This window comes from Flavobacterium quisquiliarum (assembly GCF_019308285.1).
Lineage (GTDB): Bacteria > Bacteroidota > Bacteroidia > Flavobacteriales > Flavobacteriaceae > Flavobacterium > Flavobacterium quisquiliarum.
On sequence record NZ_WWEM01000034.1, the window covers coordinates 1 to 47,065 of the forward strand.

The 47,065-nt window shown below is 33.7% G+C and carries 44 protein-coding genes; 26 read left to right on the forward strand and 18 right to left on the reverse strand.

Annotated features, from left to right (window positions below; genetic code table 11):
• Window positions 1–104: 104 nt before the first annotated feature.
• From GSY47_RS17120 to GSY47_RS17145, 6 genes are all read right to left on the reverse strand, one after another.
• The gene (locus tag GSY47_RS17120) at window positions 105–1,433 is read right to left on the reverse strand and encodes a type VI secretion system Vgr family protein (RefSeq protein WP_219071491.1); all 1,329 of its coding nucleotides are present in this window, start codon (window positions 1,431–1,433) and stop codon (window positions 105–107) included.
• A 205-nt stretch (window positions 1,434–1,638) separates the two neighbouring features.
• On the reverse strand, window positions 1,639–3,090 hold the full coding sequence (locus tag GSY47_RS17125; protein WP_179002669.1) for a TolC family protein: 1,452 nt from the start codon (window positions 3,088–3,090) through the stop codon (window positions 1,639–1,641).
• On the reverse strand, window positions 3,083–6,250 hold the full coding sequence (locus GSY47_RS17130) for an efflux RND transporter permease subunit (RefSeq protein ID WP_179002668.1): 3,168 nt from the start codon (window positions 6,248–6,250) through the stop codon (window positions 3,083–3,085). Before GSY47_RS17130 ends, GSY47_RS17125 begins: the two co-directional genes overlap by 8 nt.
• A 93-nt stretch (window positions 6,251–6,343) precedes the next feature.
• A complete protein-coding gene (locus GSY47_RS17135) occupies window positions 6,344–7,426 on the reverse strand; it encodes an efflux RND transporter periplasmic adaptor subunit (protein WP_179002667.1) in 1,083 nt (360 codons plus the stop codon).
• A gap of 180 nt (window positions 7,427–7,606) precedes the next feature.
• Complete coding sequence (locus GSY47_RS17140; RefSeq protein ID WP_179002666.1) at window positions 7,607–7,990, reverse strand: hypothetical protein; 384 nt, start codon at window positions 7,988–7,990, stop codon at window positions 7,607–7,609.
• 155 nt (window positions 7,991–8,145) lie between these two features.
• Window positions 8,146–8,550: a GNAT family N-acetyltransferase gene (locus tag GSY47_RS17145; RefSeq protein WP_179002665.1), complete on the reverse strand. Its 405-nt coding sequence runs from the start codon at window positions 8,548–8,550 to the stop codon at window positions 8,146–8,148.
• Between the two features lie 165 nt (window positions 8,551–8,715).
• Between GSY47_RS17145 and GSY47_RS17150 the strand changes: the two genes are divergently transcribed.
• A complete protein-coding gene (locus GSY47_RS17150; RefSeq protein ID WP_179002664.1) occupies window positions 8,716–9,279 on the forward strand; it encodes an outer membrane beta-barrel protein in 564 nt (187 codons plus the stop codon).
• Between the two features lie 47 nt (window positions 9,280–9,326).
• On the opposite strand, the gene GSY47_RS17155 is transcribed toward GSY47_RS17150, so the two are convergent.
• From GSY47_RS17155 to GSY47_RS17175, 5 genes are all read right to left on the reverse strand, one after another.
• A complete protein-coding gene (locus tag GSY47_RS17155) occupies window positions 9,327–9,941 on the reverse strand; it encodes a tetratricopeptide repeat protein (protein ID WP_179002663.1) in 615 nt (204 codons plus the stop codon).
• 159 nt (window positions 9,942–10,100) lie between these two features.
• Complete coding sequence (locus GSY47_RS17160) at window positions 10,101–10,484, reverse strand: ACT domain-containing protein (RefSeq protein ID WP_179002662.1); 384 nt, start codon at window positions 10,482–10,484, stop codon at window positions 10,101–10,103.
• 5 nt (window positions 10,485–10,489) lie between these two features.
• The gene (locus tag GSY47_RS17165; RefSeq protein WP_179002661.1) at window positions 10,490–12,367 is read right to left on the reverse strand and encodes a M1 family metallopeptidase; all 1,878 of its coding nucleotides are present in this window, start codon (window positions 12,365–12,367) and stop codon (window positions 10,490–10,492) included.
• A 242-nt stretch (window positions 12,368–12,609) separates the two neighbouring features.
• Entirely contained in the window at window positions 12,610–14,190 is a 1,581-nt protein-coding gene (locus GSY47_RS17170; RefSeq protein WP_179002660.1) for an NADP-dependent glyceraldehyde-3-phosphate dehydrogenase, read from the reverse strand.
• 73 nt (window positions 14,191–14,263) lie between these two features.
• Window positions 14,264–14,575, reverse strand: coding sequence for a rhodanese-like domain-containing protein (locus GSY47_RS17175; protein ID WP_091491996.1), 312 nt, complete (start codon window positions 14,573–14,575; stop codon window positions 14,264–14,266).
• A 409-nt stretch (window positions 14,576–14,984) separates the two neighbouring features.
• On the opposite strand from GSY47_RS17175, the gene GSY47_RS17180 reads away from it, so the two are divergent.
• Window positions 14,985–15,611 carry a Crp/Fnr family transcriptional regulator gene (locus tag GSY47_RS17180; protein WP_091491998.1) on the forward strand — a complete coding sequence of 209 codons (627 nt, stop codon included), beginning with the start codon at window positions 14,985–14,987 and terminating at the stop codon, window positions 15,609–15,611.
• A 214-nt stretch (window positions 15,612–15,825) separates the two neighbouring features.
• Window positions 15,826–16,611 (forward strand): sulfite exporter TauE/SafE family protein, encoded by a 786-nt coding sequence (locus tag GSY47_RS17185; RefSeq protein ID WP_179002659.1) that lies wholly within the window; start codon window positions 15,826–15,828, stop codon window positions 16,609–16,611.
• 230 nt (window positions 16,612–16,841) lie between these two features.
• Here the strand turns inward: GSY47_RS17185 and GSY47_RS17190 are convergent, their stop codons facing one another.
• The 6 genes from GSY47_RS17190 to GSY47_RS17215 all read right to left on the reverse strand — a co-directional run bounded on the left by GSY47_RS17190 (window position 16,842) and on the right by GSY47_RS17215 (window position 22,215).
• Window positions 16,842–17,297, reverse strand: a complete 456-nt coding sequence (locus tag GSY47_RS17190) for a GNAT family N-acetyltransferase (RefSeq protein WP_179002658.1) — start codon at window positions 17,295–17,297, stop codon at window positions 16,842–16,844.
• 94 nt (window positions 17,298–17,391) lie between these two features.
• Window positions 17,392–17,784 (reverse strand): helix-turn-helix transcriptional regulator, encoded by a 393-nt coding sequence (locus GSY47_RS17195; RefSeq protein WP_179002657.1) that lies wholly within the window; start codon window positions 17,782–17,784, stop codon window positions 17,392–17,394.
• A gap of 231 nt (window positions 17,785–18,015) precedes the next feature.
• On the reverse strand, window positions 18,016–18,420 hold the full coding sequence (locus GSY47_RS17200; RefSeq protein ID WP_179002656.1) for a hypothetical protein: 405 nt from the start codon (window positions 18,418–18,420) through the stop codon (window positions 18,016–18,018).
• A 513-nt stretch (window positions 18,421–18,933) separates the two neighbouring features.
• Window positions 18,934–20,010: a cytochrome d ubiquinol oxidase subunit II gene (cydB, locus tag GSY47_RS17205; RefSeq protein ID WP_179002655.1), complete on the reverse strand. Its 1,077-nt coding sequence runs from the start codon at window positions 20,008–20,010 to the stop codon at window positions 18,934–18,936.
• Window positions 20,011–20,012: 2 nt separating this feature from the next.
• A complete protein-coding gene (locus tag GSY47_RS17210) occupies window positions 20,013–21,359 on the reverse strand; it encodes a cytochrome ubiquinol oxidase subunit I (protein WP_179002654.1) in 1,347 nt (448 codons plus the stop codon).
• Between the two features lie 265 nt (window positions 21,360–21,624).
• Window positions 21,625–22,215 carry an HD domain-containing protein gene (locus GSY47_RS17215; RefSeq protein ID WP_179002653.1) on the reverse strand — a complete coding sequence of 197 codons (591 nt, stop codon included), beginning with the start codon at window positions 22,213–22,215 and terminating at the stop codon, window positions 21,625–21,627.
• A gap of 212 nt (window positions 22,216–22,427) precedes the next feature.
• On the opposite strand from GSY47_RS17215, the gene GSY47_RS17220 reads away from it, so the two are divergent.
• The 23 genes from GSY47_RS17220 (at window position 22,428) to GSY47_RS17330 (ending at window position 45,685) form a co-directional block, all read left to right on the forward strand.
• Window positions 22,428–23,846 (forward strand): MBL fold metallo-hydrolase, encoded by a 1,419-nt coding sequence (locus GSY47_RS17220; protein WP_179002652.1) that lies wholly within the window; start codon window positions 22,428–22,430, stop codon window positions 23,844–23,846.
• A gap of 137 nt (window positions 23,847–23,983) precedes the next feature.
• Window positions 23,984–24,553, forward strand: a complete 570-nt coding sequence (locus GSY47_RS17225) for a YeeE/YedE family protein (RefSeq protein WP_179002651.1) — start codon at window positions 23,984–23,986, stop codon at window positions 24,551–24,553.
• 10 nt (window positions 24,554–24,563) lie between these two features.
• Window positions 24,564–25,040, forward strand: coding sequence for a DUF6691 family protein (locus tag GSY47_RS17230; RefSeq protein WP_179002650.1), 477 nt, complete (start codon window positions 24,564–24,566; stop codon window positions 25,038–25,040).
• 263 nt (window positions 25,041–25,303) lie between these two features.
• Window positions 25,304–26,911, forward strand: a complete 1,608-nt coding sequence (locus tag GSY47_RS17235) for a glycerol-3-phosphate dehydrogenase/oxidase (RefSeq protein WP_179002649.1) — start codon at window positions 25,304–25,306, stop codon at window positions 26,909–26,911.
• Between the two features lie 301 nt (window positions 26,912–27,212).
• Window positions 27,213–27,671: a MarR family winged helix-turn-helix transcriptional regulator gene (locus tag GSY47_RS17240; RefSeq protein WP_179002648.1), complete on the forward strand. Its 459-nt coding sequence runs from the start codon at window positions 27,213–27,215 to the stop codon at window positions 27,669–27,671.
• 10 nt (window positions 27,672–27,681) lie between these two features.
• Complete coding sequence (locus tag GSY47_RS17245; RefSeq protein ID WP_179002647.1) at window positions 27,682–28,314, forward strand: NAD(P)H-dependent oxidoreductase; 633 nt, start codon at window positions 27,682–27,684, stop codon at window positions 28,312–28,314.
• Between the two features lie 38 nt (window positions 28,315–28,352).
• On the forward strand, window positions 28,353–28,919 hold the full coding sequence (locus GSY47_RS17250) for a YceI family protein (RefSeq protein WP_179002646.1): 567 nt from the start codon (window positions 28,353–28,355) through the stop codon (window positions 28,917–28,919).
• Window positions 28,920–29,135: 216 nt separating this feature from the next.
• The gene (locus GSY47_RS17255; protein WP_179002645.1) at window positions 29,136–30,416 is read left to right on the forward strand and encodes a hypothetical protein; all 1,281 of its coding nucleotides are present in this window, start codon (window positions 29,136–29,138) and stop codon (window positions 30,414–30,416) included.
• 299 nt (window positions 30,417–30,715) lie between these two features.
• Entirely contained in the window at window positions 30,716–32,116 is a 1,401-nt protein-coding gene (locus GSY47_RS17260; RefSeq protein WP_179002644.1) for an anthranilate synthase component I family protein, read from the forward strand.
• Between the two features lie 68 nt (window positions 32,117–32,184).
• Window positions 32,185–32,625: a hypothetical protein gene (locus GSY47_RS17265; protein WP_179002643.1), complete on the forward strand. Its 441-nt coding sequence runs from the start codon at window positions 32,185–32,187 to the stop codon at window positions 32,623–32,625.
• An 81-nt stretch (window positions 32,626–32,706) separates the two neighbouring features.
• On the forward strand, window positions 32,707–33,273 hold the full coding sequence (locus GSY47_RS17270; RefSeq protein ID WP_179002642.1) for an anthranilate synthase component II: 567 nt from the start codon (window positions 32,707–32,709) through the stop codon (window positions 33,271–33,273).
• A 100-nt stretch (window positions 33,274–33,373) separates the two neighbouring features.
• A complete protein-coding gene (gene trpD, locus GSY47_RS17275) occupies window positions 33,374–34,366 on the forward strand; it encodes an anthranilate phosphoribosyltransferase (RefSeq protein ID WP_179002641.1) in 993 nt (330 codons plus the stop codon).
• Window positions 34,367–34,439: 73 nt separating this feature from the next.
• Window positions 34,440–35,225 carry an indole-3-glycerol phosphate synthase TrpC gene (gene trpC / locus GSY47_RS17280; RefSeq protein WP_179002640.1) on the forward strand — a complete coding sequence of 262 codons (786 nt, stop codon included), beginning with the start codon at window positions 34,440–34,442 and terminating at the stop codon, window positions 35,223–35,225.
• Between the two features lie 142 nt (window positions 35,226–35,367).
• Entirely contained in the window at window positions 35,368–36,000 is a 633-nt protein-coding gene (locus tag GSY47_RS17285) for a phosphoribosylanthranilate isomerase (protein ID WP_179002639.1), read from the forward strand.
• 11 nt (window positions 36,001–36,011) lie between these two features.
• Entirely contained in the window at window positions 36,012–37,193 is a 1,182-nt protein-coding gene (gene trpB, locus GSY47_RS17290) for a tryptophan synthase subunit beta (RefSeq protein ID WP_179002638.1), read from the forward strand.
• A 70-nt stretch (window positions 37,194–37,263) separates the two neighbouring features.
• Window positions 37,264–37,584 (forward strand): gamma-glutamylcyclotransferase family protein, encoded by a 321-nt coding sequence (locus tag GSY47_RS17295; RefSeq protein WP_109194532.1) that lies wholly within the window; start codon window positions 37,264–37,266, stop codon window positions 37,582–37,584.
• Between the two features lie 6 nt (window positions 37,585–37,590).
• Window positions 37,591–38,328: a carbon-nitrogen hydrolase family protein gene (locus GSY47_RS17300; protein ID WP_179002637.1), complete on the forward strand. Its 738-nt coding sequence runs from the start codon at window positions 37,591–37,593 to the stop codon at window positions 38,326–38,328.
• 117 nt (window positions 38,329–38,445) lie between these two features.
• On the forward strand, window positions 38,446–39,207 hold the full coding sequence (trpA, locus tag GSY47_RS17305) for a tryptophan synthase subunit alpha (protein ID WP_179002636.1): 762 nt from the start codon (window positions 38,446–38,448) through the stop codon (window positions 39,205–39,207).
• 43 nt (window positions 39,208–39,250) lie between these two features.
• Window positions 39,251–40,927: a M1 family metallopeptidase gene (locus GSY47_RS17310; RefSeq protein ID WP_179002635.1), complete on the forward strand. Its 1,677-nt coding sequence runs from the start codon at window positions 39,251–39,253 to the stop codon at window positions 40,925–40,927.
• Window positions 40,928–41,058: 131 nt separating this feature from the next.
• Complete coding sequence (locus GSY47_RS17315) at window positions 41,059–41,688, forward strand: TetR/AcrR family transcriptional regulator (protein ID WP_179002634.1); 630 nt, start codon at window positions 41,059–41,061, stop codon at window positions 41,686–41,688.
• Window positions 41,678–43,000: a TolC family protein gene (locus GSY47_RS17320; RefSeq protein ID WP_179002633.1), complete on the forward strand. Its 1,323-nt coding sequence runs from the start codon at window positions 41,678–41,680 to the stop codon at window positions 42,998–43,000. Before GSY47_RS17315 ends, GSY47_RS17320 begins: the two co-directional genes overlap by 11 nt.
• A 12-nt stretch (window positions 43,001–43,012) precedes the next feature.
• The gene (locus GSY47_RS17325) at window positions 43,013–44,092 is read left to right on the forward strand and encodes an HlyD family secretion protein (RefSeq protein WP_179002632.1); all 1,080 of its coding nucleotides are present in this window, start codon (window positions 43,013–43,015) and stop codon (window positions 44,090–44,092) included.
• A 3-nt stretch (window positions 44,093–44,095) separates the two neighbouring features.
• Window positions 44,096–45,685, forward strand: a complete 1,590-nt coding sequence (locus tag GSY47_RS17330) for an MDR family MFS transporter (protein WP_179002631.1) — start codon at window positions 44,096–44,098, stop codon at window positions 45,683–45,685.
• Window positions 45,686–45,918: 233 nt separating this feature from the next.
• On the opposite strand, the gene yaaA is transcribed toward GSY47_RS17330, so the two are convergent.
• Window positions 45,919–46,677, reverse strand: a complete 759-nt coding sequence (gene yaaA / locus GSY47_RS17335) for a peroxide stress protein YaaA (RefSeq protein WP_179002630.1) — start codon at window positions 46,675–46,677, stop codon at window positions 45,919–45,921.
• Window positions 46,678–47,065 lie beyond the last annotated feature (388 nt).

Genomic DNA, 47,065 nt, shown 5'->3' on the forward strand with positions numbered 1-47,065 from the left:
TGGCCTTTCTGGCTTTCAATTGTAATGTCGCCTGTAGCGTCATCAGAAATTATTCTGTTGCCGCTTCTGGTCTGTAAAACTTTAAAATCATTTTGAGGTGTGTTCTAACCAGATGATGCCTGCCCATTGTATTGTGTTCCCATCACAAAAGGGCGTTCAACATTCCCTCCTTCAAAGCCCACCACAACTTCCTCTCCAATTTCAGGAATAAAATAGAAACCTTTTCCGTTTCCAGAATGGGGCTGTATCATTCGCATCCAGTCGCTTTCATTTCCCCAGCCGTTCCAGTAGTAGGCTACTTTTACTCTGCCGAGTCCTTCCGGATCATTGTTGTCGATAACTTTTGCCGGCTGGCTGTCTGCCAGCGCAAAGGCTTCGACATTGGTGTAATGCGGTGCCGCAACATCAGATGGAATGGCTTTAAACCTGCAGCTGTAATTGCCGTTGGTATTGGAGAGATGTGTAACTTCTACAGCAACTAATCTGTGCTCCACTGTTTTGTTCTGAATCGTAAAAACTTCTCCTACACCAATAGGAAAATAAGAGGTTCCGCTGTAGAAAACACTGTTGGCATCCCTTCCTGCTGTCTGCAGTCTGACCATTTCGTCTATTTCTTCCTTATTCTGCGCATTATTGGTATAGGCTCCAACGCTTAAATCCTGCGCTGCAATAGATCCCTGATTCCATCCCATTGAAACAGCAAAACGGTCACCGCTTTCTCCTTGCGCTTTTGCTGCCGAGTTTCTTATGATGCCTGCGTTTTTATAATCATAACCTCCAAACGAAGTTTTATGCGAAAACAGACTGGCTTCAATGGTATAATTATGAAGGGATGAACCGTTAATAAGCACTACTTTGCTGGCTTTGGTCTGGCCGAACTGCATGCGCATTCCATCAAAATAAAACCACTGGCCGTAACGGGCAGAAAGCCGTTTCATAAAATCAAAACTGCTTTCGTTGTACTGTGGTTTAAACGAAAAAGCTTTGGTGTAAGTGGGAGCAACGGCTTCACGCTGGTAGAATTCTCCGGAACCTTCCTCGGCAAAAATCTCAAGGGCAATATCTTTCAGGCTTTTGTCAAGAAAAATTCTTGATTTTTTCATATCGTCGAGCACCACTGTATGGCTTATTCCCAAAACACGAAGTCCTGCGGGGCTTCCGTGGAGATCTACAGAAACAAGTTTTGTAATGATTCCTTTGGACATGACTTTCATTCCGTTGACTTTGAAGGTAAAAATCACTTCACTTCCCACATACCTGCTTATCGCTTTTGCCTGGTCTTCGGGTTCAATTATGGTTTTACCGGTATACTGCCAGTCAAAAGAAAAATAATGGTGGTCGGCCATTTTCTGCTCCAGCTGTAAATTGTAATAAATAACATTTTTGTCGAAGGTATTAATCGAAATATGGACTTGTTCTGAAAATTTACTCATAGCTTACAGTTTTTAGTTAATTACAATTGTTTTAAACTTATATTTAGTAAAACAATCACAAAGCCTCTAAAAGCTATAATTATGACAGAATATGTTTTATTTTAAAAGTTAAGGATTTCAATCTATTAGAATAATTCAAAACACAAAAAAGCCTTTCAGAATTTTACTCCTGAAAGGCTTTCTTTCTACAAATTAATTGGCAAAATTATTTCCATCCACCGCCTAGATCTCTATAAACATGGACAGCAGCATTAAGTTGTTCTTTTTTAGTATCGATTAATTCCAGTTTTGCTTCCAAAGCATCTCTCTGGGTCATTAAAACCTCAAAATAATCGACTCTAGCCGATTTAAACAAATCGTTTGAAACATCAATAGAAGTATTTAAAGCGTCTACTTGTTTTGATTTCAAATCGTAACCTTTTTGAAGATTTTCAATCTTAGACAATTGATTAGACACTTCTAAATAGGCATTTAAAACGGTACGATCATAATTGTACAAGGCTTGAAGCTGTCTTGCGTTTGCACTAGCAAATTCTGCTTTGATTGCATTTCTATTAATCAAAGGCGCCACAAGGTCTCCTGCCAATGAATACAGTAATGATTCTGGCATTGTAAACAAATAAGAAGGTTTAAATGCATTTACTCCAATCGCCGCTGTAATATCCAAAGATGGATAAAACTCAGCACGAGCTACTTTTACATCTAATTTTGAAGCTACCAATTCTAATTCTGCCTGTTTTACATCTGGACGATTCTGTAACAATTGAGACGGAATTCCAGAAGTAACAACAGCTGGTAATAAACTTAAGAAATTGTTGTCGCTTGTTCTTTTAATTTCCTGTGGATATCTACCTAACAAAAAGTTGATTTTATTCTCGGTTTCTTTGATCTGCTGCAAAATATCAAACTCCATACTTTGCGAAGTCAAAACCTCAGCTTCAAATTTCTTAACGCCCAATTCAGTTGCTCTTGCTGCCTGTTTTTGAACTTTTACAATTTCCAAAGCATTAGTCTGCAATTTGATCGTTTGTTTTACAATCTCCAACTGATTGTCTAAGGCAATTAATTCATAATAAGAATCAGCCACTTCAGCGATGAGGTTGGTAATTACAAAGTTTTTACCTTCAACTGTAGCCAAATATCTATTTAAAGCTGCTTTTTTAGAATTACGCAGTTTTTTCCAGATATCTACTTCCCAGTTTGCATAGGCAGAAATAGTAAAATCTCCCAGAGGATCAGGCATTTCTTTGCCTGGTTTGATTTCTGTAGAAGCATCACCCGCACCTTGGCTGGTATATCTACCTACTTTTTCTACTCCAGCTCCTGCACGTAATCCTGCAGTTGGCAATAAAAGTCCTTTTTTAACACGAATATCATTCTTTGCGATTTCGATTTCCTGCAAAGTGATATTTAATTCCTGATTGTTTTTAAGCGCAATATCAATTAAATCTACTAGATTTTGATCTTTAAAATAATCTTTCCAAGCTGAAGCAGCTGTATTGTTATTTGCATCCTGCGTTTGGACTGTTTTGCCAAACGAATCAGGAACTGGAGCACTTGTTGTTACTGCTGCCTCAGATGCAGGGGTTTTACACCCTGCAACTGCTAGACATACAGCTAATGCAATACTATATTGATATGATTTAACTTTATACATGATTGTTATCAATTTCTTCTGTTAATGGATTCTCCTCTTCATGTTTTACCAGTTTATATTTCTCGGCAACCTTAGCGAATATGAAATACAATCCTGGAATCACAAAGACTCCGCAAATAGTTCCGATAAGCATACCTCCGGCCGCAGCAGTACCAATAGTTCTGTTTCCAATTTTACCTGGGCCTGTTGCAAAAGCAAGTGGTAATAGACCAGCAATAAATGCAAATGAAGTCATCAAAATTGGACGGAACCTTGCTTTTGCTCCTTCCATTGCAGCTTGTAATACCGATAATCCTGCAGCATGTCTTTGAATAGCAAACTCTACAATCAAAACGGCATTTTTACCTAATAGACCGATAAGCATTACCATTGCCACCTGAGCATAAATGTTGTTTTCTAATCCTGTTAATTTTAATAAAAGGAAAGCTCCAAAAATACCTGCTGGCAAAGAAAGAATAACTGATAATGGCAGAATAAAACTTTCATACTGCGCCGCTAATACCAAGTAAACGAATCCTAAACAAATCAAGAATACCCAGATTGCCTGATTACCCTGCGCCACCTCATCGGCAGAAATACCTGCCCAGTCAATGTCATATCCTCTTGGTAATTTTTTAGCCGCAACTTCCTGAATTACTTTAATTGCAGTACCAGAACTATAACCTGCAGCTGGAGAACCACTAATCTGTGTTGAGGTATACATATTATGACGAGTAATCTCAGAAAGTCCGTATACTTTTTCTAATTTCATGAAAGCAGAATAAGGAACCATTTCATCTCGATCATTTTTTACATATAGTTTTAAGATATCGTCAGGCTGTGCACGATATTCTGGCGAAGCCTGAACAATTACTTTATAATTGATACCAAACTTAATGAAACTGATCTCGTAGTTACTTCCTACAAGCGTTGACAAAGTATTCATCGCATTCTCGATAGAAACACCTTTTTGCTGTGCTAAGTCATTATCGACCTTCATCATGTATTGAGGGAAACTAGAACTATAGAAACTAAATACATTTGATAATTCTGGCTGTTTATTCAATTCAGCAACAAAGTCGTTGTTTACCTGTTCCATTCTCTTATAATCTACAGAACCGGTTTTATCTAATAAACGAAGCTCAAATCCTCCGGCAGCACCGTATCCAGGTACAGCAGGCGGTTGGAAAAATTCGATATTAGCTCCTGTAATATCTTTACATTTTTCCTCCATTTCATGCATAATCTCCAAAACAGATTCTTTACGGTCGCTCCAGTCTTTAAGGTTCACCAAACACGTTCCAGAGTTGGCTCCTGTACCTTCAGAAAGAATCTCATAACCTGCCAATGAAGAAACCGATTTTACTCCATCAATATCTTCAGCAATTTTTTGAACTCTCTCAGCAATATTATTTGTTCTCTCTAAAGATGAACCTGGAGGTGTCTGAATTACAGCATAAAACATTCCCTGATCCTCATTCGGAATAAATCCAGATGGAACTGAACTACTTATAGCCCATGTTCCAATACAGAAACCTACAAGCGCTACAATAGTAACCACTCTTCTATCAACAATTTTACCTAATAGATTTTGGTATTTACCCTGCGCTAAATTGAATTTTTCGTTGAAAGCATCAATAAATCTATTTGCTGGCGTTGGTTTTTTAGGCGTACCGTGATTATTTTTTAACATCATCGCACAAAGTGCTGGTGTCAATGTCAAAGCCACAATACCAGAAAGGATAATCGCAGTTGCCATTGTTACAGAAAACTGTCTGTAAAACACTCCAACTGGACCAGACATAAATGCAACTGGAATAAATACTGCCGCCATCAAGAAGGTAATTGCAATAATTGCCCCCGCGATTTCATGCATTGCTTTCTTAGTTGCTTTGAATGGCGACAGATGTTCTTCTTCCATTTTGGCATGGACGGCCTCGATAACCACAATGGCATCATCGACTACAACCCCAATTGCTAATACTAAAGCGAATAATGTGATTAAGTTCAATGAAATATCGAAGAATGTCATAAACACAAAAGTTCCCACCAACGATACTGGTACTGCAATTGCCGGAATAACCGTAGAACGCCAGTCTCCTAAGAAAAGGAAAACCACTAAACCTACCAAGATAAAAGCTTCAACCAAAGTGTGGATTACTTTTTCGATAGAAGCATCAAGGAATTTAGAAACGTCATACGAAATTTCATAGTCCATTCCTTTTGGAAATCTCGTTTTGATTTTTTCCAGTTTAGCCTTAACCTCTTCAATAACCTGATTCGCGTTACTTCCAAAAGATTGTTTCAATACAATCGCTGCAGATGGTCTTCCATTCAAATTAGAATAGATATCGTACATTGAGCTTCCAAATTCAACTTTAGCAACATCTTTCAATCTTAAAAGCTCTCCGTTTGCGTTTGCTTTTACTACTATATTCTCATACTGTTCTTTTGTTGTAAAACGTCCTGAGTATTTTAGTACATATTCAAATGCTTGAGAACGTTTACCAGAACTTTCTCCTGTTTTACCTGGAGAAGCTTCCAAACTCTGACTAGATAAAGCTTCCATTATTTCGTCAGCAGAAATTTTATAAGCTAACATACGATCTGGTTTCAACCAAATACGCATAGCATATTCACGTGTTCCTAAGATATCTCCAGAACCAATACCATTTACCCTTTTCAATTCAGAAAGCACGTTGATATCGGCATAGTTATACAAGAACTTCATATCCGTATTTTTGTCTGTACTGTAAAGATTCACGTACATCAACATACTTGGTACTTCTCTCGTAATTTTGATACCTTCACGAATTACTAATGGAGGAAGTTTATTCGTCACAGAAGCTACACGATTCTGAACGTTAATAGCCGCTTGGTTAGGATCTGTTCCTAAATTGAAAACTACTTTAATTGTAGCTTCACCATCATTACCAGCGTCAGAGGCCATATATTTCATTCCTGGAACACCATTTAAAGCTCTTTCCAAAGGAATAACAACCGCTTTGATCATCAATTCACCATTAGATCCTGGGTAATCTGCGGTAACATTCACCATTGGAGGTGAAATGGTAGGAAATTGTGTAATTGGTAAATTCAATACAGACAAAACCCCTAAAAAGACAATTATCAACGATATTACTATCGACAATACAGGTCTTTGAATAAATTTATTAAACATTTTATATCTTTTAAATGATTAAACTAAAAGGAAATCAATAAGTTGAAGAAGCTGTTTTAAAGACTGAATACTTAAAACAGCGACTGAACACTTTTACTCCGCTTTTAAGCGCAGGTTATTAATTACCTTTTTAGGAGATTCAAATTCGTATTTAATTTTATCGTTCTCTTTTACTTTCTGAACGCCTTCAAGTAAGATTTTGTCGTTTTCGCTTAATCCGCTTTTGATCACATATAAATCAGGGATTTCTCCAGTAATTGTGATTTCTCTAGAACTTACTTTGTCATCTTTTCCTACAATGAAAACATATTTTTTATCCTGAATTTCATAAGTAGCCTTTTGTGGAATTACAATAGCATTTTTCAACGGAACATTCATCTGAACTTGTCCTGTTTCACCGTTTCTAAGCAATTTACTTGAATTTGGGAATCTTGCTCTAAAAGCAATATTTCCAGTTTCATTGTTAAACTCACTTTCTATAACTTCAACATTTCCTTTGTCTTTGAAAATATCTCCATTAGCTAAAACTAAATTCACTTTGTTATCTGCGCGATCTTTAATATTCGTTTCATAACTAATATATTCTGGCTCAGAAACATTGAAATAAGCAAACATCTGACTGTTGTCTGAAAGACTTGTCAGCAATTCGCCTTCGTCAATTAAACTTCCTAGTTTCAATGGAATTCTGTCAATTGTTCCATCAAATGGCGCTCTGATTTCTGTGAATGATAAATGTAATTTTGCCAATGCCACTTCAGCTTTTGCAGACTGTAATTTGGCCTGAGCTGAGCTTAATTCGTTTTTAGAAACGATATTTTTATCAGCCAAAAGTTTTGAATTTTGCAGTTCGATTTCTACTGATTTTTGTTCCGCCTGAGCCTTAAGTAATTCAGACTGATACATGTTTGGCATAATTCTAAACAACAGCTGTCCTTTTTTCACAAACTGTCCTTCATCAACATAGATGTTTTGTAAAAACCCTTTTTCCTGGGCACGGATTTCGATGTTTCGAACAGATCTAATCTGCGAAACGTATTCCTTCGTAAACGAAGTATCAATTTTTACTGGATTAGTTACAGTGAACTTTTCCTCTTCTTCTTTTTCTTCTTTTTTTTGTGTACAACTGGTTAAGCACACTAAGGCCATAAAGCCTGTGATCAAGATGATTCTTTTCATGATGTTTAAATGGAAATTAAGCGATTGAATGCTTGGAATACAGAGATTCCTTAAAGATGGAATGTAACATCAGTAAGCTTTAGTCTGACCTTAATTGTCATATAAGCGGCAATAAGAAAAAAATATACAGCAGCAAGATATGCAGGATCGCAACTTAGGCAACCAATGTATATTTTAAAATCAAATTCTTAATACTCGTTGAGTAATGTATAAAGGATTTGAATGCCCAAAGGAAGGCGTAGAAAATTTAAAACGATTGGAATCATTTGCAGCAGATTGATCTGATAATGTCAGATACAATTCATCTATTAAGCTGTAAGATGCTGCGAAAAATTTATTCGTAAGTCCATCAACATCATCGTTTCCTAGAAGATCTTCTTCGATATCAATATCAGTAGCATCTTCAATAGTCGAAGATCCACGATCTTGATTAGTGAATTTAACTCGATGTTTCTTTTCAAGATTATGGTGATGAGGTAAGCCAAAAGTATTTGCATTAAGATATTGGCCTCCGCCGAACAGAAGCATATTCATGAATACTAAAAAGACTATTAACTTTCTCATTTGGGTGCGAAAGTAATAAAAGATTGGAATAAAAAAAATAAAATAAGAAATCCTTAACATGTAATTGCAAACGAAAACGTTTTCAGCTTAAAAGAAATTTAAATCTAGAACTCTTAACGAATCAAAAAACACATAAACAACTATATTACAACAACTTAAAACAAAATTTCCATGATTATAAATTCTTGTCCAGCTTTGTTAAAAACTTCTCCAGTATCATACATGCCAAATTTTTCATAAAAATCTTTTTTTTCACTTCTTGCATTACACCAAATTTTCTTAATTCCTTTTTCTTTTGCGGTCTTAAAAATATATTTCAAGAGTAAAGATGCAATTCCTTTTCCCTGGTAAGAATTTAAAGTTGCTAATTTTCTAAACTGCATCACATCTCCTTCTATAAAACAAGAAACAATCGAAACTAATTGAATGTCATTAAAAACGCCGTAATGCAGTCCAAAATTATCTTCCTCAAGCTGTACAAATTCAAACGGCTGATCGGGCCACATCACTTCGTGTCTGATTTTCCATGTATCAGAAGCATCAATATTTTTAATTTCCATTTTAATTTATTTCAAGTCAATCAAAAATAACACTTTTGTCACGAAACAAGAAACTTCAACTGTTTTTGAAAACTACTTTATTTATAAAAAAATAAATCAGACAAATCATTCAATTTAAGTCAATTATGATTATTTTTATGAAGCCAAAATCAAATAAAATCCGTTATGAAAAAATTCTTTTTAGCAGTATTTTTATGTATTTGCGTAAATGGATTCGCGCAATTAATACAAGTTGGACCTCAGATTTCTACTAATATCACTTCTATAAATACAAACAATTTTAGTTCAGATCATACGAATACAGGAATTGGTTTTGCTGCATTTGCTAGAGTAAATCTTTTACTTTTTTATGGTCAAGCCGAATTTGGTTATGCTAAATCGAATTTCAGCGTCTATCAAAATGGTGTAGGTGAAACCGAATTTAAATTGGGAGGAACTGATGCTTCGCTGATTGCTGGATATAAACTTATACCTCTAGGAAAACTAGGAAACGTAAGGATTTTTGCTGGATACAACTGGAAAAATTATTCCAGTATTAGCACCAGTAATAATTTAAATTCTATTGCAATAGACAAAAATAACCACAGTATAATAGGCGGTGCTGGTGTTGATATTTGGAAATTGACTTTTGATATCAGATATCTTGCTGGGTTAAATGATATTGATTCATCTAATGGAGAGATAAAAACTGGAGTTACAAACTTTTCTCTCGGATTTAAATTCTTGTAGAATTTCAACAGCATAAAAAAAGGGAATCCTCAGATTCCCACATTTTTTTAGAACTTAGTATAATAACTCTCCTCGTTATCGTTTTTTACTTTTTCGATTCCATCTTCTGTTTTAACAGCTACATTAATTACATGAAGCACATCTGCTTTTTCATTAAGACTACAGTTCCAAATAGTACCATCAGAAAGAATAATCTCTGAAAACAATGATACTGTATTATTGGCATCATTATAAATTAAATCTTCTGTTTTTAAAAGTTTCTTAGCTTTCGTTTTTTTATCTACTTCATAAAATAAAATCTGATCTTCTTTAATCTCAATCAGTTCTTCAACTGCAGATTGGTTTTCATCATTTAGAGCTGTACTTGCCCAAACTGGCTGACTTCCAGATCTTTTCCAAGTACCAACTGCTTGATCCAAGATTTCTTTTCGCAGCACTTCACGTAAAGTATCTACTTTTTTTATCGCTTCCTGAGCAATTTCATTTTCAGGCTTAATTTTAGCTGCTAAAGAGAATAAATCGATAGCTTTAACAAAATCAGCTTTTTTGTAATAGGAAACAGCTAATTCATACTTGCTTTTTTGAAATGCAGTCTTTTGATCATTTTGTCCAAAAAACTTAAGGCTAATCAAAAAAACAATTAGGGGGAATGTTTTTTTCATTATTAGGGGGGATTGATTTGTTGCTTTGCAAACCTAATTTTTTTGAATAAAGTTTCCTACTTTTTTTTAGATTTTTAAACTATTTAAAATCAATCAAAATAAAAAGAGAACCTAAAACATTAGATTCTCTTTTTATTTTATTGAAATCTGTTACTAATTCTAAAACGAATTCAAGATTTCAATCGCTTTTTTTGCATCTTTTTCATTTACAAAAATATGATCGTGATAATAAGCCGCTACAACATTACAACTGATTTGATTATCTGAAAGTGCTTTCGAAAATGCTGCTGTTAAACCAACTGCTAAGGATGAATGTACTGTTAGAGTAATCCAAGCCATCACAACTGAATACTCTAATTGTAATAAATCGGCAGTTTCTTTTTTTAGAATTAAAGTAATTGCTTCTTTTTCTCTGAAAAACATTTCTACTACCTCTAGAGCAATGTTTTCTAAATTTTCTACTTTACAAAAAACATAAGCTCCTGTATTCAATTCAGGTCTCATACTTTTTAACAATTGTTTTAAATCTTTTTCTCCAGACATTTTAATTATTTCACAATTAGAATATTATTTTTAGGAGTTGCGTCCATAAAAATACCACCATCAAGTTCTACTTGTTTGATTTTCTTAGTATTTTTTAAAACAATTTTTGCCGTTTTTTGATTTTTTTCCCAAATAGCAGGCGTCTGATGTAATGTCACTTTTGAATTATCTGCATAAGTTATTATAACATCAAAAGGAATCGCAAAACCACCTATATTTTCTATTGTAATAACCTTATTATCAACAGAAACACTTTTAACAGCAATATCTAAATAATGATTTGTAAAGAACCAATTATTGAAAAACCAATTTAAGTTCTTTCCTGTTGAGGTATTAAAAGAATTAAAATAATCCCATGGAATTGGATGCTTACCATTCCACGTATCCATATAATCGTGTAATGCTTTTTTAAACAATTCATCTCCTAACATGTCTTTTAAAGCCAGATAAGACAAAGAAGCTTTTCCGTATGAATTATTTCCATAACCCGCTCCAGAAACCTGTGTAGACATTGAAATAATCGGCTGATCTTCTTCTGTAGAGCGGTCGTTAATATATCCTTTTACTCTAAAATTTTTATAAAATGCATCTGCAGCTTCTTTTCCATGCTCATCAATTCCGATTAAATACTCAAAAGTAGTTGCCCAGCCTTCATCCATAAAAGCATAACGCGTTTCATTAATTCCCATGTAAAAAGGAAAATAAGTATGCGCTACTTCGTGATCTTGTACCAATTGGGCAAATTTTGCATCTCCCATCTGCGAATCATTACACATCATTGGATATTCCATATCCGCAAAACCTTGAAAAGCAGTCATTTTAGAAAACGGATACGGAACTCCTGGCCAATTATTAGAAAACCAATCTAAAGCGAATTGATTATTTTTTACCGAATTTATAAAGTCAGTTCCTTTAACATCATAAGCAGCTTGTACACTTGCACGTCGATTGTTTTTTTTATCAACTACAACACTGCTCGCGTCCCATAAATAATGATCACTCAAACCAAAAGTAACATCGGTAATATTTTTAGCTTCAAACTTCCAAACATTCCAATCGTATTGTTTCGTCACAATACCGCTTTTCATTTCCTGTTCGTTTGCAATATGCAAAATCTCATCTGTTGTGTAAGATTTCTTTAAACGAGCTGCAAACTCTGGCTGTAAAACCTCATCAGGATTTAATAAATCTCCGGTTGCATAAACTATATAGTTTTTAGGTGCTTTTACAGAGAAAACATAATCATTAAAATCATTATAAAACTCCTGACGATCTGTATGTGGTAACATATCCCAGCCATTATAATCATCATAAACCGAAACTCGTGGATAACTATAGGCTACAAAAAAAGTAGTTTCGTCTATTTGACCTTCCCTACCGCTTTCTTTAGACAATGGGTAACTCCATTGAATATTTATAATGGTTTTAGTATTCGGTAAAATTGCCTTTTTCAATTTTACAGCTCCAACTGTCCCCCATTTTCTCGCATTTTCTTTATAGACTTCGTTCTCTATTTTTAGTAGAGAGATGGTTAATCCTTCACTTAAAAAATCGTCACTTACACTGCTTCCACGAGGCGAAGAAGGTTTGTGAAGATTGTTTACAAATCGGATAGCCAGACTTCTTAAAGTATCTTTACTGTTATTTTCGTAAATAATGGTTTCTGTTCCACTTACAATTTTCGTTGCAGGATCAACAGCAATTTCCATATTGTATTTCCCGTGATTCTGCCAGTAGTTAGTTCCAGGTTTTCCATCTTTAGAACGTGTTTCGTTTGTGTAAGCCTGTTTTATATTTCTTGGCATGTATAGCTCTTGAGCAAAGTTATTTTGGGTAAAAAAAACAAATGCTATTACTGCAAAATGCAATATTCTCTTTTCCATAAGTAATTCTTAGGTCTTTTAAATTAATGATCAATAACAAATTAGTGGATTTCTTTCTAATAATGTTACAAAGCGACGCAAATTTAATTATTAATTGTGAATTGTTATGAGGTTGATGGTTTGTAGTTTAGAATTTATCGTTTTAAAAAACTTAGAATCTGAGCGTCTAGTATCTCAAAAAAGAAAAACCGTCTGCCACTAAAGCGCAAACGGTATCTACAATTAATATATAACCTTGATGACTACAAAATATAATCGGTATTAATAAAATTCGATTCTTTGCTGTTAAGCAATTCCTGCAGAATCTCATTATTATAATCGATATCTTTTGAAGCTACAAACGTACGAATTGAGAAAGAACGCAAAGCATCTGGAATACTCAAAGTTCCAAATGCAGAGTCTTTACGTCCTGTAAAAGGGAATGCATCAGGTCCTCTTTGGCAAGAACTATTTAAGTTTACCCTACAAACTAAGTTTACCAAAGCATCAATAAGCGGTGCAAGTGTTTTAATGTCTTTTCCAAACAAACTCACTTGCTGACCATAGTTTGATTCAGCCATATCATTCAATGGTTCTTTTATATCTTTGAACGAAAGAACTGGAACTACCGGCCCAAATTGTTCTTCGTGATACACTCTCATTTCTTTATTTACTGGATATAAAACCGCAGGGAAAATATAATTATCCGAATGTTTTCCTCCTTTTTCATTAATGATTTTTGCTCCTTTTCCAGTTGCATCGTCAATTAATCCTTGAATGTAACTTGGTTTTTCAGATTCTGGAAGCGGTGTTAAAGAAACTCCTTTTTCCCAAGGATTTCCGAAAACTAAACTATCTACTTTCTCTGCAAAACGTTTATTGAATTCTTCTCTGATAGATTCGTGAACGTATAATACTTTTAAAGCCGTACAACGCTGTCCGTTGAAAGACAAACTTCCTGTAATACATTCCTGAATAGCCAAATCCAAGTCGGCATCCGGAAGAATAATCGCTGGATTTTTAGCTTCTAACCCTAAAATCAAACGTAATCTGTTTTTGTTTGGATGCTGATCCTGTAAAGCAATCGCCGATTTACTGTTTCCAATTAATGCTAAAACATCAATCTTTCCAGATTTCATAATTGGAGAAGCGACTTCACGTCCTCTACCGTAAACAATATTAATTACACCTTTTGGGAAACTGCTTCTAAATGCTTCTAATAATGGCGAAATACATAAAACACCATGTTTAGCCGGTTTAAAAATTACGGTATTTCCCATAATTAAAGCCGGAATCAATAATGAAAAAGTTTCATTTAATGGATAGTTATAAGGTCCAAGACACAATACAACACCAAGAGGTCCACGGCGGATCATAGCATTTACGCCTTGTACTTTTTCGAAATGCGAACTACGCCCATTTAATTCTTTATAACTTGCAATAGTATCGTAAATATATTCTACTGTTCTGTCGAACTCTTTTTGCGAATCTCCTAATGATTTTCCAATTTCCCACATCAAGTATTTCACTACTTCTTCGCGGGTTTCTTTCATTTGTTTCACAAAATTCTCCATGCTTTTAATACGATCGGCAACTTTCATGGTTGGCCATAAGCCCTGCCCCATATCGTAAGCATTAGTCGCAGCTTCGACAACTTCTGCTGCTTCTTTTTCGCCCATAAAAGGAATAGATCCTAATAAAGTCGGCGAATATTTTTCTGTTGAAGAAATAGTTGAAAACACAGGCGTGGTTTGTCCTGTCCATTGTTTCAATTCTCCATTTACAAGATAAGTATCTTGATTGATCAGCGTATTAATCTGATATTCTTCTGGTATAAAACTCATAGTTTGGTTATTTAATGGTCTGGTAATTCTATTTTCAAAAGAAAAAAGAGGCTTTTGTATGCCTCTTCTTCTTTTATGGTTGTACTGTTTCGCCTTCCCAATCCAGGATTCCGCCAAGCAGATTGTAGGCATTTTGTATCCCCAGTTCGTTCATGATCTGACAAGCTTTTGCGCTTCTAGCACCTGAACGGCAGTATACATAATAATTTTTATTTTTGTCTAATTCTTCGATTTCATAGATGAACCCCTGCCCTTTATTGATATCAATGTTTAAAGCATTCTCAATGTAGCCGTCATTAAATTCGTCTTCAGTTCTTACGTCAAGTATAACTGCATTTTCGTCAGCCTCTAACTGAGCAACCCAATCTTCTTGTGATAAATTCATAATAAAATGTGTTTTTGTAAAATTACGACGTTTCTATTTATAAAAAACGTACCAAATGCGATTTCGATTATTATTCTCAGAAAACGTTTTAGAGAAAGTAGTATAATCAGTGATTTACAAATTTAGTTACTATTTTTAAAAATTCAGTCTACAAAATCGGTAGAAAAATAGGATTTTTTCATTTGCATAAAATTCAAGATAAATCTAGTTTCTTGACAATTAATACCAAATCAAACTATTATCTTTGTAAAAAATTATAAATTTTAATCTCTTTTTGATAAAATAAAAAAAGAGAAAAACATTAAAGTTTTTTAATTCCAACCATTAAGAAATGAAGAAAAATTAAGCTTAATAAAACTTAATCTCTAAATGGTTCAAATATTGTTTTCTATTTTTATAAATATCTCTAATGCAAAATTCATTAAAAACCATCTTTCCTAATTTCTCTAACGAACTTATTGCTACTATCGAAGAAAATGGAAGCCTTCAGGATTTTGAAGCCGGAACTATTTTAATGCGTACTGGACAATACATCAAGAATACGGCTTTAATTACCAAAGGTAAAATCAAGATTTATCGTCAGGGAGAAGATGGAGGCGAATTTTTATTGTATTACTTACAACCTGGTCAAGCTTGCGCGATTTCGATGATTTGCACGGCAAAAAGCGAAAAAAGCCAGATTATGGCAAAAGTCGTTGAAGATGTATCTGTAATGATGATACCGTTGCAATCTATGGACAAATGGATGATGGAACATAGAAGCTGGTACGAATTTGTAATTGAAACCTATAGAAGCCGTTTTGAAGAAGTACTCGAAGTAGTAGATAATATCGCTTTCCGTTCTATGGACGAACGTTTAGAGTTTTATTTAAAAAGACATTCTGATGCCTGTGGCTGTTCTGAAGTAAATCTTTCACATCAAGAAATTGCAACCGAATTAAATACTTCCCGCGAAGTCGTTTCCAGATTACTCAAAAAAATGGAACAACGCGGTCTGGTAAAACTCAACCGAAATCAGATTGAGTTATTAAAATAACTTTTTTTCCACGACTCGAACGATAACGAATTGGCGAAGCAATTCTCGAATTTATTTTTTCCAATCTAAAGAGAAATAAACTAACTGATTTGTGAAATTGGTAACAGCAAAAAATAACGCTAATTCGTGAATTCGTGGCTAAAAAAATCCTTCTGTGATAAATGTTACTGTAGGATTCTAATTTCCGAAGCAACTTTGCATTAAAATAAATGCAATGGAATATTTAGGCTTTTTTGCTTCAATCATAATCGGAATCACACTTGGCTTAATTGGCGGAGGCGGATCGATACTGACTATTCCAATTTTAGTTTATTTGTTTAAGGTGAATCCAGATCAAGCCACTTCCTATTCTTTGTTTATTGTGGGTTTAACGGCTTTATTTGGCAGTTACAGCCATTACAAAATGGGAAATTTAAAACTTAAATCGGCGTTGTATTTTGCTGTTCCTTCCATCATTTCCATTCTGATTATCCGTGAAGTGATTTTTCCGCAGATTGCCAAAACTTTATTTTGTGTAGCATCATACACCGTTTCAAAAGATTTTCTGATTATGGTAATCTTTTCTATTTTAATGATAACCGCAGCAATTTCGATGATTAAAAAAAATCAGCCTGAAATAAAAGCAACAGAAACTAATTATATGCAATTAAGCATTATAGGATTTCTAGTTGGAATTGTAACTGGTTTTCTTGGTGCTGGAGGCGGATTCTTAATTATTCCAGCCTTGCTTTTCTTTGCTAATTTACCCATGAAACAAGCCGTTGGAACCTCATTATTGATCATTACAATTAATTCTTCAATAGGTTTTGCTGGGGATTTATACATTGGAACGCCAATAAATTATACTTTTCTATTAAGCGTTTCGGCAATGGCTTTGATTGGAATGTTTATTGGAAGTCAGCTTTCTAAAAAAATAGACGGCACAAAATTGAAACCCCTTTTTGGGTGGTTTGTCCTTGTAATGGGATTTTACATTATTACAAAAGAAGTTTTGTTTTAGAATTTAATGTTCTCACCGATTGTGCATCAGTGTAGATTTTAAATATTTTGAATTTAGTTTTACTTGTAGAGTAATCTTTGTCAAAGTCTAACGCTTTGACAAAGATGAAACTAAAAAAAACGTTTATCCCTCAAGATAAACGTTTTTTTTTGATATGATTTGTTTATTTATTATAAATCATGTTTTGAACAAAAAATCAGAACTAATTCCAATGGATCCAATACCAAGTCTTATCTTTCTGTTCTCCACCAATGATAATAATTATGCAATCCATCGTACTCAAATTCACAGCGGGGATATAATTGATTTCCTATAACATTTGTTTTTTCTGTTTCCAACATTAAACCGCATGCTCCGGTTTCTTCACACCATAGTTTACTGCGATCAATTAATGCGACAGACAATCCTTTACCACGATAATCTGGATGAACAAAAAGATCACTTAACAACCATTGTTTTTGCAACTTAGTATAATGAAATAATTTGTAGAGTTGTACAAAACCAACTGCTTTTTCATCTGCAATTGCTAAAAAAATATCCGATTCATTATTTAACAATCGATCTTTAAGAAATGCTTTTCCTTTTTCTAAATTCGATTCCTGACGATAGAAAACACGATAAAGGTTAAAAAGTGCCGCTGCTTCATCTAGATCCTCAATACTTGCTTTTTTGATTTTGTAATTCATTGCTTTATTAAATATTTAGTTAAAAAGCGAAAGTATTACAAAGAGCAAACTCATTTCCAGTCCAGTTTATAAAAAACAAGCTCATCCAGTAATTTCATATCTCTCCAAATTTTATTTTATAACGTTGAAGTTCATTCTCTGTTCTGTTTAACAGCTTTTCTAATAATTGTATTTTATCTTCGTAAAGTTCTTTTAGTACAGATGAATTATCTGCATTTATTAAAATACTTCCATTATTATTTCCTGTAATTTTATTATTATTAAAATTGCTAAAATACTTATCATAATCAAAACTAATTATATCTTCTACTGTGACATCTAAAATCTTTCCTATGTCAACCAACTTTTCATAACTCAAAGAAGTTTTTCCTTTTTCAATTTTGCTGTAACCTGCTTGGGTCACGCCTAATCTTTCTGCCATGTACTCTTGAGTATAATTCTTTAACTCTCTAATGTTTTTGATTTTGTTTTTAATTGTTGCGGCCATAATTTTTGTGATTTGGGGTCATGTATAGTTAAAACAGCCAGCCGCTAATCCTTAACGGCATAACTATACTTATTTTTGGGTATTCTAAGCTACTTCATATTTGGGAAATTATAAAGCAGTATTATATTAATTTTTTCTCTTGGTAATAAAATAACCATACATTAAAGCTACCATTATGAAAACAAAGTCATAACGGCAAATCTTAAATACAAACATTTCTAAATTATTTTATTACGCAGTTCTTCTTATTCTTCTTTCAAACTGAAGACCTAAGTATTGATCTATTTGTTTACCTATTAAAACACGATCTTTTGAAGCTATTTTTGTTCTAATTTCATTCTTATAAACATCTTTTACAAAAATAAAATATTCAAATTCGTTCTTGTTTTTAAATCGTGCAGCTATAATAAGTGTATAACAAACAAGTGCAGGAATAATGTAGTATAAATCCATTAAATTGGAAAAAAACATACAATAATAAGTAGCTGTAGTTACAGCAATAAAAGCACCATTTTCTAAAAAATATTTTTTCTTTTTTTTGAGCAGTCTAAGATCTCTTATTTCATCAAACTCGTACTGCCATTTTTTAGAGTTGTAATCAAATTTAATCTTGTCGGGTAAAATTTTTAAGGGCATAATTCTTGGTAGGTAAAAAATAAATTTAAGTTTTTTTGGAAATTATTTTTTTAAGAATCTAGGGGAAAAATTCTTAGATACACAATATTAAGCAATAACTTCTTTTTTTTCTTACACAGTAACTTATAGAATATAACTGTTAGTTGTAATTCAATCTTAAATAAATGATTATGCTTATAAAATGTGCTGATTTAGGAGATTATATTTTAAAATTCTGTCAAAAATTAAAATAAAAAACTGTTTATTTCCAGATAGCAGACAGATTCTTCATTTGGTTCTTTTCTATTATTTTTTTCAGCTGTTTTTATAAATATGTTGCTTTTTCAGCTGATAACAAGCAAATCTATATAAATAATAAGATCTTAGTCAAACTTTTCGATTTTAGCTAAAGTCTTATAAATTGACCTAAAAAAAACCTCCAGTTAAAACCGGAGGCAATTCATATCATATTAAAAATAAATTCGCGAATTACTTCGTCTTTTTGCTATAGTTTGAGTCTTGACGAACAGAAAATCAATGTTCTCCATATCCAATATCATCCATTTTTCCACTGAAAACCCGATATTGAATTATAAAATAAATAATCACCAGAAACAAAGCTATAAAAAACCAGCTCAAACCAGCATTTAATCCATATTCATGCGCAGCAGTATTATAGATTGTTAAGGACGGATTCACTTTATTGGTTGAAGGCAGAACATTTGGAAAAATCGAAACGGCTGTCGAGGCAAATCCACCAACCAGAAATAAGGTTGAAAATACAAACCCATGCCCATCTTTTTTAAAGGAACGTACTTTAAACAATCCTAAAACCCCAACAAAAGTTAATAAGGGAAAAAACCATAAAATCGGATTTTCAACGAAATTATGAAATGGCTTTGGTTCAATAAAATGCCAGATCTGAAGCGAGATACAAACTAAAACCAACAAAACAATATTCAAAGCAAAAACTACTTTTTTAAGTTTCGGATTTAACGCTGAATTTGTCTTATAAATAATCCAGTTCGCACCATGAATCGTCAAAGCAACAACACTTACAACACCAAGAAAAAGCGTAAACCAGTCAATAATTCCCAATTCATTTGCCTGCGGGCTGAAAGTTGGATTCCATAAAGGCAAAAAGAAATAATGCGCTTCCTGCGTTGAAACGCCGTTTTGAACCATTCCGAGATTTACACCACGCACGATATTTCCTAATGCGATTCCGAAGAAAAGTGCTAAAAGTAAACTTGCAATTCCGAACGCTTTATCCCAAATGCTTTCCCACATGTGATTGTGAACTTGTCCGCGCATTTCTAAACCAATTGCACGAAAAATCAAAAGCCACAAAATCATAATCAACGGAAGATAAAATCCGCTGAAAGAAGAGGCATATAAAGTCGGAAAAGCAAAAAACAAAACACCTCCCGCTGCAATTAGCCAGACTTCATTGGCATCCCAGAACGGACCAATGGCATTAGTAATTGCTTTTTTGTCTTTTTCTGTATCGGCAAAAAATAAATGAATAATTCCTGCACCGAAATCATAACCGTCTAAAACGAGATAAACAGCCAAAATTCCCATTAAAACTACGTACCAAAAAAATTCCATACTTATATTTTTTCTGTTGAAAGTTCCACATTATGCGGTCCTTTATTGATAATTTTTCCAACTAAAAGTAAAAACAGCATTCCGAGCAAAAGATACAGCCCTATAAATCCGAGCAAGGTAAACAACGTATTTCCAGAAGAAACAGTCGGCGATGCTCCTGCTGCTGTTCTGAGTAAATTATACACCAGCCAAGGCTGTCTTCCTAATTCTGCCGTGTACCAACCTGTTGTATTAGCAATGTATGGAAACGGCATCATAAACATAAGTGACCATAAAATCCATTTGGTTTCAAACAATTTTCCTCTGATTAATTGAAAAAGCGAAATCACCATTAAACCTATAAAAACCGTTCCAAGCCCAACCATAATATGATATGCGTAATACAATCCTGAAATATTAGTTGGATGAAGATCTTCTTCAAACTGATCCAAACCTTGAATTTCCTGATCCCAATTTCCATAAGTCAGGAAACTTAAAATGTTTGGAACAGCAATTTTATTATCAAGTTTTTTGTCTTTTACATCGGGCTGACCGATTAAGACAATTTCAGAACCTTTCTTTTCGGTATGAAAAATTCCTTCCATCGCTGCAAAAGTTACAGGCTGGTATTTTACAACATTTTTTGCCGCTAAATCTCCTGTTGGAACTGCTACAACAATACTAGAAATCAACCCAAAGATCACGCCTGTTTTAAGGAACAATTTCCCGAAAGAAACATTTTTTTTACTTAAAATATAAAACGCTCCAATTCCAGCCACAACAAAAGAACTTGTCACTAAAGAAGCGGCCTGATTGTGCAAATAGGACGGCCAAAGCCAAGGATTTAAAAATAAAGCCTGAAAATTATTCAGTACAAATTTTCCGTTTTCCAAAATTTCATAACCAACGGGATTTTGCATCCACGAATGCGTTGCTATAATTAAGAATCCACTGGCCCAAGAACCAATCATGATTAATAATCCGGTTACAAAATGCCATTTATGTCCGAGCAGTTTTTCACCAAACAAAAACAAACCTAAAAATGATGATTCGAGAAAGAAAGAAAACATTCCTTCCATTGCCAATGTTTGGCCAATGATTCCTCCTGTTAATTCGGAGAACTTTGCCCAGTTTGTTCCAAACTGAAATTCCATCGGAATTCCGGTGACAACGCCCATTGCAAAATTGAGGGCGAAGATTTTCATCCAGAAATGAGTGGCGTGATTGTATTGTTCGTCTTTCGTTTTAAGAAATTTCCATTTGAAGTAAACAATGATCAACGAAAGTCCCATTGTAAGCTGCGGAAAAAGATAGTGAAAAGTAATGGTGAATGCGAATTGCATTCGATCATAAAAGAGCATTTCTTCCATAAGTGGTAATTTGTTTATGAAGTTCCACAAATTTAACCATTACAACCCGAATAGCCTCTTTAAAACAATAGTTTCTTTTAAAATTTTGAACCCTATAAGTGATAGAAGTAAATATATAGTATCAGATGTTCCAATAAACTTATACCAGATTAACTCCTGCAAGGTTTCCAAAACCTTGTAGGTGTTTTTCTTAAGTATGAATACCTACAAGGTTTTGGAAACCTTGCAGGAAATAAATGAACTTATATCACTTAAATGGTGAAAATCATTTCTTCAAAATTCCTTTTTCAACGCTTTCATTGATCAAACCTTCAGCATAATTCCACAACGATGCTGAACCATTTTTAATGACGCTCTTTTTCTCGTAGACTTTATCATAGGTTACTCCAAACTCTTTCCAAGTTCCACCATTGTTAGAAGTATTCTGCAATAAAGGTTCTAATCTATCCATCGATCTGGCAAATTTGGCTTCGTTGGTTTCGCCAGCTTCAAATTCTTCCCAAATGGCAATTAATTCTTCAGCTTGATTTTTAGGAAGCAAACCAAAAATCCTATTGGCAGCCAATCTTTCTTCATCAGTATTATCATGGCTCTTTACCGTATCATAAATAAAAACATCACCAGCGTCAATTTCTACGATATCATGGATTAAAACCATTTTTACGACTTTCAAAACATCAATTGGCGTATTAGAATGTTCAGCCAGAACAATGGCCATCAAAGCCAAATGCCAGCTATGTTCTGCATCGTTCTCACATCGATCACTGTTGAACAATTTTGTTTTTCGCTGAATGTATTTTACTTTATCAATCTCTTTTATAAAAGCAATTTGATCTAATAAATCTTGAGTGTTCATATAACTGATTATTTTTTTTCTTAAAAATGACATTCGTCATATGCAAAATTAAAGCTTAAAGCGTAATTGCTCAACTTTAAATCAATTTATATAACTTCTATGACTGAATCCACATTATTTTTTAACAGAAATCAAATTTCTGTAACATTAGTCACCTATTTTAATGGAAAACAAAGTTATCTTTGTACCCCACATATTTTAGATTTCATATCATGAAAATAGAACAAATTTACACCGGATGTTTAGCACAAGGTGCTTATTATATTACCTCAGATGGTGAAGCCGCTATAATTGATCCTCTTAGAGAAACACAGCCTTATTTAGATCGTTTGGAAAGAGATAATGTAAAATTGAAATACATTTTTGAAACTCATTTCCACGCCGATTTCGTTTCCGGACACGTTGACTTAAGTAAAGAAACAGGCGCTCCAATTGTTTACGGACCAAACGCAGCCTGCGAATTTGACTGCATTTCTGCAAAAGACGGACAAGAATTTAAAATCGGAAAAGTAACTATTAAAGTATTGCATACTCCTGGTCACACGATGGAAAGCACTACTTTTTTACTTATAGATGAAAACGGAAAAGATCACGCCATTTTCTCAGGTGATACTTTATTTATCGGTGACGTTGGCCGTCCAGATTTAGCGCAAAAAGCTGCTGGAATGACACAAGATCAACTAGCTGGAATTTTATTTCATTCTTTAAGAGATAAAATCATGACGCTGAACGATGATGTTATCGTTTATCCTGCGCATGGTGCTGGAAGTGCCTGCGGAAAAAACATGAGCAAAGAAACTGTTTCGACTATAGGAAACCAAAAAGCTACTAACTATGCTTTGCGTGCGAATATGACGGAAGCTGAGTTTATCCAAGAAGTAACAGATGGTTTATTGCCTCCTCCAGCTTATTTCAGTATGAATGTTGCTATGAATAAAGGCGGATACGAAAGTTTTGAAACTGTTTTACACAACGGAATGAAAGCAATAAATGCTGCTGAATTTGAAGTTGTTGCTGAAGAAACTGGAGCTTTAATTTTAGATACAAGAAGTGCTGCCGATTTCCATAAAGGCTTTATTCCGCAGTCTATCAATATTGGAATAAATGGTGATTTTGCTCCTTGGGTTGGAACTTTAATTGCCGATGTAAAACAGCCCATTATTTTGGTTACAACAGTTGGAATGGAAGAAGAAACCGTTACTCGTTTAAGCCGTGTTGGTTTTGATACTATTATCGGACATCTAGAAGGCGGTTTTGAAGCTTGGCAAAAAGCAGGTTTTGAAATTGATACTGTAAACCGAATCACAGCAGAACAATTTGCAAACGAAGTAAATATCGAAACTGATAAAATTGTAGACATTCGTAAAGAAACAGAATACGCTGCTGAGCATATCGAAGACGCTTACAGCAAACCTTTGGCATATATTAATGATTGGGTAAAAGACATTAACCCAAATGAGCATTTTTATCTGCACTGTGCAGGAGGATACAGAAGTATGATTGCAGCTTCAATTTTACAAGCAAGAGGCTTTAGAAATTTCTCTGAAGTTGAAGGCGGTTTTGGAGAAATTTCAAAAACCAATCTTCCAAAATCAGATTTTGTTTGTCAAAGCAAGGTTTTAAAAGCATAAACATTGAACATAAATTTTAACCATATAAGTTATGTAAGTTCATTTTAGCAGGCGTTAATTAGCTTCAGCTTATATTTAATACATCGGTTTATAATTTCTTATATAACTTATATGGTTAAAAAAAATAAATTTAAAACATGAATCTACTGGAAATTTTAAGGGAACCATGGCCTTGGTACGTAGCAGGCCCGCTTATTGGATTAACTGTTCCTATTTTATTAATTATTGGAAATAAATCTTTCGGGATTAGTTCGTCACTTCGTCATATCTGTGCGGCTTGTATTCCGGCAAATATTTCATTCTTTAAATACGACTGGAAAAAAGAAAGCTGGAATTTATTCTTTGTTTTAGGAATTTTCTTTGGCGGTGTGATCGCAGCTTATTTACTTTCTAATCCAAATCCAGTTGAAATTGCTCCAGAACTTTCAGAACAATTAGCAGGTTACGGAATCACAGATCATACTGGCTTAGTTCCCGTTCAGCTGTTTTCTTGGGAAAGTTTATTTACGCTTCGTGGCTTCATTATGATGGTTGTGGGCGGATTTTTAGTTGGTTTTGGGACACGTTATGCAGGTGGATGTACCAGCGGACATGCGATTATGGGACTTTCAAATTTACAATGGCCGTCTTTAGTTGCTACAATCTGTTTTATGATTGGCGGTTTTGTAATGTCACTTTTGATTTTACCTTATATTCTTTCACTTTAAAATTTCAAAAATGAATTTAGAAAATAAAAATATAGACGGCGAAGGAATTAATGCAAGTCAGAAAAAAGAAACTGCGTTTGCTAATTTGAAATATTTAATTGTCGGGATCTTTTTTGGAGTTGTATTCGTAAAAGCCGAAATCATCAGCTGGTTCCGTATTCAGGAAATGTTTCACTTTCAGTCGTTTCACATGTATGGCGTAATTGGATGTGCTGTTGTAGTTGGATTAATATCTGTGCAATTGATTAAAAAATTCAACATCAAAACTCTTGATGGCGAAAAAATCGAAATCCAGCCAAAGACTTTTAGCAAAGGGCAAATCTACGGTGGATTGATGTTTGGTTTCGGATGGGCAATCACTGGAGCTTGTCCTGGACCGCTTTTCGCTCAAATTGGGACAGGTGCAACGGTTATTGTGGTAACTTTAGTAAGTGCCATTTTTGGTACTTGGGTTTACGGATTAATTAAGGATAAACTTCCTCATTAATTTACTTAAATTCCAAAGTTTAAATTCCAAATTCCAATCTAAAATGATTAGGGTGAATCTCTAAACGAAACTAAAAAATCTATATTAAACCCGACAGGTTTCAAAAACTTGTCGGGTTTATATTTTTGTAGCAAGTCTAGATAAACAACATGAAACTTTAAACCTGAAACCAATAAAACCAAAAAATTTTTCTTCATCAATTTTTAATTTCCTTTTGTTAAGTTTGTTTAAAACAAATAAGTCCTATAAAAGTAACGCAAAATATGAACCGTTCAGAACAGTTATCCAGATTACAGAATACAGAAAATTGGGACGTAATAATTATTGGCGGTGGAGCAAGCGGACTTGGAACTGCTATTGATGCTGCCAGCCGAGGTTATAAAACCATTTTATTAGAAGCCGTAGATTTTGCAAAAGGAACTTCCAGCCGAAGTACTAAATTGGTTCATGGTGGTGTACGTTATCTGGAACAAGGCGATATTCACTTAGTTCGAGAAGCATTAAAAGAAAGAGGATTAATGGCTCAAAATGCTGGACATTTGGTCAAAAACCAATCTTTTGTTATTCCGAATTACAATTGGTGGAGCGGTTACTTTTATACTATCGGATTAAAAATCTACGACTTATTATCAGGTTGTTTGAGTTTAGGAAGTTCAAAGTACATTTCAAAAAAGAAAACTATTGAAATGCTTCCAAACGTGGAGGAAAACGGATTGGTAAATGGCGTTATTTATCACGACGGCCAGTTTGATGATTCTCGTTTGGCTATTAATCTTGCGCAAACTGCTGTCGAAAATGGAGCTTGTGTTCTAAACTATGCAAAAGTTGTCAATTTATTAAAAGACAATAACAATCAAATAATTGGTGTTGAGGTAACCGATCAGGAAACTGGAATTATTTATAACCTAAAAGCTTCTACTGTAATAAATGCCACGGGAGTTTTCACCAATGCCATAATGAAGTTAAATGACACCTTTTATAAAAAATATATTGTCCCAAGTCAGGGAATTCATTTGGTTTTTGATAAATCGTTTCTTCCTGGTGAACATGCCTTAATGATTCCGAAAACCAAAGACGGAAGAGTTTTATTTGCCGTTCCATGGCACAATCGCATTGTTGTTGGCACCACTGATACTTTAATAAAGAAGCAAAGTTTGGAACCTATTGCTTTAGAAAGCGAAATTCAATTTGTATTGGAAACGGCTCAGCGATTCTTAGCTAAAAAACCAACAAGAGCTGATGTACTTTCTGTTTTTGCAGGTTTACGTCCGTTGGCAGCTCCAAAAGAAGAAGGAAAAAGTACAAAAGAAGTTTCGAGAAGTCATAAGATTATTGTTTCTGAAACTGGTTTAATAACTATTACCGGCGGAAAATGGACAACGTATAGAAAAATGGCCGAAGAAATAATAGACAAAGCCATACTGAAAGGAAAACTTCCTAAAAAAGATTGTGTTACACAGCATTTGTCCATCCATGGAAATAAACCAACTAGTAATCTTGACCGTGAAAATCACTTGTATATATATGGCAGTGATATTTCAGAAATACTAAAACTACAGGAAAATGAACCTGAATTAAAAGAAAAACTTCACCCAGATCATGAATTTACAATGGCAGAAGTTGTTTGGGCTGTACGTTACGAAATGGCAAGAACTATTGATGATATATTAGCAAGGCGAGTTCGTTTATTATTTTTAGATGCCAGAGCTGCTATTCAATCTACTGAAAAGACAGCGCGAATTATGGCCAAAGAATTAAATCACGATGAAAATTGGATTATTAAACAAATCGAAGATTTTAATGAAATTTCTAAAGGTTTTCTCCTTTCTGAATTCAGGAACAGCTCAAAAATAGATTTTCACAAACTTTAAATTTCATAAATAAGCAAAAAAAACTAGATAAATTTATTGTTTAACAATGTCTCGTACTCAAAACTTAAAATTCTTAAAAATTTTATTTTAGAAAATCAGCCACTTACATTATTTTTAAGTTAAATATTTAAAAACCAATACTTTGATTTAAAAATTAAAACTAATTTTATTCTCAAATTAAACCTTAACTGCTTTTTAAATTCTTACATATTTTCATAATTAACAAATTTTTAACACGACACTTGTATATACAACTATTAAAAGTTATACATTTGTATATACAAATTATACACTTACGACTATGACAATTGAAGAGGTTATTAAGAGTACGGTTAAGATGGATAATGCGAAAAAAGTTATTCTGAATATCATGTACACGCAAAATGTGGTTCAGGATCATTTCAACGAGTTAATTAAACCGTATGATTTATCTGGAGAACAATACAATGTGTTACGTATATTAAGAGGGCAAAAAGGGAAACCAGCCAATATGTGCGTAATACAAGAACGAATGCTTGCCAAAACAAGCAACACAACAAGATTGGTAGACAAATTGTTATTAAAAGAATTTGTAACCCGAAATGTCTGTCCAGATAATCGAAGAAAAATCGAAGTTTTGATTACTCAGAAAGGATTAGATGTTTTAAAAGAATTAGATCCAAAAGTAGACGAACACGAAAAAGCGTTTGCTGACAATCTAAAACCAGAAGAATTAGTTTTCTTAAATCAGTTATTAGAAAAATTTAGAACCAACAAATAAAATAAATATTATGAGCAATTTCGTAGAAAATCAAAATTGGAGATATGCAACAAAACAGTTTGATGCTACAAAAAAAATCTCTGATGCAGATTTAAACACAATAAAAGAAGCGGTTAGACTAAGTGCTTCTTCATACGGATTACAACCTTATAAAGTTATTATCGTTGAAAATCCAGCATTAAGAGAAGAATTAAAAGCAGCAGCTTGGGGACAAACTCAAATTACAGATGCTTCTCACCTTTTCATTTTTGCAAATGACTTAAATCTTGATACCGCTTCTGTTGACAAATACATTGAAAATATCAGCGAAACAAGAGGTGTTCCTGTTGATGCTTTAGGCGGATTCAGCGATATGATGAAAGGTGTTGTAAGCAATTTATCTGCTGAAGCAAAACACATCTGGACAGCAAAACAAACTTATTTAGCTTTAGGAAACTTATTAAACGCGGCAGCCGAATTAAAAATTGATGCTACTCCGATGGAAGGTTTCAATGCTGCAAAATTCAACGAAATCTTAGGTTTCGATAAATTAGGTTTAAATGCATCAGTAATTGCTACAGTTGGTTACAGACATGATGATGACAAATCACAGCACCAGAAAAAAGTTAGAAAATCTCACGAAGAATTATTTATCACACTATAATTATTTATTAATCAAATTCAAATTTTAATTTTAAAAACATGAAAAATTTAAAAACTATTGCAATAGCATTATTCGTAGCAGCAGCTGGTATTTCAGTAAACGCTCAAACTAAAAAAATCGACGTAAAAGCATCTACTATCAAATGGGTAGGTAAAAAAGTAACTGGAGAGCACTCTGGAACTGTAAACTTCAAAGATGGAGCTGTAGTTTTCAAAGGAAAAAAATTAGCTGGTGGTAACTTCACAGTTGATATGACTTCATTAACTTCTACAGATTTAACTGGTGAATACCAAGGAAAATTAAACGGTCACTTAAAAGCTGACGATTTCTTTGGAACTGACAAATTCCCAACTGCAAAATTAGTTTTCAAAACTATCAGTTCAAAATCTACTGATGTTTATGCTGTAACTGCAGATTTAACTATCAAAGGAATCACTAAACCAGTAACTTTTGACATCACTGTAAAAGGAAACACTGCTACAACTGCTTTCAAAGTTGACAGAACTAAATACGATATTAAATACGGTTCTGGTAGTTTCTTCGACGGTTTAGGAGACAAAACTATCAATGACGAATTCGAATTAACTGTAGCTTTAAAATTCTAATTTTTAAGACTTACTAGTTCAAAAAATTATAAAACCCCGACATTTTAAAAGTGTCGGGGTTTATTATTTCTATACTTTTCGTACATTTTCCAAAACCTTAACATTCTTAACGCTATAGTAACGCTTTCGTAATAAGCGTCAGGACTTTGATTAACATACGGCTTCTATTTTTGGGGAAATTTAAAAAATCAAAAACTAGAAATTAAAATCATAGTTATGAAAACAAAATTACGCCTTGCTTCTATCACATTCATTATCAGCTTTTTCGCACATGCACAACAACAACCAAAAGGAATTACAGGAAACACAAACTGGATGAACAACTGGACTAGTTTTAGACCTGCTGTGAATGACTATAGCGAAGCGACTAATATAATTGCTGGAACTATTGATAAAGACACTAGATTAGTAAAACGCAATGTTTACCATTTAGTTGGTGTTGTTTACGTTACCAACAATGCTACTTTAACCATAGAGCCTGGAACCGTAATTCGTGGAGATGACAAAACCTGTGGCACACTTGTAATTACCAATGGATCAAAAATTATTGCAGAAGGTCTTGAAACAGATCCAATTATTTTTACTTCTGAAAAAGAAATAAATAACAGAAAACCAGGTGACTGGGGTGGAATTATTATTTTAGGAAAAGCACCGATTAATACTTTAGGAGGTGTTCATACTTTGCCTTTTGACTTGGAACCGACTTTAAATCACTACGGAGGTCAGGATCCGGAAGATAATTCAGGAATTTTAAAATATGTTAGAATCGAATATGCGGGAAGAAAATTAAGTGCTTCTAAAGAGCTGAATGGACTTTCTCTTGCCGGAGTTGGAAGAAAAACAATCGTTAGCAATATTCAAATTAGTTTTTCAAATGATGATTCTTTTGAATGTTATGGCGGTGATTTGAATCTTAGTAATCTTATCTCATTTAGAACTACTGATGATGATTTTGATTTCACCCAGGGAGCTCAAATTAACCTTAGTAACAGTATCGCGATTCGTCATCCGTTTTCTTCAGATATTTCGGGCTCAAGATGTTTTGAGGTTGATTCTTATGAGAAAATTGCTAATACTGATATGACCAAAAAAATGACCAAAATAAATGCAAGCAATATTACTTTGGTTAACTTGGAAGAAAACAATCAAGGTTTGGTAAGAGAATCTGCTTATATCAGAGAAAACACTTTTTTTAACTTAACCAACAGTGTAGTTTCTGGATTTGAACCTTTCATTTTATTAGAAGGTGCAATTGGAAATGGAGAAGTAAATCTTTCTAAAATCAACTTTAAAAATGTGGTTGTAAACAACTGTAAAGGTGAAATAGAAAGTGAATCTGCTAGTAACAATTCAGGAATAAAAAACTATTACAGTAATCCTCAAAATGATATTCAATTCACTAAAATGAAGCTAAGTGAACTATTTTATCTTCCTAATATAAAAGCAAATCCAGATTTTAGAATAAATGTAAACAATACGCTGGCTATTGGTAATTAAGGATTTGCAAGGTATTGCACGAATAAAATTTAACAAATTTTAAATTTTTGAAAAGTTTTTTTTGAAATTTTATGTACTCTATTTAAAATTACATTTATATATTTGTGACATCAAAATAAAGAAATGAGAACAATTTTAAACAATACTTGGTGGTGGAGCAATTTACGTCAGACGTCGTGAACAAAGCTTCCTATGGTATTGTAAGAAAACTATAAATATAAAAGGCTTGTCATCACGACAAGCCTTTTTTTTGTCCAAAATTGAAATAAAAAACTAACACAATTAAAAAACTATATACATTGAAACCTTTTATCCTTAATACCAATTACAAGCAAATTCTGGCAGATACTGTTACACCGGTTAGTATTTACTTTAAAATCAGAGATAAATTCCCAAACAGTTTATTACTGGAAAGTAGTGATTATCATGGAAATGACAACAGTTTCTCTTATATCTGCTGTAATCCGATTGCTACTATCAAAATAGAAAACGAGATTATCTCAAAAACTTTTCCTGACGGAACTTCTGAGAAAATCAATATTGATGCTTCAACAAATATTCCGCAGGTTATTCAGGAATTTTCAGGTCAGTTTAAATCGGAGAAAAATGATTTTAAATTCATCAACAACGGTTTATTTGGATACATTTCTTACGATGCTGTTCGTTATTTCGAAAAAGTTTCAATTGCCAAGAAAGACAATGCAACTTCAATTCCGGATGTTTTTTACGCTGTTTACCAAAACATTATTGCGATAAACCATTTCAAAAATGAAGCTTATATTTTCTGCCACAGTTTAGACGGAAAAAATAATATTGCTGAAATCGAACAATTATTGCAATCCCGAAATATCGCATCTTATAAATTCTCTAAAGAAGGCGAAGGTTTCTCTAATTTAACTGATGAAGAATTTAAAGAAAATGTGGCTTTAGCCAAAAAACACTGCTATAGAGGTGACGTTTTTCAATTAGTATTATCACGTCGTTTTACTCAAGGATTTAAAGGAGATGAATTCAATGTTTACCGTGCTTTAAGAAGCATTAATCCTTCTCCGTATTTGTTCTTTTTTGATTATGGAGATTTCAAAATCTTCGGTTCTTCTCCAGAAGCACAAATTATTGTCAAAGATAGAAAAGCTGAAATTCATCCAATTGCGGGAACTTTCAAAAGAACAGGAGATGATGAACGTGATGCCCTTTTAGCAAAAGAACTTTCTGAAGACAAAAAAGAAAACAGCGAACATGTAATGTTGGTTGATTTGGCCAGAAATGATTTAAGCAGAAATGGTCACGATGTAAATGTAGAAAAATACAGAGAAGTTCAGTTTTTCTCTCATGTAATTCACTTAGTTTCAAAAGTAACAGGGCATTTACACGATAAAGCGACAACTATGCAGGTTGTTGCGGATACTTTTCCAGCGGGAACATTAAGCGGAGCTCCAAAACACAGAGCCATGCAATTAATTGAAGACTGCGAAAAAACAAATCGTAATTTTTACGGAGGTGCAATTGGTGTAATGGATTTTGATGGAAACTTTAATCACGCGATTATGATTCGAACTTTCCTTTCTAAAAATCATCAATTACATTGTCAGGCTGGTGCCGGAATTGTAGCCAGTTCTGATGAAGAAAGTGAAATGCAGGAAGTTTACAATAAATTAAGAGCTTTAAATACAGCGCTGGAAATGGCGGAAAAAATTTAGTAATCAGTGTTCAATTTTTAGTGTTCAGTCTAAAACTTGAAACAATTAACAAACAAACCATAAAAACCATGAAAAAAGCAATTTCAATTTTAATTTTAATCATTACAATTTCAGCTTGCAATTCTGAAAAGAAAAATCCAATTGAAGGAACCTGGCGTCTTATATCGGCTGAAACTACTGAGAAAGACTCTACTTTTTCAACTTTCAATAAAAACACCAAAATGATTAAGATTATAAATGATTCTCACTTTGCTTTTCTAAATCATGATTTAAAAAACGGAAAAGATTCAACGACAGCATTATATTTTGCAGGAGGCGGAAAATATACTTTGAAAGACAGTATTTATACCGAAAATCTAGAATATTTCAATAATCGCAACTGGGAAAACAACAAATTCGAATTTGTAGTAAAAGTTCAAAACGACACCTTAATTCAAAAAGGAATAGAAAAAGTAGAAAAATTAGGCGTAGATCATATTATTATTGAGAAATACGTTCGAGAAAAATAAAATTTAGTTGCCAGTCTCAGTCTCGGTTTTAAGTAAAAACTTAGACTCTCAGAACCTTAGCAACTTAGAAACTTAAAAAAAATGAAAAAGATTTTAGTTATAGACAATTACGATAGTTTCACTTACAACTTGGTGCACTATTTAGAAGATTTAAACTGCGAAGTTACTGTTTACAGAAACGATGAATTTGATATTGATGAAATCGCTTCTTTTGATAAAATATTACTTTCTCCGGGACCTGGAATTCCAGACGAAGCAGGTTTATTAAAAGCAGTAATCGAAAAATACAGCCCGACAAAAAGTATTCTTGGCGTTTGTTTAGGACAGCAGGCAATTGGTGAAGTTTTCGGCGGAACGCTTTCTAATCTTGATAAAGTATATCACGGAGTTTCAACGAATGTAAAAACAGTAGTAGATGACGAAATTTTGTTTGAAGGCTTAGGAAAAGAATTTGAAGTCGGTCGTTACCATTCCTGGGTTGTAGATACCAACCTTCCTGACGAACTTGAAGCTACATCTTTTGATGAAAATGGTCAGGTAATGTCTTTAAGGCATAAAAATTATGATGTTCGAGGCGTTCAATTCCACCCAGAAAGTGTACTAACTCCAAACGGAAAAAAAATGTTAGAGAATTGGATTAAGAGTTAGTTTTTAGTCACAGTCTCAGTTTTCAGTCACAGAAAACAGAAAACAGGAAACAAAAAACTTAGAATCTTAGCATCTTAGAACCTTAGCAACTTAAAAAAAAATGAAAACTATATTAAACAAATTAATCAATCATGAAGTGCTTTCTAAAGAAGAAGCCAAACAAGTATTGATTAATATCTCAACAGGTCAATACAATCCAAGCCAGATTTCGGCATTTTTGACTGTTTTTATGATGCGAAGCATAACAATCGATGAGCTTTCGGGATTTCGTGAAGCTTTGTTAGAATTATGTATTCGTGTCGATTTATCTGCCTATAACACCATCGATTTGTGCGGAACGGGTGGCGACGGAAAAGACACTTTCAATATTTCGACTTTAGCCTCATTTGTTTCGGCAGGAGCCGGAATTAAAATTGCCAAACACGGAAATTACGGAGTTTCCTCTATTTCAGGATCGAGCAATGTGATGGAAAAGATGGGAATTAAATTCAGCAACGATCCTGACTTTTTAGAAAAATGTATTGATCAGGCAGGAGTTTGCGTTTTACACGCTCCCCTATTTCACCCAGCTATGAAAAATGTAGGACCAATCAGAAAAGAACTAGCCGTAAAAACCTTCTTTAATATGTTGGGACCAATGGTAAATCCATCGTTCCCACAAAATCAATTGGTTGGTGTTTTCAACTTAGAATTGGCAAGAATGTATGCATATTTGTATCAAAATACTGATGTGAATTTTACGATTTTACATTCGCTTGACGGATACGATGAAATTTCATTAACTGGTCCAACCAAAACAATTTCAAACCACATGGAAGGAATGTTAAACCCTGAAGATTTTGGCGTTCATCTTTTATCACAAACTGAAATTGAAGGCGGAAAAACCATTGAAGAATCTGCTGATATCTTTACTAATATCATTTCAGGAAGAGGAACCGAAGCACAAAACAATGTGGTTTGCGCCAATGCGGCAATGGCAATCGCAACTGTAACAAAATGCTCTCCGATTAAAGGATTTGAATTAGCAAAAGAAAGTCTTCTATCAGGAAAAGGACTAAAAGCTTTACAGAAACTACAAGAATTGAGTAAATAAAAAACAAACACAAATTTCACGAATTAGCATTAATAAATTTGCGTCTTTATGACTTCGTGGCAAAACAACAACAATGAACATTTTAGATAAAATAATAATAGACAAAAAAAGAGAAGTCATTCTTAAGAAATCAATCATTCCGGTTTCTCAGTTGGAAGCTTCGGTATTTTTTGAAAAACAAACCATTTCTCTTAGTCAGAAGTTAAAAGAAAGTAATTCTGGAATTATAGCAGAACACAAACGTCGTTCTCCTTCAAAATCCATCATCAATAATAATTTTACTGTTGAAGAAGTAGTAAAAGGTTATGAAGATGCTGGTGCCTGTGGAATCTCAGTTTTAACCGATGGAAAATATTTCGGTGGCTCTTTAGACGATTTACTTTTGGCGAGAGCTTCAGTCAATATTCCGCTTTTGCGAAAAGAATTTATTGTAGACGAATATCAGATTTTAGAAGCAAAAGCACATGGAGCAGATTTGATCCTTTTAATAGCAGCAGTTTTAACTCGTGAGGAAATTAAATCATTATCTGAATTTGCTAAAAAATTAGATTTAGAAGTTTTACTGGAAGTTCATAATCAGGAAGAACTCGAAAAGTCTATTATGCCAAGTTTAGATATGATTGGCGTAAACAACAGAAACTTAAAAACGTTCGAAGTAAGTTTAGATTTCAGTAAAGAATTGGCATCACAAATACCGAATGATTTTGTTAAAGTTTCTGAAAGTGGCATTTCATCAATCGAAGCTATTCAAGAATTAAAACCTTACGGCTACAAAGGTTTCTTAATTGGAGAAAACTTCATGAAAACTGACGACGCAGGACAAGCCGCAACGGATTTTATTAAAAATCTGGGCGTTTAAAAAATAGCCACGAACTCACGAATTTAATTTACAATCATTCGTGAATTCGTGGCGGAAAAACTTTGCGAACTTTTTCGCATTCAAAACACAATACAATAGAAAAAAACTTAGCGCACTTTGCGTTAAAAAAACACACAACACAATGAAACTTAAAATATGCGGTATGAAATATCCTGAAAATATTCTAGAAGTAGGCGCGCTGTTGCCTGACTATATGGGATTTATTTTCTGGGAGAAATCCGCGCGATATTTTGACGGAACGATTCCTGAGCTTATAAAAACAGTCAAAAAAGTGGGCGTTTTTGTAGATCAAAGTCAGGAAGAAATTCTAGAGAAAGTCGTAAAATACAATTTACAAGCCGTTCAATTACATGGAAATGAATCTGTGAAATTTTTATCAGAACTAAAAGAACAATTACCTAAAAAAGTAGAAATCATAAAAGTCTTTTCAGCAGATGAAAATTTCGATTTTGAAGTGATAAAACCTTTTGAAGCTGTCTCCGATTATTTTCTGTTTGATACCAAAGGAAAACTTCCTGGCGGCAACGGAACAACATTTGACTGGACAATATTAAAAAAATACAATTCCAAGAAACCTTTCTTTTTAAGTGGTGGAATCGGAATGAAAGAATTAAAAGCCATTGAAGAAATTTCAAAAACCAATTTACCAATCTACGCTGTCGATGTAAACAGTAAATTTGAAATTGAACCAGGGCTGAAAAACAGAAATTTATTTAGCAATTTCAAACGAAAATTTGATGTTGCCAACTTTTAAAATTTAAAAAAATGAGTTTTAACGTTAACGAAAAAGGATATTACGGAGAATTTGGAGGAGCTTACATTCCGGAAATGTTGTATCCAAATGTAGAAGAACTACGCCAAAAATACTTAAGCATTATGGACGAACCTGATTTTAAGGCGGAGTTCAATCAACTGCTTAAAGATTATGTAGGACGCCCTAGCCCATTGTATTTTGCAAAACGTCTGTCTGAAAAATACAACACAAAAGTCTATTTAAAAAGAGAAGATTTAAATCATACTGGAGCGCATAAAGTAAACAATACTATCGGACAGATATTATTAGCAAAACGTTTGGGTAAAAAACGAATCATTGCCGAAACTGGCGCTGGTCAACATGGTGTGGCTACTGCAACAGTTTGTGCTTTAATGGGAATCGAATGTATCGTTTATATGGGCGAAATCGACATTGCGCGTCAGGCTCCAAATGTAGCTCGTATGAAAATGTTAGGCGCAGAAGTCCGTCCCGCTCTTTCGGGTTCACGAACTTTAAAAGATGCGACAAACGAAGCGATTCGTGACTGGATTAACAATCCTGTAGATACGCATTATATTATTGGATCTGCAATTGGCCCGCATCCTTATCCAGATATGGTAACTCGTTTTCAGAGTATTATCTCCGAAGAAATCAAGTGGCAGTTAAAAGAAAAAGAAGGTCGTGAGAATCCTGATTATGTTGTAGCTTGTATTGGCGGCGGAAGTAATGCAGCAGGAACTTATTATCATTTCTTACACGAGCCAGAAGTTGGAATTATTGCAGTGGAAGCAGCTGGAAAAGGTGTTGACAGTGGTCATAGTGCAGCAACAAGTAAACTAGGAAAAGTTGGGGTTATCCACGGCTGTAAAACGCTGTTAATGCAGACAGCAGACGGACAAATTACAGAACCGTATTCTATTTCTGCTGGATTAGATTATCCAGGAGTTGGCCCATTACACGCACATTTAGCACAAACTGGACGTGGGGAATTTTTCTCTGTAACTGATGATGATGCTATGAATGCAGGTTTACAATTGACAAAATTAGAAGGGATTATTCCAGCCATTGAAAGTGCTCATGCCTTTGCCGTTTTGGATCAAAAGAAATTCAAACCTGAAGATATTGTAGTGATTAGTCTTTCTGGACGTGGCGATAAAGATTTAGATAATTATATTGATTACTTTAAATTGTAATAAAAATTGTAATTTGGACGTTGGTTTTTAAAATCGCCAACGCTAACAAATAACGAGAAAAATCATAATTATGGAACTATTATTCTCATACGGAACACTTAGATCGAAACAAATTCAGATGCAGATTTTTAATAAAGTTTTAGTTGGAACTCAAGATCAAATATTGGGTTACAAATTAAAAAGTTTACAAATCGAAGAAGAATTTGGAATGGCTGACTATGTAGTTGCAGTACCTAGCGAAAATCTAGAAGATATTATACATGGTGCTGTTTTTGAAGTGACTAATAACGAATTATTAAAAGTCGATCAGTTTGAATCGAATTCCTATAAAAGAGTTCAGGTCAAACTAAAATCAGGAAGAACGGCTTGGATTTATACGGAAAATAAATAACTAAAAATGATTTTAGCGGCAGCACAGACAAAACCAAAACGTGGCAATATTGCTTCAAATTTATTAGACCATTATCGCCTTGTTGAATTGGCTGCACAAAATGGAGTTCAATTAATTGCATTTCCCGAAATGTCTATCACAGGATATGAAAGAGAAAATGCAATGGATTTGGCTTTTGCCGAAGACGATTACAGAATCGATCATCTGAAAGATTTGGCTACAGATTATAATATTATCATTATTGCTGGAGCTCCAATTTTAATTGAAAATCAATTGTTTATTGGCGAATTTATTATTTCTCCAAACGATTCGGTTTCTATCTATACCAAACAGTTTTTACATGAAGGTGAAGATGATTTTTTTCAGTCTTCATTTGATAACAATCCTGTAATTACAATTGAAGATCAAAATATTTCATTTGCCATTTGTGCCGATATCGATAATCCGAACCATCCTGAAAATGCTTCAAAAAATAACGCAGACATTTATATTGCGAGTATTTTCTTTTCTCCAAACGGAATTCCAAGTGCCTACAGAGACTTACAGAATTATGCACAAAAACATAAAATGAATGTTCTGATGTCGAATTTCAGCGGTGAATCTTGGGGATCTCCTTCGGCTGGACAAAGTGCTTTCTGGAATAATAAAGGAGAATTAATTGGACAGATGAATGAATCGGATTCTGGATTATTATTGGTTGAAAAACAAAATGATAGTTGGCTAACTAAAGTTATTATAGATTAGCAAAATTTCCTGCAATCCCGAAGTTTCGGGACAAAACCTTGCAGGTATAAATAACTTAAAACATAAAATACCTACAAGGTTTTGGAAACCTTGCAGGAATGAAAAAACGATATTAAAATGAACAGAATAACTCAAAAATTACAAGAAGATAAAAAGATTCTTTCAATCTATTTTTCTGCAGGATATCCAAACTTAAATGATACGGTGCAGATTATTCAGAATTTAGAAAAAAACGGAGTTGACTTAATAGAAATAGGACTTCCTTTCAGCGATCCTTTAGCCGATGGACCAACTATTCAGGCGAGCTCTACAACGGCGCTTCATAACGGAATGACGACTCAGATTCTTTTTGATCAACTGAAAAACATCCGCGAAAGCGTAAAAATTCCGTTGATCATCATGGGCTATTTTAATCCGATGTTGCAATATGGCGTTGAAGCTTTCTGTAAAAAATGCGCAGAAATTGGAATTGATGGTTTAATTATTCCCGATCTCCCAGTTGATGTTTATGCTGATGAATACAAATCGATTTTTGAAAAATACGGGGTAATTAATGTATTTTTAATTACACCTCAAACTTCAGACGAACGTATTCGTTTTATCGACAGTGTTTCAAACGGATTCATTTATATGGTAAGTTCTGCAAGCGTTACAGGATCACAGTCTGGTTTTGGAAATACTCAGGAAACCTATTTTGAAAGAATTGCCGAAATGAATTTGAAAAACCCACAAATTATTGGCTTCGGAATTTCGAATAAAGAAACCTTCAATCAAGCTACTAAATATGCGAAAGGTGCTATAATTGGAAGCGCTTTCATCAAACATTTGAGCGAAAATGGAAGTGGTAAAATTGAAGAGTTTGTTGGAGGGATTCGATAATTAAATGTAAATTACACGGTATTTCAATTTAAGAATCCGTGTTATGCAACAATATTCTCCAGTAAAAGTATTGTATATACTTTTCTTAAACTTACTGTTTTGTATGGTATATGCACAAGAAAAATCTACTTTGCGTATACCAACAAAACAAGATACTTTAAACGGATCAATCACTCCAGAAAGAATTTGGTGGGACATTCAGCATTACGACCTTGCCATAAAACCTGATTATTCTACCAAAACAATATCAGGAAAAAATACAATCGAATACAATATTGCCAAAAAAGAACATTCTGATTTAATGCAGATTGATCTTGTTGCTCCTCTTAAAATTGACAGTATTTTTCAGAAAGGACAAAAGATCACTTATACTCAGAATGAAAATATCTGGTACATAAAACTTCCTAAAAAACTTCTTTCTAAAAATAATAAAATCACGATTTATTATTCGGGGAAACCTACAGAATCAATAAAACCGCCTTGGGATGGAGGTTTAGTCTGGGCAAAAGATTCCTTAAATCGCCCATGGATTTCCGTTGCCTGCCAATATAAAGGGGCTAGTTTATGGTATCCCTGTAAAAATGCTTTGTATGATGAACCTGATAAAGGAGCAAGCATTAGTATTTCTGTACCAGACAGTTTAGTAGCAATTGGAAATGGACGTTTAAAAAGTAAAATTAAAAACCCTGATAATACTTCAACTTATAAATGGGAGGTCAAAAACCCCATTAATCATTATGGAATTACTTTTTACATTGGAAATTATATAAATCTCAACACAACTTTTAATGGCGAAAAAGGCCCTTTAAGCATGGATTTCTGGGTTCTTGATTACAATAAAGAAAAAGCAGAAAAACATATGATGCCTGAAGTTAATATTACACTTAAATCTTTAGAACATTGGTACGGTCCCTACCCTTTTTATGAAGATGGTTTTAAAATAATAGACGCTCCTTACATAGGAATGGAACATCAAAGTGCAATTGCTTATGGCAGTTCTTATAAAAAAGGAACAAATAAAAAAGGTGGTGATATTTCGAATACAGGCTGGGGCAAGAAAACAGATAAAATTATTGTTCATGAAATAGCTCATGAATGGTTTGGCAATAATATCACAGCAAGTGATATTGCTGACAGATGGATTCAAGAAGGATTTGCCGGTTTAGGCGAAGAGATAGTAATAGCTGATTTGTGTGGAAAACAGGCAGGGAATGAATTTATAAATGGCCGATTCAGGACAATAGAAAATGATAAACCTGTTATTGGACGATACGGAATTAACGAAGATGGAAGTAACGACAATTACGTAAAGGGCTGGACTGTTATGCATATGATAGAAACTATTATAAATGATGACCAAAAATTTCGAGAAATATTGCGTGGCCTAAATCACGATTATCATAATAAAATTGTCACAACAAAAGAAATCGAAACTTATATATCTTCCAAATCTGCTATCAATTTTCAGTATCTCTTTGATCAATATTTGAGAACAAATAAAGTTCCTGTTTTAGAATATCAATTTAAAAACGGACTACTCAATTACCGTTATTCCAATTGTAACAAAGACTTCATTATGCCCATAAAAACAAATTTGACCAAAGATATTTGGCTGCATCCTACTACTTCATGGCAGTCATTAAAAACTGAAGATCAAGATAATGTAGCGGAATTAAAAATAGACATTAACTTTTACATTACACTTCTGAGGATCGACTAATCAAAGAAAAAACTAATATTAAAGGCATAAAACTACTACACCGTTTTATGTTAATATTGTGTTAAAATAAAATTAAACAAGCGTTTAAATTAAACAACTGTTTAATTTTGCATCCGATTAGAAACAATACCATGTCACACATCGAATTGAACGACAAAAAAATTCAGATTCTTAACGTCGCTGAAAAGCTGTTTTCAGAAAAAGGATTTGAGGGTACATCTATACGGGACATTTCCAAAGAGGCAAAAATAAATATTGCTATGGTTTCGTATTATTTTGGTTCAAAAGAAAGACTTCTGGAAGCCCTGATTTTTCACAAAACTGTTGATTTAAAATTACAACTCGAAAATTTATTACAAGAAAACATTCAACCTCTTGAAAAAGTCAATAAATTAATCGAAATTTACATTAACAGAATTTGCCTTAACAAAGGGATTTACAGGGTTTTACATTTTGAACTTTACAATAAAAAGAGAGAAAAAAGCCTGCAGGCTTTTACTGAACTTAAAAAAGGAAATTTAAAGTCAGTGGAAAGCATTATCAAACAAGGCCAATCTCAGGGAGTTTTTAGAAAAGATATTAATATCCAGCTCATTACTCCAACAATTATTGGAACCTTTTTTCACTTTCACATGAATCGCTCTTTCTTCGAAGAATTATTTGATTTACAAACAGAAGAAATGTTTAACAATTACATTAAAAACGATCTTACAAAGCACATTCAACAAACTATAAAAGCTCTACTTGTTTATGAAAATTAGTCAATTAATGCTCTTTGGAGTATTCTTTATCGGAATATCTTCAGTAGAAGCACAAGAAAAAACAAGTTTAACTTTAGATGAAGCCGTAAAAATGGCTTGGGAAAAGAGTAACGAAGTTACGCTTGCCAACACTAAGGTAAACACCAAAAAACACGAGTTAACAGCCGTAAAGAACAATCAGTATCCTGATCTTAAAATTTCTGGACAATATCAGCGCCTTACAAAAGCTTCGATTGACATGCACAACGAAGGCGAAAACGCTGCTACTCTAGCTTCTCCAGATCGTGCGATGCTTGGAATGGCCAATTTAAGCTTGCCAATTTTTGCAGGTTTTAAAATTCAAAGCAGTATTGATGCTTACGACAGCATGTATGAAGCTGAAACAGCTAACGCTGCAAAAACAAAAGAGGATGTTGCTTTAAAAGTAATTACTTATTACACTGCTTTGTACAAAGCACAAAAAACTTTAGATGTTTTAAACGAAAATCAAAAAAGTGCCAAACAGCGTGTCACTGACTTTAAAGAATTAGAGAAAAACGGAATTATTCCAAGAAATGATTTATTAAAAGCGCAGTTATTAGTTTCAAAAACACAATTATCTATTGATGAAGCTACTAACAACTTAAACAATATCAATTTCTACCTGACAACTTTATTGAAAATGGCTCCTGAAACTAAACTTCAGGTAAATGAAGATGATTTCTTTAATTTAAAAACAAGCAATGCTCCAACAACAGATGCATTGGCATTGGAAAGCAGAAAAGATTTAGAAGCAATTCGTTTACAATCTAAAGCTTCTGAGGCAAATGTTAAGATTGCAAAATCAGGTTATTACCCAACTCTTTCATTACTTGGAGGATATACTGCTTTAGATTTAAAAGATATCATTACAGTAAAGTATGCAATGAATTTTGGTTTAGGTTTATCGTATGATTTATCTGGAATCTTAAAAAACAGTGCTCATGTAAAAGAAGCGGAAAGTAGAGCTTTGGAAGTAAAAAATACCGAAGCAATCATGACTGACCGTATTAAAGTTGAAGTTCAGAAATCTCTTGAAGATTATGACTTAGCAATCAACCAAAGTGTAGTGTATGAAGAAGCTCTTCAGCAAGCAGCAGAAAACTACAGATTAGTAAAAGATAAATTTGACAATGGTTTAGCAGATACCAATGACTTGGTTGAAGCTGATGTGGAACAGTTAAGTGCAAAAATCAACACGGCTGTAGCAAAAGCAACCATTATTCAAAAATATTACGAATTACTTTCAGTATCAGGACAATTATCACAATCATTCAATCTTTCAAAAATATAATCGATAGCTCTCATGGAAAAGAAAAAGACAAATAAAAAATTCATCATCATACTAGCCGTTTTGGTTTTAGTGGGAGGAACTTACGGAATATCAAAATACTTACACGCACAAGCTCACGAAGAAACAGATGATGCTCAAATCGAGAAAAGAATGAATCCAATTATCCCGAGAGTTTCTGGATATATTAGTAAAGTTTATGTGAAAGATAATGATTATGTAAAAAAAGGAGATACTTTATTTACTATCGACAAAAGAGATTATCAATTAAAGATTGATGAAGCTAATGCAGCATTATTGGGAGCTGAAGGACAATTTGAAGCTGCTAAAGCGGATATTGGAAGTGCTTATGCAAGCATCTCTGTTTCTGATGCTCAAATGAGATCTGCGAGTGGTTCTATCGAAAGTGCAAAGATTAGATTGAGACAGCTTACAAACGATTATAACCGTTACAACAACTTGTACAAAACGCATACCATTACAAAACAACAATATGAGCAGGCTTTAACTGCAAAAGAAGAAGCTGAAAACCAAGTACGTGTTTTAGAACAGCAACAAAAAGCGACTTCTTACCAAAAATCGGTTATCCAGTCAAAATCTAAAGTTTCTGACAAACAAACTGAGGTTGCTGCAGCAAACATCAAAAAAGCAAAAACAATGTTAGATGTTGCTCACTTAAACCTTTCTTATACTGTAGTTACTGCTGCAATTGACGGTCAGGTTTCTAAAGTTGATATTCAGCCAGGACAATTAGTACAGCCAGGACAATCTTTATTCTACATCATCAATAATAATGAAGCTTGGGTTGTAGCTAACTTTAAAGAAACACAATTAAACAAAATGGTTGTGGGACAAAAAGTAGGTTTAAAAGTAGATGCTTATCCAAACTATGAGTTTAAAGGAACTGTATCTTCTTTCTCTCCTGCAACAGGATCTCGTTTTTCATTACTTCCTCCTGATAATGCAACAGGAAACTTCGTAAAAACAATTCAGAGATTACCAGTAAAAATCACGATTGACGAATCTAACGATCCTGAAAAAGTAAAACTTTTAAGACCAGGAATGAACGTTGACGTTGATGTACATTTAAAATAAAACATGGCAGGAGCAGTACAAGCAGACGACGATTTAGTAGAATACGGTTTCAGACGTGTTGTCATTACGATTACAGCGGTACTTTGTGCACTGCTCGAAATTGTTGACACAACGATTGTAAACGTAGCGCTGACAGACATGCGCGGAAGTCTTGGTGCTACCTTGACTGATGTGGCGTGGGTAATTACAGCATACGCAATTGCGAATGTTATTGTAATTCCGATGACGAGCTGGCTATCACAGCAATTTGGAAGACGTAACTATTTTGTGGCTTCCATAATAGTATTTACAGTCTGTTCCTTTTTGTGTGGTAATGCCACCAATATTTGGGAACTCGTAGCCTTCCGATTCGTACAAGGTATGGGTGGTGGAGCGCTATTAGTTACAGCCCAAACGATTATTACAGAAAGTTACCCCGTAGCAAAACGTGGAATGGCACAAGCTATCTATGGAATGGGGGTAATTGTTGGTCCAACTTTAGGTCCGCCTTTAGGAGGATATTTAGTAGATAATTATTCTTGGCCTTATATTTTCTATATCAATATTCCGTTAGGAATTATTGCTACCATTTTGGCTTTAACTTTTGTTAGAAGCCCAAAGTATGGGGAGAAATTAAAAGCTAATCAGGTCGACTGGTGGGGAATTATCTTGCTGAGTACTTTTATTGGTTCTTTACAATTTGTACTGGAACACGGACAACAAGATGACTGGTTTAATGATTCATTAATTGTAACTTTAAGTGTTATTACAGTTTTAGGATTAGTTCTTTTTATTTGGAGAGAGCTGACATACAAGTATCCAATTGTAAACTTAAGCGTTTTGAAAGATGGAAACTTAAGAATTGGAACTGTAATGTGTTTTATTCTTGGTTTTGGTTTGTATGGATCAACTTTAATTATCCCAATTTATACGCAGTCAATATTAGGATGGACAGCTACTGATGCAGGATTATTATTGATTCCTGGATCTATTACCACAGCGATTATGATGCCTTTTGTTGGAAACATGATTCAGAAAGGTGTTCCGCAGGGGTACATGGTAGGAGTTGGATTTTTAATTTTCTTCTTCTTTACTTTTATGATGTACAGCCGTATGACACCTGACACAGGAGTTGAACATATGTATTGGCCTTTAATTTTAAGAGGAGTTGGTTTAGGACTTCTTTTCGTTCCTATTACGACACTTTCGCTTTCAACATTAAAAGGAAAACAAATTGGTGAAGGAGCTGCATTTACGGGAATGATGCGCCAGTTAGGAGGATCATTCGGTATTGCGATTATTACCACTTTTATCACACGTTTCAGTCAATCACACAGAGTTGATTTGATTAATAATCTTGATCCAGCCAAATTTGAAGTACAGCAGCGAATTACAGGAATGCAGCATGCGTTTATGGCAAAAGGATATAGCGCTGATGTGGCGCTGAAAAAAGCGTATCAAGCTATCGAAATGTCAGTCATGAAACAAAGTACTGTAATGGCTTATATGGATATTTTCCTTTATTTAGGAATCATGTTTTTATGTTGCATACCGATTATTCTCTTTATCAAAAAAGGGAAGAACAAAATTAGTGCAGCCGACGCAATGCATTAATAATAATAATTTTATAATACACAGAAACGCCGAATTCATCATTTAGAATTCGGCGTTTGTTTTTTAATTTAACCGCAAAGGGCGCAAAGAATTTTATTTCTGATAAGCGTAAAAACGCAAAGTTCGCAAAGCTTTGTGATAGAACCTTTGCGAACTTTGCGTAAATCTTTGTGTCTTTGCGGTTAAAAAACTTAGAATCTTAGCATCTTAGAACCTTAGCATCTTTAAAAAACCTATCTTGTAAAAACCAAATGGTTTCCTTTTGAAAGATTGGCATCGAACTGATATCCTTCGTAATTAAATCCTTTTAAATCATCAATTGTTTCTGCGTTGGTATCAATGATATAACGAACCATCATCCCTCTAGCCTTTTTGGCAAAAAAACTGATCATTTTTAGTTTTCCATCTTTGTAATCTTTAAAGTCAGGAGTAATTACAGGAACTTTTAGAGCATTCACATCAACTGCAGAAAAATATTCGTTACTCGCTAAATTCACGAATAGTTCGTCTTTTTTCAATTCTTTGTTTAAAGCTTTTGTTACTGTTGGTTTCCAAAATTCGTGCAGGTTTTTAGATTCGCCGACAGGCATTTTTGTTCCCATTTCCAGACGATAGGCCTGCATTAAATCTAAAGGTTTTAAAAGACCATAAAGTCCAGATAAAATTCTCAATTTATCCTGAAGAGCATCTAATTTTTCTAACGGAATCGAATATGCATCTAAACCTGTATACACATCTCCATCAAAAGTATACACTGCCGGACGTGCATTTTCTGGAGTAAAAGGCGTTTTCCAATCCTGATTACGTTTCCAGTTTAAATCGGCTAGTTTGTCTGAGATTGACATTAGTTCTGATAATTCAGAAGGCTTTTTTTGTTTTACAACTTTATGAACCACTCTGGCTTCTTTTAAGAATGAAGGTTCTGTATATTGAGATGTTGGTAATTCTTTTTCGAAATTCAATGATTTCGCTGGAGATATAACAATTTTCATGTGTGCTTTTTTCTATGATTCAAAAATACAAATTGCATTTCTAAAAATTAGAAATTGTAATTGATTTGTTTTATTGGTGTATAGTTTTTTTCGCCACGAATTCACGAATTTATTTTTTATAATCTTTGAGCATAATTTTGAATGAATTCGTGTAATTCATTACTCTAATTTATTCTAAATGATTTAAATTAATTCGNGAATTCGTGGCGGAAAATTTAGATTATAAAAGGCATTTTCTATGTTGTAAATTTGCAACCATAAAATTCCAAAAACATTTCAATACAAAAATTGAAAGTTGTATTCTAAGTAATAGCCACGAATTCACAAATTTATTTTTTACAATCTTTAAGCATAATTTTGAATCAATTCGTGTAATTCATTACTCTAA

What these genes read in the sequence shown, in the direction of transcription:
- GSY47_RS17245 (WP_179002647.1), top strand. Translation starts at nt 27,682, where the DNA reads ATGAGCAATTTCGTAGAAAATCAAAATTGGAGATATGCAACAAAACAG.
- GSY47_RS17315 (WP_179002634.1), top strand. Translation starts at nt 41,059, where the DNA reads ATGTCACACATCGAATTGAACGACAAAAAAATTCAGATTCTTAACGTC.
- cydB (WP_179002655.1), bottom strand. Translation starts at nt 20,010, where the DNA reads ATGGAATTTTTTTGGTACGTAGTTTTAATGGGAATTTTGGCTGTTTAT.
- GSY47_RS17190 (WP_179002658.1), bottom strand. Translation starts at nt 17,297, where the DNA reads ATGAATTACAAAATCAAAAAAGCAAGTATTGAGGATCTAGATGAAGCA.
- GSY47_RS17185 (WP_179002659.1), top strand. Translation starts at nt 15,826, where the DNA reads ATGGAATATTTAGGCTTTTTTGCTTCAATCATAATCGGAATCACACTT.
- GSY47_RS17175 (WP_091491996.1), bottom strand. Translation starts at nt 14,575, where the DNA reads ATGAATTTATCACAAGAAGATTGGGTTGCTCAGTTAGAGGCTGACGAA.
- GSY47_RS17165 (WP_179002661.1), bottom strand. Translation starts at nt 12,367, where the DNA reads ATGGAAAAGAGAATATTGCATTTTGCAGTAATAGCATTTGTTTTTTTT.
- GSY47_RS17310 (WP_179002635.1), top strand. Translation starts at nt 39,251, where the DNA reads ATGCAACAATATTCTCCAGTAAAAGTATTGTATATACTTTTCTTAAAC.
- GSY47_RS17160 (WP_179002662.1), bottom strand. Translation starts at nt 10,484, where the DNA reads ATGTCTGGAGAAAAAGATTTAAAACAATTGTTAAAAAGTATGAGACCT.
- GSY47_RS17210 (WP_179002654.1), bottom strand. Translation starts at nt 21,359, where the DNA reads ATGGAAGAAATGCTCTTTTATGATCGAATGCAATTCGCATTCACCATT.
- GSY47_RS17215 (WP_179002653.1), bottom strand. Translation starts at nt 22,215, where the DNA reads ATGAACACTCAAGATTTATTAGATCAAATTGCTTTTATAAAAGAGATT.
- GSY47_RS17325 (WP_179002632.1), top strand. Translation starts at nt 43,013, where the DNA reads ATGGAAAAGAAAAAGACAAATAAAAAATTCATCATCATACTAGCCGTT.
- GSY47_RS17140 (WP_179002666.1), bottom strand. Translation starts at nt 7,990, where the DNA reads ATGAGAAAGTTAATAGTCTTTTTAGTATTCATGAATATGCTTCTGTTC.
- trpC (WP_179002640.1), top strand. Translation starts at nt 34,440, where the DNA reads ATGAACATTTTAGATAAAATAATAATAGACAAAAAAAGAGAAGTCATT.
- GSY47_RS17285 (WP_179002639.1), top strand. Translation starts at nt 35,368, where the DNA reads ATGAAACTTAAAATATGCGGTATGAAATATCCTGAAAATATTCTAGAA.
- GSY47_RS17230 (WP_179002650.1), top strand. Translation starts at nt 24,564, where the DNA reads ATGAATTTAGAAAATAAAAATATAGACGGCGAAGGAATTAATGCAAGT.
- GSY47_RS17300 (WP_179002637.1), top strand. Translation starts at nt 37,591, where the DNA reads ATGATTTTAGCGGCAGCACAGACAAAACCAAAACGTGGCAATATTGCT.
- GSY47_RS17125 (WP_179002669.1), bottom strand. Translation starts at nt 3,090, where the DNA reads ATGTATAAAGTTAAATCATATCAATATAGTATTGCATTAGCTGTATGT.
- GSY47_RS17265 (WP_179002643.1), top strand. Translation starts at nt 32,185, where the DNA reads ATGAAAAAAGCAATTTCAATTTTAATTTTAATCATTACAATTTCAGCT.
- GSY47_RS17130 (WP_179002668.1), bottom strand. Translation starts at nt 6,250, where the DNA reads ATGTTTAATAAATTTATTCAAAGACCTGTATTGTCGATAGTAATATCG.
- GSY47_RS17150 (WP_179002664.1), top strand. Translation starts at nt 8,716, where the DNA reads ATGAAAAAATTCTTTTTAGCAGTATTTTTATGTATTTGCGTAAATGGA.
- GSY47_RS17120 (WP_219071491.1), bottom strand. Translation starts at nt 1,433, where the DNA reads ATGAGTAAATTTTCAGAACAAGTCCATATTTCGATTAATACCTTCGAC.
- GSY47_RS17200 (WP_179002656.1), bottom strand. Translation starts at nt 18,420, where the DNA reads ATGCCCTTAAAAATTTTACCCGACAAGATTAAATTTGATTACAACTCT.
- GSY47_RS17155 (WP_179002663.1), bottom strand. Translation starts at nt 9,941, where the DNA reads ATGAAAAAAACATTCCCCCTAATTGTTTTTTTGATTAGCCTTAAGTTT.
- trpB (WP_179002638.1), top strand. Translation starts at nt 36,012, where the DNA reads ATGAGTTTTAACGTTAACGAAAAAGGATATTACGGAGAATTTGGAGGA.
- GSY47_RS17235 (WP_179002649.1), top strand. Translation starts at nt 25,304, where the DNA reads ATGAACCGTTCAGAACAGTTATCCAGATTACAGAATACAGAAAATTGG.
- GSY47_RS17250 (WP_179002646.1), top strand. Translation starts at nt 28,353, where the DNA reads ATGAAAAATTTAAAAACTATTGCAATAGCATTATTCGTAGCAGCAGCT.
- yaaA (WP_179002630.1), bottom strand. Translation starts at nt 46,677, where the DNA reads ATGAAAATTGTTATATCTCCAGCGAAATCATTGAATTTCGAAAAAGAA.
- GSY47_RS17255 (WP_179002645.1), top strand. Translation starts at nt 29,136, where the DNA reads ATGAAAACAAAATTACGCCTTGCTTCTATCACATTCATTATCAGCTTT.
- GSY47_RS17295 (WP_109194532.1), top strand. Translation starts at nt 37,264, where the DNA reads ATGGAACTATTATTCTCATACGGAACACTTAGATCGAAACAAATTCAG.
- GSY47_RS17135 (WP_179002667.1), bottom strand. Translation starts at nt 7,426, where the DNA reads ATGAAAAGAATCATCTTGATCACAGGCTTTATGGCCTTAGTGTGCTTA.
- trpD (WP_179002641.1), top strand. Translation starts at nt 33,374, where the DNA reads ATGAAAACTATATTAAACAAATTAATCAATCATGAAGTGCTTTCTAAA.
- GSY47_RS17180 (WP_091491998.1), top strand. Translation starts at nt 14,985, where the DNA reads ATGCAAAATTCATTAAAAACCATCTTTCCTAATTTCTCTAACGAACTT.
- GSY47_RS17170 (WP_179002660.1), bottom strand. Translation starts at nt 14,190, where the DNA reads ATGAGTTTTATACCAGAAGAATATCAGATTAATACGCTGATCAATCAA.
- GSY47_RS17320 (WP_179002633.1), top strand. Translation starts at nt 41,678, where the DNA reads ATGAAAATTAGTCAATTAATGCTCTTTGGAGTATTCTTTATCGGAATA.
- GSY47_RS17220 (WP_179002652.1), top strand. Translation starts at nt 22,428, where the DNA reads ATGAAAATAGAACAAATTTACACCGGATGTTTAGCACAAGGTGCTTAT.
- GSY47_RS17225 (WP_179002651.1), top strand. Translation starts at nt 23,984, where the DNA reads ATGAATCTACTGGAAATTTTAAGGGAACCATGGCCTTGGTACGTAGCA.
- GSY47_RS17330 (WP_179002631.1), top strand. Translation starts at nt 44,096, where the DNA reads ATGGCAGGAGCAGTACAAGCAGACGACGATTTAGTAGAATACGGTTTC.
- GSY47_RS17270 (WP_179002642.1), top strand. Translation starts at nt 32,707, where the DNA reads ATGAAAAAGATTTTAGTTATAGACAATTACGATAGTTTCACTTACAAC.
- GSY47_RS17145 (WP_179002665.1), bottom strand. Translation starts at nt 8,550, where the DNA reads ATGGAAATTAAAAATATTGATGCTTCTGATACATGGAAAATCAGACAC.
- GSY47_RS17195 (WP_179002657.1), bottom strand. Translation starts at nt 17,784, where the DNA reads ATGGCCGCAACAATTAAAAACAAAATCAAAAACATTAGAGAGTTAAAG.
- trpA (WP_179002636.1), top strand. Translation starts at nt 38,446, where the DNA reads ATGAACAGAATAACTCAAAAATTACAAGAAGATAAAAAGATTCTTTCA.
- GSY47_RS17240 (WP_179002648.1), top strand. Translation starts at nt 27,213, where the DNA reads ATGACAATTGAAGAGGTTATTAAGAGTACGGTTAAGATGGATAATGCG.